This is a genomic window from Actinokineospora sp. PR83 (assembly GCF_021056305.1).
In the GTDB taxonomy this organism is placed as follows: Bacteria; Actinomycetota; Actinomycetes; order Mycobacteriales; family Pseudonocardiaceae; genus Actinokineospora; species Actinokineospora spheciospongiae.
The window spans coordinates 1-56,555 of record NZ_JAJCXD010000014.1; the positions used below are offsets into that span (position 1 = coordinate 1).

The following is a 56,555-nucleotide window of genomic DNA, read 5'->3' on the forward strand; positions in this document are numbered from 1 at the left end:
CGCGACCACCGGGCGCGGCGGCCGGGGCGGCGTCGGCGCGGGCCGGGGCACCGGTCGCGGCGGCGGCCTGTTCGACGACGACGAGGAGACCCGCCGCAAGAACCGCGCGGGCCTGCGCGGCGGCACCCTGCTGCCCGACGAGGAGGAGCGCCGCCGCACCGGCCGGGTCGGTGCCCGCGGCGGGTCGCTGCTCCCCGAGGACGAGGAGAACCGCCGCGGCGGCCGCGGCGGTGCCCGCGGCGCCACCGTGCTCCCCGACGACGAGGCGCACCGCAACGGCAAGCCCGGCCGCTTCGGGCGGGCCACCGGGTTCGCCGAGGAGCACGGCCGCGCCGGGTCCGGCTACGGCACCGGCGCGGGCGGGTCCGCCCGCGACCGCGAGGAGGACGGGGAGCACCGCAGGCGCGTCCCGATCGAGGCAGACCCGTTCACCACGTCCGACATGAAGTCCGCGCCGCCGGTCATCGGCCTGTAGGGAAAGGGAGGGTCCCCCGTGTACGTCGACGACCCCGACGCCGTCACCGGAGCCGACGGGTGGCAGGTGGAACCCGCGCAGATCCGCGAGTTCGCCGCCGCCGTGGAGGAGGTGCGCGCCGACCTCGACGCCATCTTCGCCGACGTGGCCGAACTGGCCACCCCCGCGTACCTGCCGATGCTGGGCACCAGCCCGGTCGGGCAGGAGCTGGCGGAGAAGTTCACCGAACGCCTCGGTGGCGAGACCGGCCTGCGCGGGCAGCTGGAGGGCGCCCTCAAGCGGATGGAGGAGTTCGTGGCCAGCGCGGAGAAGTCGGCCGCCGACTACGCCCAGAGCGACGACAGCTCCGCCACCCGCTTCCGCAACGAGTCCTGACCACGCCGATGGAGCTGCGCACGCGGGCGGGCGTCGCCCTGCACCCGGTCGAGGTCGACCTGCTGTGCACCTTCGCCGAGGTGGCCGCGCCGTTCCCGCTGGACCTGCCCAGCGCCGCCGCCTCGCGCGAGGAGCGCGACGTGCTGTTCCACGGCGCCGCGGTCACCCTGATCGAACGGGACCTCGCCGACGAGCGGGGCCCGCTCGGCGTGGCCGAGGAGTTCGTCTACCTGCTGCGCGCCTGCACCGGGGTCCTGGACCTGGTGGTCGACCGGGAGGACCTGGGCAGGCTCGGGGTGGCCGTGCTCGTCGCCAAGGACGAGGCGCTGCTGGTCACCCAGGACGAGGCCGAACCGTTCGGCGTGGTGCGGATGCACGCCGCCTCCGTCGACGAGGCGGTCAGCCGGTTGGCGCACCTGGTGCCGCGCGCGGAAGCCCCCCGCACGGCGCCGTTCACCCTGCCCAAGCGCGCCCTGCGGTCGGCGTTCGAGGTGATGCTCACCCGCCTGCCCGACGACCCGGACGACCCGGACGCCGATGTCGAACCCCGCCCGATGACCCAGGACGAACTCGACACCCTCCTGCGCGAGCACGGCATCGACGAGACCGTCGCCCGCCGCATGGTCGCCTCCCTGCAACCCGTCGTCGGCAGCGGCCAGGCCGGTCTCGCCCACCGCGACGAGACCGAGGACCAGTGGCACCGCACCGGCGAGGAGCTGCGCTGGGTCGACACCCCGCGCGGCCGCTACCGCCTGGCCACCGAGGACCCCGACTGGATGAGCGTCAACCCGCTCGGCGTCGACGAGCTGCGCGCCGAGCTGCGCTCCCTCGCCGCCCGCGCCCGCTGACGCGCGCCTACCGCGGCGGCAGCACGAGCGACACGCGGTCCGACACCGCCGCGGTGAGCGCGTCCGGCCACCCGGGTGCCGCGGTGAGGAACTCCACCCGCTCCAGCAGCCGCACCGACGCGCTGTCCACGTCACCGGGCCGGACGTCGCGCAGGTCGACGTGCAGCAGGTACTCCGGCGGGTCCGGCCGGTCCAGCCAGGTGAACCGGAACACCAGCACGGTCCCGGCCGCCGAGATCCCCCGGAACCGCAACAGCCGCGACCCGGTGCCCGCGGTGGGCCGGTCCGACCCCAGGGGCCAGTACGCCTGCCACCCGTCCGGCCCGGCGGTGTCCGCGGGCCGATCAGCCGCGATGTCCTGAATGGACACAGCGGCCCCGGCCCAGCGCTCCTGCTCCAGCCGGGCCACGCGCTCCACGTCGACGGCGTCCACCGGCGGACTCAGCCGCCGACGGGGCTCTCCGAGATCAGCACGGTCACCACCGTGATCCACGTGATGATCACCGCGAGGAGCCAGAACTTCGCACTGCTCAGGTACCGGGTCATGGGGGGCAACCTCCCATCGAGGGGTGAACGGGGTCCGGGTGCGCGGGGAAGACCCCGCTAGAGCCATCGGTTCTTGCGGAAGATGCGGTACAGCACCAGGCAGCCCAGGAAGATGATCCCCATGATCAGCGGGTAGCCGAAGCGCCAGTGCAGTTCCGGCATGTAGTCGAAGTTCATGCCGTAGACCCCGACCCCCATCGTCGGGATGGCGATGATCGCCGCCCACGACGTGATCTTGCGCATGTCGCCGTTCTGCTGCAACGAGATCTTCGCCAGCGTCGCGTCCACCAGGGTCGTCAGCAGCTCGTCGAAGCTGGTCACGCGCTCCGACACCGTCGTCAGGTGGTCGTCCACGTCGCGGAAGTAGGACCGCACCTGCTCCGGGACCAGCGGCGAACACCCCTCCGCCAGGCGCCGCAACGGGTTCGCCAACGGCATCACCGCCCGGCGCAGCTCCAGGATCTCCCGCTTCATCAGGTACATCTGCTCGGCGCTGACCGGGCTGCGCGGCGCGAACACCGCCTTCTCGATCTCATCGATGTCGTTCTCGAACGCCTCGGTCACCGCCAGGTAGGTGTCCACCACGTGGTCGGCGATGCCGTGCAGCACCGCGGCAGGCCCACCGCGCATCCGCTCCGCCGAGGCCTCCAGCTCCTCGCGCAGCGTGTGCAGCGCCGAGTGCTTCCCGTGCCGCACCGTCACGATGTAGTCGGCCCCGAGGAAGACCATGATCTCGCCGGTCTCCACGATCTCGTTCGCCGACGTCGGCGACTCGTGCTCCACGTACCGCACCGTCTTGAGCACCATGAACAGGTTGTCGTCGTAGCGCTCCAGCTTCGGCCGCTGGTGCGCGTGCACCGCGTCCTCCACCGCCAGCTCGTGCAACCCGAACGTCTCCGCCACGCCCTGGATCTGCCGCTCGTCCGGCTCGTGCAACCCGATCCAGACGAACCCCTCGCCCCGCCTGCGCACCTCGGCCACCGCCGCCACGTGCGTCCACCGCCCGGGCAGCCGCGCACCGTCGACGTACACCGCGCAGTCGACCACGTACGCCGACAGCGGCACCGCGACCGGCGCGGCCGGGCGGGCGGGCGACTTCGAACCACGGCCCCGCAGGCCGCTGAACGAGGGAATGGAAGGCATCGACGGGACCTCCAGCCAACACCACCCGGTCAACAGCGGGGTGGTGTCCGACGCTACGGAAACCGAGGAGCCCGGACAGGCGCCCCGGAGCGGAGCGTCCCTGCCGAAACGGCGGTGGAGTCCTTAGCGGAGCACACCTTCGGAGGGGACGCGGGTACTACTGCAACCGGTCGCGTTGTCATGACCATGCGGGTCGCTCATGCGTCCTCACCTCCCCTGGCCGAGGCAGCCGCCACCGCATGTGGGGCCCACCGGGGTGCCAGAGTACTCCACGGCGGGCCGGAACCGAGGTCGGGCCGGGAAAACGGTGCGCGGGCGGCGCCGAATGCGCTCCCTCACACACCGGTTGCGCACCGGGCGAGGTGCGGTCACAGTGCGGTTACCCGCCGGTCACTTGTGGTCCGGCCACCCACGTTGGAGGAACAGTGCAGTTCGGGCGGTACTACGAGGAGTTCGAGGTCGGCGCGGTCTACAAGCACTGGCCGGGCAAGACGGTCACCGAGTACGACGACCACCTGTTCTGCCTGATCACCATGAACCACCACCCGCTGCACATGGACGTCAACTACGCGGAGAACACCACCGACTTCGGCAAGAACGTCGTCGTGGGCAACTACATCTACTCGCTGCTGCTGGGCATGTCCGTGCCCGACGTCTCCGGCAAGGCCATCGCCAACCTGGAGATCGAGTCCCTCCGGCACGTGAAGCCCACCTTCCACGGCGACACCATCTACGGTGAGACCGAGGTCCTCGACAAGACCCCGTCCAAGTCCAAGGACGACCGCGGCGTGGTCTACGTCGAAACCCGCGGGTACAAGCAGGACGGCACGGTAGTTTGCATCTTCCGCCGCAAGGTGATGGTGCCCAAGCAGTCCTACGGCGAGGCCCGCGGCGGCGAACAGCCGGGCCGCCCCGAACCGAAGGCGTAGCAGACGGAGGAAGCGCCGTGACCGATCCCCTGGACGACATCAGGACCCGGTTGCGGCGCTTCGCCCGGCACGAGGCCGCGGGGGAATCCCCGCTCTACGAGCACCTCGCCACCCGGGCCGCCGACGACCCCGACGTCGCCGCCCTGCTCACCGCCGCCACCGGCCCCCACCCGCACCCCACGCTGCTGCTGGCCGCCGTGCACCGCGCCCTGCAGGCCGAGCCCTTCCACGAACTGGTGAACTACTACCCCTCCCTGGGTGGCAGCTACGGCCTCGACGCGGGCACCTGGCCGCTGTGGCGCTCGTTCGTGCTCGACCGCGCCGACAAGATCCGCGCCCTCGTCGCCGCGCACACCACCCAGACCAACGAGGTCCGCCGCGCCGCCCTGCTCTACCCGGCCGTCGCCCTCGCCGCCAAGCGGGCCAAGGCCCCGCTCGGGCTGCTGGAGGTCGGGTGCAGCGGCGGCCTGCTGCTCAACCTCGACCGGTACGCCTACCGCTACCAGACCGCCACCGCGGGCCAGATCGCCGCCGGACCGCCCAAGGCCGCCCTCGGCCTGCACTGCGCCCTCGAACTCGCCCCCGGCGCCACCATGCCGGTCATCCCCAAGAAGCTCGCCGTCGCCGCCAGGATCGGCCTCGACCGGGCCCCGGTCGACCTCGCCGACGAGGACGCCGCCGCCTGGCTCGAAGCCTGCATCTGGGCCGACCAGCCCGAGCGCAGGCGGCTGTTCAGCACCGCCGCCGCCGTGCAGCGCAAGAACCCCCCGGAGTTCGTCACCGGCGACGCCGTCGCCGACCTCGCCACCGCCGCCGCCCGCATCCCCGAGAACACCCCGCTGGTCGTCATCACCAGCCACGTACTCACCTACCTGGCCGCCGCCGACCGCACCGCGTTCGTCGACGCCCTGGCCCGGCTGGCCGCCACCCGCCCGCTGTGGTGGATCAGCCAGGAGGCCTACGCGGCAGGCCTCGCCGAGGTCCTGCCGGACCGCGACGACCTCGTGCCCGCCCCCGACACCCCGGCGTTCGGCGTCCTCGGCCTCACCACGTGGGAGGCCGGTCGCCCGAATGCCGTCGCCCTCGCCCGGACCGCCATGCACGGCGAACGGATGACCTGGCTCGCCTGACCGGCGGCTTCCGATCAACGCGGCAGCACGTTCCAGCCACGCAGCGTGTCCGCCAACTGCTCCACAAGCAGGTCGTCCCGTTCCAATGTGGTGAAGATCGCAAGGTCCACCCACTGGACGTCGTCGGCGTCATCACCGGCCCGAAGATCACCGCCAGTCACCACGCAGGCATAGTCGTGGATGTGGAAGACGCCGTTCGGGGCGTCTCGCAGCACCGACCCCACGAGCCGCCCCGGCACCACCTCGAGCCCCGTCTCCTCCCGGGTCTCGCGGACCACCGCCTCGGCGTCCGATTCCCCCGGCTCCACCTTCCCACCTGGTACCGACCACAGGCCGCGCCCGGGCTCGCGCCCCCGGCGCACCAGCAGTAGCCTTCCCCGATCATCTCCGATCAGTGCACCCACACACCTGATCCGTCGAACGTGAAATGCCGTCACCACCACGGAGCGTAGCTGTACCGCGGGTGTGACGCTGCGCGTTGCCCCAAGCGCCTGACTAGGCTCCCGATCCGCCGCCGTATGCGGTACAACGGTTTTCAACAGGGGCGCCATCCGGCGTGCGTACACGGAACGGGGTAGATCGCAGTGGACGTCAAGAAGGTTCTGATCTTGACTGGGGCAGCGTTGCTCATCTTCTTCCTCGTCACGCAGCCGGTCCAGTCGGCGGGGATCGTCAACTCCATCATCCAGACACTGCGCGAGGGTGCCGAAGCAGTGATCACCTTCGTCCGCACCGTTTTCCAGGGCTAGAGCGGTAAAGTCGACGTATGTTCGCACCCAGGGACCCAGACGAGTACCTGCTCGACTCCGAACGCCGGGTCATCCGGGTGCGCAGGCACTGGGCCAGCCTGGCGTGGGAGGTGTTCGAGGCCGTCGCGCTGCTCGCGGTGTGCGTGATGATCTCCTACATCCTGCCCCCGTCCATGTGGCTGGTGCAGAACATCCTCTGGTACGTCGCACTGGCGGTGCTGCTGCGCTTCACCTACCAGGTCATCTCCTGGTGGGTGGAGCGCATCGTGGTGACGGACAAGCGCTTCATGATGACCACGGGCGTGTTCACCACCCGGGTGCTGATGATGCCCATCGGCAAGGTCACCGACCTCACCTTCAAGCGCACCGTCCCCGGCCGCGTGCTCGGCTACGGGACGATCGTGGTCGAGTCCGCCGGTCAGATCCAGGCGCTCAACCAGATCGACTACCTCCCCCGCCCGGAACAGGTCAACGACGCCATCTCCGAGCTGGTGTTCGGCGACAAGAAGGCCCAGGCCGAGCGCTTCTCCATGATCAAGGCCCAGCGCCTGGCCCGGGTCGGCCGCAAGAAGAACCCGGTCGCCTGACCCCGCTGCCCCGAGGCCCTCGGGCCACCGGGCACGCGGGGTGTGCCCGCACGTGCTCGGACGTGGGTGGTGTCCTCGGAGCCGGGATCTTCCGTGGCCCGCCTGCGGTAGGGGGGTGGCAGGCGGGCTTCGAGGACAGGCCCTGGGCGGTGGCTGCCGGTGTGGCTTCGCGGGCGCGCTGCCTGCCTGCTGACCTCCCGACGCGTGGCTTCGCGGGCGTGCTGCCGCGCCCGGACTGCCCTCGGCGGTGGTCGTCGGCAGCGGTCCGCGGCGCGTGTCCGACCGCTGCCGCGCCGTCGCCGCCGTGAGCGCGAACACGGCTCCCGGCGCATGTGCTCGGTCACCGGTTTCTCCACGGGACCACCCATCGGCGAGACTGGCCCAGTGCGGATCGACCTCCACTGCCACTCCACCGCGTCCGACGGCACGGACAGCCCCGCCGAACTCGTCGCCGCCGCCGCGCGGGCGGGCTTGGACGCGGTCGCCATCACCGACCACGACACCACCGCGGGTTGGGCCGACGCCGAAGCCGCCCTCCCGCCCGGCCTCACCCTCGTCCGCGGCGCCGAACTGACCTGCGTCTCCCCGGACGGCCGCGGCGGCCGCTGCACGGTGCACCTGCTCGCCTACCTGTTCGACCCCGAGGCCGAGGCCGTGGTCGCCGAGTACGCCCGCACCAGGGCCGAACGCCGCTCCCGCCTGCACACCATCGCCGACCGCATGGCCGCCGACGGCTACCCGGTCGACGGCGACACCCTCCTCGCCGACCTCCCCGACGACGTCCCGGCGGGCCGCCCGCACCTGGCCCAGGCCCTCGTCCGCGCGGGCGTCGTCTCCTCGGTCACCGAGGCCTTCGCGTCCCTGCTGCACGGCCGCAACGGCTACCACGTGCCCAGCCGCAGGACCCCGGTGCTCGAAGCCATCGAGATGATCAAATCGGCGGGCGGCGTCACCGTCCTGGCCCACGGCTTCGCCCACCGCCGCGGCCCCACCGTCAACGGCACGGTCATCGCCGAACTGGCCGAAGCGGGCATGGACGGCCTCGAGGTCGACCACCCCGACCACGACGGGAGAGCCCGCGCCGCCCTCCGCGCCCTCGCCACCCGCCACAACCTCCTCACCACCGGCTCCAGCGACTACCACGGCACCAACAAGACCACCCCCATCGGCGCCGAGACCACCGCCCCGGAGATGCTCACCGAGATCGTCGCCCGAGCCACCGGCGCCACCCTGGTCCAAGGCCGCTGATGCCCACCGCACTCCCCGCCGCCACCCCCGCGCACCACCGGCACCACCCCGGGCCAGAATCCTCGGTGCCTGCGGTGCCTGCGGTGCCTGCGGTGCCTGCGGTGCCTGCGGTGCCTGCGGTGCCTGCGGTGCCTGCGGTGCCTGCGGTGCCTGCGGTGCCTGCGGTGCCTGCGGTGCCTGCGGTGCCTGCGGTGCCTGCGGTGCCTGCGGTGCCTGCGGTGCCTGCGGTGCCTGCGGTGCGTCGGTTCGCGGGCGCCGGCGTTCGCTGCGCGACCGTCAGCCCGGCCCCGGTGCACCCCTCGACGACTCCGCCCCCGGGGTCGTCGATGCCCGCCGTGCTCCGCGTCAGCGGCGGCCCGATTCCGGCGCTGTCCGGCTCCCCGCTGCCGTTCGCCTCGCTCCCACGGACGTGATCGGCGCCCACCCCATCAGCGTGAACACCCCCCGCCCCGCGCTGCCCGCGCGGCCACCGCCAGCCACACTGCCCTCGCCCACTCCGCCGACCTGATCCCCACGACCCCCGCCACGCGGCCCCGCGCACCCCCGCCGCACGTGGCGGCGACCGCCCGCCACCCCGCGGTCACCACCCACCCGAGGAGGTCCGACATGTCCTTGCCCGCCCTCTTCGCCGAGGCGACGATCACCCTGGTGGTGATCATGGATCCACCCGGCACCGTGCCGGTCTTCCTCAGCCTCACCGGCCGCAAGTCCAAGCAGGCCCGCGCCCGGGCCGCCCGCCAGGCCGTGCTGGTCTCGCTGGGGGTGATCAGCCTCTTCGCCATCGGCGGCGAGGCCATCCTGTCCTACCTGGGCATCGGCATCCCCGCCCTGCAGGGCGCGGGCGGCCTCCTGCTCCTCCTCATCGCCCTGGACCTCCTCACCGGCCGCGGCGCGACGGAGCCCGAGGCCGTCGAGGACGTCAACGTCGCACTGGTGCCGCTGGGCACGCCGCTGCTGGCGGGCCCCGGAGCCATCGCCGCCACCATCGTCTTCGTCCGCCAGGCCGACGGGCACCTGGGCTCCTACCTGGCGCTGGCCGCCGCGATCCTGACCGTCCACCTGATCCTGTGGCTGTGCCTGCGCTACTCCGGCCTGGTCATCCGCGTGGTGAAGGACAGCGGCATCCTGCTCCTGGCCAAGATCGCCGGCCTGCTGCTCGCCGCCATCGCCGTCCAGCTCATCGCGGACTCCGTCCGCGGCTTCATCTCCGGCTCGTCCTGACGCGCTCGACCCCGGCAGCCCGCCCCGGCTGCCCACCGCGACCCTGACCGCCCACCTCCGAGCCGAACCGGCGGGCGTCCAAGTCGCACCGCCCACTTCCGAGCCGAACCGGTGGGTACCCGAATCGCACCGCCCGGCGGGTACCTGAGTCGAACCGCCCGGCGGGTACCCGAGTCGAACCGCGGATTCCAGGCCGCCAGCGCGGTAGCCGGGCTGCGCAGCCCACCGCAGCCCACCGCGGCCGGGAGCCGCTGGGTGGTCCCGCCCCTGCGACGCCAGGCATGTCCGCAGCGGCGGCATGTCCGTAGCGGCCGGGCACGTCTGCGACGACCCGGTATGTCAACGACGACCCGGCATGTCAACGACGACCGGGCACGTCTGCGGCGGCCGGCTGTGGCTGAGCGAGACCTACGTCAAGTCGAGCGCGGCCCGTGCGCGTGGCCGACCTGCCAGACCGCCCACTGCCTCGCGCGCCGTTCCGAATCAAGGCTACCCGCGAGCACCGACATTTCCGGGTTTCCGGTCGGTGCTTGTGGACAACTCACGCCCACCAGAAGAACCACACCGCGATCCCGGTGACGACGCCGATCAGCAGGATCATCAGGCCCGCCTGCGGTCCACGCCTGCGGTCGGCCTGGCGTTGCAGGGCGAGGGCGCAGGCGGCGCACAGGAAGTGGGCGATGACCACGAGGACGCCGGGGCCGGGCATGCCCTGGGCCTGGTCGACGACCTGGATGGCCAGGACGACGACGGCGAGGACGAGCAGGCCCGCGGCGAGGGCGCCGGAGAGTTCGCGCCAGAAGCCGGAGCGCCGGGTGGGGGTCTCCTCGGCCGGTTCGGGGGTGGGGTCGTCGGGGACGCGCGGGATCTCCACCGTGGTCACGTCCTCGCGGGGCAGGCGATCAGTCGGGCCGGTCACGGGGCAAGCATCGCCCATGGGTCCAGCGCCGGTCCAGCCGCTTGGCCGTCGGGGCAGCTACGGCGGAAGTCGCACCAGCCGCACTGGCGGCCGGGGGTGGTGGGGAACAGGGCGTCGGGGTCGCCGCCCGCCTTGTGGGTGTCGATGGCGAGCTGGAACTCGTCGGCGCTCTCCTCGGCCCGGGCGAGGTGGCGGCCCAGGGACGCGTCCGTGTGCTCCCAGGCGGCGACCGTGCCCGTGGGCAGGTGGTGCAGCTCGACCTTGGTGCACGGCCTGCGCAGGGTGCGGCGGGCGGCCAGGACGTAGAGCGCGAGGGCCTGCGAGCCCCGGGCGTCGTCGGTCGTCAGGGCGTGGCGGCCGGTCTTGTAGTCGACGATCACGACCTCGTCGCCGCGCTGGTCGATGCGGTCGACCCGGCCCTCGGCGACGATGGTGCCCACCGGGGCCGACACCCACCGCTCCAGCCCGACCGGGTCGGCGGTGACGTCGCTGTCGGCGACGTAGTCGCGCACCCAGCCCGCCGCCCGCTCGCGGAACACCCCCGACTGGGCCTGGTCGGCGAACCCGTCGTCCTTCCAGTGCGTGCCCACCAGCGCCGCCGCCGCGTCCGGCGTGCGGCGCTCCACCGGCAGGTCGAACAGCGCCTTGAGGGCGTTGTGCACCACCGCGCCCATCGTGCTGTGCGCCCACGGCCCGCCCCGCGGCGGCGTCGGCCGGTCGACGTAGGTCATCCGGAACCGGCGCCTGCAGTCCTGCCAGGTGCCCAACCGCGACGGGGTCACCTTGATCAGTTTGCGTGGCAGCGGCATGTCGAACCCGAGCTGATCTTGCACGGTGACCACGGTACGCAGTGGCACCGACACTTTTCCCGCCGGGCACAATCGGGTTGTGGAAATCTGGCACAACCCGAGCTGCTCGAAGTCCCGCGCGGCCAGGTCGGCGCTCGCCGACAACCGCCCCGAGCACACCGAGCGCCGCTACCTCGACGACCCGCCGACGGTCGCCGAACTCGACGACGTGCTCGGCAAGCTGGGCCGGGAACCGTGGGACATCACCCGGATGAAGGAAGCCAGGGCCAAGGAGCTCGGCCTCGCCACCGAGCCGCGCGACCGCGCGACCTGGCTGCGCATCCTCGCCGACAACCCGATCCTGATCGAACGCCCGATCGTCATCACCGACGACGGCCGCGCCTTCGTCGCCCGCACCCCCGAGGCCGTGGACGAAGCCCTGTCGTGAAACGTGGCGGGGCGGGACCTCCCGCCCCACCACGCCAGGTCAGCTCGCCAAACCGGGGAATTCGTCCAACCGGTCCTTGGTGGCCTGCGGCAGGACAGCGCTGACGGCGCTGCGGTAGATGTTCATCATCCCGGCCGCCGCGGGCTTGCCGTTGAAGAGTTCCCAGAGAGTCGGGATGGGCAGCGGCAGCGGCGGGCCGTAGGGGATCAACGGGGGCTGCGGGAAGACGGTGTTCGCGCTGCCGTTGTGCGTGACGGGGCGGAAGTCGTAGGCGCTGTGGGCACCGCTGAAGTAGCCCTGGATGCCGTTCGCGAAGCCCAGCAGGTTGGTGAGGAGGTTCTCGGAGTGGCAGATGCCGTCGTTCTGGTTGCACAGGCTGACGACGGGGATGTCGCCGAAGGTGCGCGGGCCGCCCATGGTGATGCCGGGGAGGAAGGTGGGGAGGTTGGTCATGATCCCGCCGGGGCCGCCGTTCACCCCCACCCGCCGCGCGTCGGAGTACAGGACGCCGTTGATGAGGCCGTGCGGGATCCGGTCGTCCTTCGACAGGTTGCCGAGGGTGTCGCCCGCGACGAGGGCGCCCTGGGAGAAGCCGGTGATCGTGATGCGCGAACCGGGGCAGGAGGCGTGGAACTCGCGCACCAGCCGGTCCATGGTGGCGCGGCCCTCGGCGTTGGAGTCGTCGAGGGTCTTCGGCGCGAGGGGGAAGATCTCGGCCGGGTAGACGACCTTGGTCGCCTCGACGCCGGGGGGCAACTCGGCGTTGCCCGCGTCGAAGACGTTGCCCTGCGGGTCGCCCATGCCGCCGACCTCGAAGAGCATCTGGGTCGGGCAGGCGTCGGCCGCGGCCGACGACGCGGGCAGGACGACGCCGAGGGCGATGGCGCAGGTGGCCACACCGGCCGCGATGAGCTTCACGGGTCACTTCCCCCTTCACTGTGTGGTGCTCCACGCCCTGGTCCGGTCGTGGTTCCCGTCGACCATAGCCTTTGCGAACATGTATGTACACAAAACGCGGTTAGGCTTCCCGGGTGAGCCCGCGCGAGTACCCGGCCCTCCCCAGAGGCCGCCACCGGCTGAGCCGCGACGACGTCCGCACCGCCCAGCGCGACAAGCTGATCGCGGGCATGGCCGACGTCGTCGCCGAGAAGGGCTACAACAAGGCCACCATCGCCGACGTCCTCCGCCGCGTCCACGTCTCCCGCGAAACCTTCTACCAGCAATTCAGCGACAAGGAGGACTGCTTCCTCGCCACCCTCGACCGGTGCGCGGACGTCGTCCTGGCGATGATCGCCGCGGCGGTCCCCTCCGCCGAGGACGCCCCGCCGGTCGAGCGGTTCGCCCGCGGGCTCTCGGCCTACCTCGCCGCACTGGCCGAGCAGTGGCCGGTGACGCGCACGTTCTTCCTGGAGGCCTTCGCGGCCGGGTCCGCGGCCCAACAGCGCCGGTTCGCCGCCCAGGAGCGCTTCGCGGTGGTGGTCGACGCGGGCTTCGCCGCCGACCCGGCCTGGCGGGCCCTCCCCGACCCGGCGTTCGCGGCCCGCTTCCTCGCGGGCGGCCTCAGCGCGCTGGTGACCGCCGCGGTCGCCGCGGACGCCCCGGGCAGGCTCGCCGACCTGCACGAACCGGTCGTCGCCCTGGTCCGTCACCTGCTCGACTGACGGGCGCCCGCCGCCGGTCGGCTCGCCACCCGCCACCCGGCCTGCCTGGTACCCACCGCCACCCGGCCGGACGGCCTGGCACCCGCCGCCATTCGCGCGGTCGGCGCCCGCCGCTGTCCGCGCAGCCGGTTCGTCCAGCACCCACCCGCCGCTGTCCGCGCGGTGAGCAGGCACGTGCCATGTCGAGGAGTGGTCGGCCCCTGGCCTACGTGCCCCGGTGCTGCCTGGCGGAGTCGTGCTGTCGCGCCTCGCCGGGCTGATCCGGGGTCGGGCCCACGTGGTCGATCCGGGTGGGCCGGGGCGAGATCAACTGGTCCACGCCTGCCACGTCGGGATCAGGGTGGCCAACAGGGTCTCGGGGTTCTCGATCGCGGGCGAGTGCGCGGCATCCGGCACCACGCTGAAGTCGGCCTCCAACCGGTCGGCCATGTCCCGCTGCGCGGACGCGGGCCACGCGTCGTCGTTCTCGCCGCAGATCACCAGCACGGGCGTGTTCGAGGCGCGCAACTCCCGGGCCAACTCGGCGACGAGGTCCGGCTCGGTGCGCAGACCCGACCCCATGCCCAGCAGCGCCTCGGCCCTGTTCCGCAGGAACCGGGCGCCGAGGAACTCGCGCTGCGCGGGGGACATCCGCTGCCACCGCGGGCTCTGCCCGTTGAGCACCTCCAGGATCTTGTGCACCGCGGGCACCCCGTTGTCCCGCAACACCGGCTCCCCGATGTCCAGCATGTGCCTGCGCGGCCCGACGGGAAGGTCGGCGGGGCCGCTGTCCATCAGCGTCAGCCCGGCCACCGGCGCCCCCGCGAGCACCGCGCGGCGGCACACCAGACCGCCGTAGGAGTGCCCGGTCAGCAGCACCGACCGCTCGGCGGCGAACTTCTCGACCAACTCGGCCAGGAACACCCCCAGCGGCTCGGGCAGGTAGCCCGACTCCGACTCCGGTCCGGCGGAATCCATCTGCCCGGGCAGGTCGATCGCCACCACCTCGAACCCCGCCTCGGCGATCGGGTCCAGCAGCGGGGCGAAGTCCTCCTTGGAACCGGTGTACCCGGGCACGAGCAGGACGAGCGGCCCCGCACCCGCCCGCCGCAGGGCCCCGACCGGGCCGAAGCGGCCTTCGAGCGTCACTGCCTCGGCGCTGTGGGGGGTGACCTGTGAGTGCATGGGTTCGAGTGTGCCGCAGGGGGCAAGGGAGGGACGGCCAGTGCGAGGAGGGTCGCAGCGGGTGCGGGCGGGCAGGCGGGTGGCGCGGTGGCACCGGGCGGCACCGGTGGCAAGTGCTCCGCCCCAGCCGACCGGATCGGCTGTTCCAGGCTGGTGGGCGGCTCACCGCCCGCTGCCCATCCCGCTGCCTGCCGCGCTCGCCGCCCGGTGCGCTGCGCACCCCATTGCATGTCCCGGTGCCTGCCGCGCTCGCCACTCGGTGCTGACTGCGTTCCACTCGGTCTGCGTTCAGGGCTGGCGGGCTGGACCGGGAGGTGCGGAGTGGGACCGACACCTGCCACAAAGCCCACTGCCTCGCGCGCCGTTCCGAATCAAGGCTAACGCTGGGGTCTGACGGTTTCGGGGGTCTGGGAGAGGTGTGGACAACTTTCCCTCTTCCGGGTGAACCCGTCTGCTTACCTCAGGGCGACCAGGGTCGGGCCTCGTTGTTCGAGGACGACCGGGCCGGTGCTGGTGATGGTCACCGGTCCTTTGTACCCGGATCTGTCCACGGGGATCGTGTTCAGGCGTTCGCCTGTGGACTGGTCGATCACCGCCAGGCCGTCGGGGACCGGGACCAGGGCGTGGCCCGCGAAGGTGGCCGCGGGGCCGAGGGTGTCCTGGGTGGTCCACAGTGGATGCAGGTCTGCTGTGGACAGTGCGACGGTGCTCGTTCCGGTGAACCAGTGGAAGGCGCCGATCGCGGTTGTGGTCAGGGGGGTGGGGGGTTGTGGGGTCGAGCCCAGGGGCATCGGGTAGGAGCGGTCTTCGATGCCTTGTTCGTCGTAGACCGCGATGCGGTCGGGGTCTGGCAGGGCGACCGCGGTGGCGTGGTCGGTCATGGCGACCAGGGTGGCCCGGTCGGTGGGGAGGAGGCGGCTGGTGATGACCTCCGGCTCGTCCGCGTCCTCGGGGACCGCCTTGAGGACCGTGAGCCGGTCGGCGGGTTCTTGGGCGCAGCGTTCGATCACGGCGACGGAGTTCGCGGAGGTCAGGGTGGAGCGGTGGGTGCAGCCGGGGCGTGGTTGGCGGTCCGGGTTCACCGGGGTGGGGACCAGGCCGTACTCCAGGGCCTTCACCAGGTTCGAGTGCCACGTCGTGAGCAGGTGGGTTCCGGTGCTGGTGAGGTGCGTGCCGCCTGCGAGGAGGTGGGTGTCGGGTTCGGCGTCGGAGTTGCGGGTGGCGTCGAGGGTTCCGGTGGCGCCGTCGAGGCTGGAGACCTCGCTGCAGCCGCCCCGGTGGCGGGGGTCGCTCTCCGGGAGGGCGCCGCCTTCGGTGCGGTACACGGCCACCGCCTTGGTCCACGCCGTGCCGACGGTGCAGAGGGGGAGGTCCCGGTGGTAGGTCCAGCGGATCGCGCCGGTGAGGGGGTCGCGGCCGTGGACGTCGCCCGCCTGGCCGGTGATGACCGAGGGGCCCGCCGTGGTGGGGGTCCGAGTGGCGGGGCTGTCGGCACGCCAGACCTCGGTGAGGGTCGCGGGGACCGACCGCGGGGCCGGCGGCGTGGTGGCCGGGGTGTCTGCGGTGGTCGAGGTCGTGGCGCGGAAGTCGCTGTCGCGCCAGAGCAGGGTTGCCGCGGTCAGCAGGGCCACGGTCAGCAGGGAGCCCGCGACCAGGTCTCGGCGGCGGGTGAAGCGGGTGCGGGCGGGCACGGCCGGGATGGGGGGTACGTCGCCGTCGAGGACGTCCTCGACGGCGACGTCGCGGGTCTGCCGGGTCACAGCCCTAGGCCGTGTTTCGAAAGTCCGTGTTCGCGATAGCCGCGCCGAGGCGGCCCCTGGCGGCACGGGCCGAGGACACCGATACAACCCCGGTATCGGCGCCCTCGTCCCGCACCACCAGGAACCACCCCGATCACGACTCTCATCGAACGAGACTTCCGAAACACGACCTAGTCCGCTGCCCCCGTGCTGTCGCCCGCGGTCGACTCGGCGGCGGCCTGGTCGCCGCCACCGGTGCGGCGGCGACGGCGGCGCGAGCGGGCGGGCTTGTCCGCGCCCGCCTCGCCGGGCGCCTCCGGGGCGTCCGCCCGCGGGCCCTCCGGTGCCTGGTCGGTCTGGTTCTGCTGCTCGGGCGCGTCGCCCGCGGAGTCGACGCCGCCGCGGCGGCGGCGCCTGCGGCGCGGCCTGCTGTCGCCCTCACCGCTGCCGTCCTCCGCCGGTGGCCGCACGGACTCGCCCGCCTCGCGGCGGGCCGCGCCGGTGGAGCGGGTGCGGCGGGTGCGCTCCTGGGTGCCGCCGCGCTTCTTGCGACCGCCGAAGTCTTCCTCCGGCTCCGCGTCGAGGCCCGCGCGGGTGCGCTGCGCCATCGGCAGCCTGCCCGTCGACCCCGCCGGGATGTGCAGGTCGGCGAAGAGGTGCTCGGAGGTGGAGTAGGTCTCCACCGGGGCGGGCTTGTCCAGGCCCAGCGCGTCGCTGATGGACTTCCAGCGCGGCTCCTCGTCCCAGTCGACCAGGGTGACCGCCACGCCGGTCTTGCCCGCGCGGCCGGTGCGGCCGATGCGGTGGACGTAGGTCTTCTCGTCCTCCGGGCACTGGTAGTTGATGACGTGGGTGACATCGGTCACGTCGATACCGCGGGCGGCGACGTCGGTGCAGACCAGCACGTCGACCTTGCCGGAGCGGAACGCCCGCAGCGCCTGCTCGCGCGCGCCCTGCCCCAGGTCGCCGTGCACGGCACCGGCGGCGAAGCCGCGCTCGGTCAGCTCGTCGGCGACCTTCTGCGCGGTCCGCTTGGTCCGGGTGAAGATCATCGTCAGGCCGCGGCCCTCGGCCTGCAGCGACCGGGCCACGACCTCGATCTTGTCCAGCGAGTGCGCCCGGTAGACGAACTGCTCGGTGCGCTCGTGCACCGCGCTCGCGTCGTTCTCCTCGGCCCGGATGTGCGTGGGCCGGGTGAGGAACGTGCGGGCCAGGGTGATGATCGGGCCCGGCATGGTCGCCGAGAACAGCATCGTCTGCCGCTCGTCGGGGACCATCCGCAGGATGCGCTCGATGTCGGGCAGGAAGCCCAGGTCGAGCATCTCGTCGGCCTCGTCGAGCACCAGCGCGCGGACCTTGCCCAGCACCAGGTGCTTCTGCTCGGCCAGGTCGAGCAGGCGGCCGGGGGTGCCGATGACCACGTCGACGCCCTTGGTCAGCGCGGCGACCTGCGGCTCGTACGGGCGGCCGCCGTAGATGGACAGCACCCGGATGCCCAGGTGCTTGCCCGCGTCCCGGATGTCGGCGGTGACCTGCAGGCACAGCTCGCGGGTCGGCACCACGACCAGGGCCTGCGGGGTGCCGTCGCCGGGGGTGGTGACCCGCTGCAGCAGCGGCACGCCGAAGCCCAGCGTCTTGCCCATGCCGGTGCGCGCCTGGCCGATCAGGTCGTCGCCCGCCAGCGCCAGCGGCAGCGTCAGCTCCTGGATGGCGAAGGTGCGCTCGATGCCCGCCTCGGACAGCGCGCGCACGATCTCGGGCTTGACGCCCAGCTCGGCGAAGGTCGGCGCCAGCTCGCTGACCGGGGCCCCCGCGGTCAGCGGGTGCGATGTGTCGGTCTCCGGAACGCCCGCCTCGCTGTGCTCCAGCGCGACCGGGTCGTTCTCGGTGGTGGTGGTGGTGTCCTGCGTCAGGATGATCAACCTCTCTCATACCAGCGCGCACTGCCCTGGTCGGGCCGCTCGACCGCGCCGCCGGTACGGGGCGCGGGAGGGCCTGCGAGGTATGCGCGCACCCTCTTCGGCTCGGTCCGCGGCGCAGTTCGCCGCGAGTTTCCCGAGGTCTCTCGCGAGTCCGAGCCCATCGCCGAATCCCTCGGCGCGGCCGGACGTCCTCGTGAGTCTACCCGTGACCACCGCCGGATACGCTGCCAACCATGGAGAGCGCTGAGGCCGGGGTGTCCGAGGGCACGTTGTCGGACGGGGTCGTCGACCTGCTGGGGGTGCTGGCCTACGGCGAGCTGTCCGCTTTCGACCGCCTGTCGGAGGACGCGCGGTCGGCCCCGACGGTGTCCGGGCGGGCCGCGCTGTCGGAGATGGCGGCCGCCGAGATGGGGCACTACGCCAAGATCCAGCAGTACCTGGCCGCGCACGGGGTGGACATCGAGGACGCCATCCGCCCGTTCATCGGCCACATCGACACCTGGCACGCCTCCACCGCCCCCCGCTCGTGGCTGGAATCCCTGGTCAAGGCATACGTGGGCGACGGCCTGGCGGCCGACTTCTACCGCGAGATCGGGTCCTGGCTCGACGACCCGACCAAGGCCCTGGTGCTCGACGTGCTGGCCGACACCGGGCACTCGGCGTTCGCCGAGCGGGAGGTCCTCGCCGCCATCGACCGCGACCGCGCGGTCCGCGACCGCCTCGCGCTGTGGGGCCGCAGGCTGCTGGGGGAGGCGCTCACCCAGGCCCAGTACGTCGTCGCCGAGCGCGACGGCCTGGCCGAGCTGATCGTCGCCGGGACGGGTGACCTGGCGGGCATCGCGGCGCTGTTCCGGCGGTTGCAGCAGCAGCACGGGAAGCGGATGACGACGCTGGGGCTCGGCTGAGCGGCGGGCACCACCACCGGGTCCGCCGGTTTCGCGCGTGGTGAAACCGGGCGCCCCTTCGCGCGGAGGGGCGGTCGGGCGTACTAGCCTTCGCGGGGAAGCTGTTCGATTCTGATTCCCGGAGGTCTGCGTGGAGGTCAAGATCGGTGTCTCGGACACCGTGCGGGAGCTCGTGCTCAACAGCACCCAGACCCCTGACCAGGTCGAGGCCCTGGTCGCCGACGCCTTCAAGAACCCGTCGGGCACCCTCGCCCTGACCGACGACAAGGGTCGTCGCTACGTCGTGGCCGCCGCCAAGGTCGCCTACGTCGAGATCGGTGGTGCCGACGCCCGCAAGGTCGGCTTCGCCCCCTGATCGCTCACCGGAAGCCGAAGGCCACCACCCCGACCGGGGCGGTGGCCTTCGCTGTGCCGGGGCCGGATCAGGTCTCGGCTCGGTCCAGGGTCGTCTGGACCACGAAGGGCGGGGTGCTGGTCCCCATGACCCGGTAGCGGTCCCACGGGTCGGGGTCGGACAGCTCGCAGGGGGATTCGCCGCCCGGGGTGCGCAGGGTGGCCCCGGTCTTGCGGCCCCCGAGCAGCTCCGACAGGGCCGGGTCGGCGGCGATGCGGCCGTACCAGCGGTAGTAGCCGTCGATGGGCTGGAAGTGGCCGCGCAGCTCGACCCTGACCTGGAGTTCCCGGTCGGCGACCAGGAGGGTGGCGGGGCCGGAGTAGCCGTCGTCCTCGGGTTGGGGGGTGCTCATGCCTCACGCTCCTGCAGGGCCGCGCCGTCGCCGACGGGGGTGGTGCCGTTGCCGAGTTCGATGACCTTGTTGATGTCCAGCGGCTTGTTGGGGTCGAGCACGTGGCCGTTCGCCCGCAGGGTGCCGTCGATGGCCGCCCAGATGGTCTGGGTCAGGTACTCGACCACCGCGTCGCGGCTCATGGTCCGGCGCTCCAGCCACCACTCGCCGACGTTCTGGACCATGCCGACGATGCCGTGGCCCCACACCTCGGCGCCGCCGGAGTCCATCTGGAAGGCGCGCAGGTAGTCGCCGAGGAGGGTGGACAGCGCGTTGGCGATGACCCGCTTGTCCTCGGCGACGATGTCGGCGTCCATCCTGCGGTCGGCGAAGGTGCTGCGGACCAGCAGGCGGTAGAGGCTCGGGTACTCCTCGATGATCGAGAAGAAGGCGTCCAGGCACTTGCGGATGCGGGGGAGGGGGGCCTCTTCGCGGTTCATGGCGGGGATGAGGCGCTCGAAGAGGATCTCGGTGCCGCGGTGGCCGAGGGCCAGGAACAGGTCGGCCTTGTCGGTGAAGTGGCGGTAGAGGACCGGCTTGGTGACGCCCGCTTCCGCGGCGACGTGCTCCATGCCCAGGTCGGGGCCGTGTTCGTTGAGGGCGCGCAGGGCCGCCTCGACGAACTCCTCGCGCCGGGCCGCCCGGTGCGACTTCCACCGGTCCCGGCGGGCGTCCCCGGATTCGCGTGGATCCGCATGCCTGTGGCGCTTGACACGATCGGTCATGCGATTCATGCTACCAGAAGTAACTGTTACCGGAAGTAACGCATGTTGGATCAAGCCTGAAGATGGGGTGACTCGCCGATGAGCCGCGCAACGCAGGTGGCCAAGGTAGCCGATCGGGAGAAGACCGCGGGGAGGCTGCTCAAGTCCTCCGCGGACAAGTTCTACGACCCGCTGATCGACATCGACTGGGACGCCCCGACGACCGACGGGCTGCACTACCACCCCGAGCACCGGATCTCCCTCTACGGCACCGAGCTGTGGGACCGGATGACCCCGGAGCAGCGCATCGAGCTGGGCAAGCACGAGATCGCCAGCATCGCCAGCACCGGCATCTTCTTCGAGGTCCTGCTCATGCAGATGCTGCTCAAGCAGGTCTACCGGCACGACCCGACCACCGACCACGTGCACTACATGCTCGCCGAGATCGCCGACGAGTGCAGGCACTCCACCATGTTCGGCAAGGCGTGCAAGCGCTTCGGCGCCCCCGCCTACGGTCCGCGCCCGTGGGTGAAGCAGTTGGCGAAGGTGCTGCCCGCGCTCAGTCGCGGCCCGTCGGCCTACGCCGCGATCCTCGTCGCCGAGGAGGTGCTCGACCGGATGCAGCGCGAGCACATGGCCGACGAGACGCTCCAGCCGCTGATCCGGATGGTCAACCGGATCCACGTGCTGGAGGAGGCCAGGCACGTCACCTTCGCCAGGCAGGAGGTCGTGCAGGCCATGTCCCAGGCGGGGTTCCTGGCCAAGCACTACCACCGCGCGCTGACCGCGATCGTGTCCTACTTCGTGATGCTGAGCCTGGTGAACCCCAGGGTCTACGCCGCGGTCGGGCTCGACCCGAGGAAGGCGCGGAAGGTGGCGCGCAACAACCCGCACTTCCGGGCGACCCTGCACTACTGGGGTGAGCGGATCATGAAGTTCCTGGGCGAGGCGGACCTCGTCGGCGGTCCCACGATGCCGCTGTGGCGGATCGCGGGGCTGGTCAAGTGAACGAGCTGGTGACCAGTGACGGCGTGCGGCTCAACGTCGTCGTCGAGGGCCCCGCGCACGCGCCGGTGACCCTGGTCCTGCTGCACGGCTGGACGCTGGACCACACGTCGTGGAACGACGTGGTGGCGCGGCTGTCCGGGCACCGCATCGTCCGGTTCGACCTGCGCGGGCACGGCGACTCCGCGTCGGCGCCGCACGGGTCGGCCTCCATCGACCGGCTCGCCGACGACCTGGCCGAGGTGGTCGCCGCCGTGGCGCCGACCGGCCCGCTGGTGCTCGGCGGGCACTCCATGGGCGGGATGACGCTGATGGCGCTGGCCGAGCGGCACCCCCGGCTGGTCGCCGAGCGGGTGGCCGGGGTGGCGTTCGTGGCCACCACCTCCGGGGGGCTGTCGCGGCTGACGCTGGGGCTGCCGCGCTGGGTGGCGGCGCCGGTGCTGTTCGGGGAGAAGCTCGTCAACCTGGGGCTGGCCAGGGCACGCAGGCCCAGCCTGCTCAGCCGCCGCCTGGCCGGGTTCGCCCGGCCGGGGGTGCGCTGGCTGCTGTTCGGGCGCAAGCCGCGCCCTGAGCACATCGCGGCCACCGCCGCCCAGGTCGGCCGGTGCAACCCGGCGAACATGGTCGGCTTCCGCAGCTCGCTCAACGAGCACGAGCGGCTGCCCGCGCTGGCGGTCTACCGCGGCGTGCGGGCGGTCGTCATGTCCGGCGGCCGCGACCGCCTCTGCTCGGTGGCCGACGGTCGCACCATCGCCGACGCGCTGCCCGACGCGGAGCTGGCGGTCTACCCGGAGGCGGGCCACATGCTCAACTACGAGCGGGTGGACGAGGTGGCCTCCCGGCTGGCCCGGCTGCTCGACGTGGCCGAGGTGCCGCGGCGGGTCACCGCGTGAGCCGCCCCGGTCCGCCTCCTCGGGGGCGGGGCGGACCGGGGTTCTTACTCGCCAGTAGGTTTGCCGGCCACTCCGTAGTAACCTCCCGTGCCGTGGCTGACATCTTCCGCACCTCGGACGGCGTGGCGCTGCACGTGCTCGACACCGGCCCCGCCGCCGCGCCCGTCACCGTGGTGCTCGCGCACGGGTGGACCAGCGACCTGCGGGTGTGGGACGTGGTCGAGCCCCTCCTGGCCCCGCACGTCCGCGTCCTGCGCTACGACCAGCGCGGCCACGGCCGCTCCGCCGCGGGCCCGCGCGACGGGTCGACCCTGCCGCGGCTCGCCTCGGACCTCGCGGAGCTGATCGCCGACCGCGCGCCCTCGGGGCAGGTCGTCGTGGTGGGCCACTCCATGGGCGGGATGACGCTGATGGCGCTCGCCGAGGCGCACCCGGAGGTGGCCGCGTCGCTGGCCGGGGCGATGTTCGTGTCGACCTCGGCGGCGGAGATGGCGCAGCTCACCTTCGGCCTGCCCCGGCCGCTGGTGCGGGCCGTGCTGAACCGGCGCTCGCGCGGCCGGTCCGCGACGGCGGGCCCGCGGGCGGTGCCGGGGGGCACGGGCACCGCCGGACCGGTTGCCGCCGGGTCGACTCCCGTCGAGCCGCTCGCCGTCACCGAACTCGCCGACCGGGTGGCCCCGCGGGTGTCGCGGGCGCAGGAGCTCGGTGGGCTGGCCTTCCTGCGGTGGCTGGTGTTCGGGTCGACCTTCCGGCTGGTGGACGTCCGGGCGGTGGCCGAGCAGCTCGGGCGGGCGCACAAGGGCACGATGGGCGCGTTGCAGCGCGACATCCTGCGCAACCACTCGCGCGTGCCCGCGCTGTCGGTGTACCGGTCGGTGCGGACGCAGGTGCTGGTGGGCGAGGCGGACCGGGTCACGCCGCTGGAGCACGCGCACGTGATCGCGCGGGCGCTGCCGGACACGGAGTTCGTGCGGTACCCGAAGGCGGGGCACATGCTGCCCTACGAGCGGGCCCCCGAACTGGCGGCGCGCATCCTGCGGCTGGCCGGGGTCTCCGCGCAGGCGGCGCTCACCCGCTGAGACGCCACCCGGCCCGGTCCGCGCCGCGGGCCGGGCCGGGGGACGGCTGGTCTCAGTCGTTCGGGGGCAGCAGGGGGAAACCGCCGCCGATGCCCCGCCAGGCCAGGTTGCTGATCAGGGCGATGGCGTCGTCCTTGGGGAGGCTGCGGTTGTCCGACAGCCACGCCATCGCCGCGACCTGGCTGATGCCGACCAGGCCGACCGCCAGCAGCCGGGCGCGCGCCTCGTCCAGGCCCGCGTCCGCGGTGATGGTCGCGGTGATGGCGTCCACGCTGGAGGTGGTGGCGCGGTCGACGGCGTCCTGGACGAGCGGCTCGCCGCGCAGGTCGCTCTCGAAGACCAGGCGGAAGGCCTGGCTCTCGTTGTCGACGAAGTCGAAGTAGGCGCCGACCGCGTTGCGCACCCGGACCTTGTTGTCCGTGGTGGACTCCATGGCCTCGGTGACCCGGCGGATCAGCTCGTCGACGTGCTTGTCCAGCAGCGCCATGTACAGCTCGAGCTTGCCGGGGAAGTGCTGGTAGAGGACCGGCTTGCTGACGCCCGCGCGCTCGGCGATCTCGTCCATCCCCGCGGCGTGGTACCCGTTCGCCGCGAAGACGTCCTGAGCCGCGGCGAGCAGCTGGGCCCGCCGCGCGGTGCGGGGGAGCCTGGCCCCTCGGCCGACCCCGTTCTGCTGAACCGTCTCAGACATGCGCCTCCACCCTCGCTCACGTGCAACCATCGGGCGGGATCGCCAACCCGAACGGGTGGTTCGAGCTTACTCGCCAGTAACCCGAATCGGGCCACGGACCCGGGGGAATCTCCCCCGGAGGAGTATCCCGGGTGAGCCGGATCTCAGTGCGGCGAGGTCGCGCAATGCCGGGCAGACTGGGGAAATGAACGTCTCCACCACCGAGCGGGCCCACCTGACCCGGGTCCCGCTGTCCGCCGCCGCGCTGCCCCCGGTGGACCGGGCGCACCCCGCCTGGCCGGGGGAGGAGATCACCTCCGCCGGGATCACCCTGCACGTCCGGCGTACCCCGGGAGAGGGTCCGGTGACCGCCGTGTACGTGCACGGGCTCGGCGGCGCGGCCACCAACTGGACCGACCTGGCCGGTCAGCTCGCCGGGTACGCCCCGGGCATCGCCGTCGACCTGCCGGGCTTCGGGCGCTCGGCGCCCCCCGCGGGCTACCCGTTCACCATCCAGGCGCACGCGGACGCGCTGGCGGCCTGGCTGCGCGGGCTGGACCTGGGGCCGGTGCACCTGCTGGCCAACTCCATGGGCGGCACCATCTGCATCTACCTCGCCGCGCGCCACCCCGACCTGGTGCGGACGCTGACGCTGGTGTCCCCGGCGGTGCCCGACCTGCGGCCCGACCCGCGGCGGATGTCGGACCCGAGGATGGCGCTGGCCATGCTGCCGCTCGTCGGCAACATCGCGCGCAGGCGGCTGGCCCGCACCACCCCGCGGCAGCGGGCGACGCAGATGCTGAACCTGTGCTTCGCCGACCCGTCGCAGGTGTCGCAGGAGCGGCTGGAGGAGACCGCGGACGAGTACGCCGAGCGGGCCGAGCTGGCCTGGGCGAACCCGGCGCTGGCGCAGAGCACCGTGGGGCTGATCCGGTCGTGGCTGGCCCCTGGCACCCGGTCGGTGTGGCGGATGCTGCCGAAGATCACCGCGCCGACGCTGGTCGTCTGGGGCACCGAGGACAAGCTGGTGACCGTCCGCAAGGCGCCGCGCACGGCCCGGCTGGTGCCCGGGGCCAGGCTGCTGGTGCTGCCCAGGACGGGGCACGTCGCGCAGATGGAGCGGCCCGCCACCGTGGCGCGCGCGGTGCTCGGGCTGTGGGAGGCCGCCGCCGACGGGACCTGGTAGTGGGCGCCGGTGGCGGGGAAAACGCCTGATCGGGTGGTGCCGCTGCGGATTCCGGGTGATGTGGCACCCTGGGTCCGGTGAGCCGAACGACGCCGAGCGGGTCCGAGCCCGTGGACACGCCGTCCCGCTTCACGCCGGACGACGACCGCCTCCGCGGTGGTGCCCGCCGCGTGCCGGGTGAGCCGTTGGCCGCCTCGTGGCACCCGGACCCGCCGCGGCCGAGGAGTGCGCCCCGCGGGGTGCGCGGGGTGCTCGCCGCCTACGGCTGGCGGGTCTACGCGCTGCCCATCCTGCTCGCGGTGACGGCGCTGGTCGCCGTGCAGACCGCGGGGGACAAGGGCGACGCGCTGGCGGCGACCCCCGGCGGTGAACCGCTGGCGGCCGACGGGGCGCCCGCGGTGAGCGGGCCGCCGGAGGTCACCGAGAAGGCGGGCACCCCGGTGGACGTGTCCGTGCCCACCGCGGAGCTGCCCAACGGCGGCCAGTACAGCCAGTCCGGCGCGGGCACCTGGCACGGGGTGCCCGGGCACGGCGAGCGGGTCGGCACCGGCCCGAAGCTCTACACCTACACCGTCGAGGTCGAGGACGGCATCGACCCGACGGCGTTCAGCGGTGACGCGGCGTTCGCCCAACTCGTCGACCAGACACTGGCCGACCCCCGCGGCTGGACCAGCGTGGGGGAGATCTCCGTGCAGCGGGTCGAGCCGGACTTCCCCGACCCCAGCTTCCGGGTGAGCCTGACCAGCCCGGACACCGCGCACCGGCCCGACATGTGCGGGTACTCGATCAAGTACGAGTCCTCCTGCTACCGCGGCACCGAGAAGCGCGTGATGATCAACCTGGCCCGCTGGGTGCGCGGCGCGGTGGTCTTCGGCGGCGACATGCTGACCTACCGGCAGTACGCGATCAACCACGAGATCGGCCACGCGTTCCGCAAGACCCACGTCGGCTGCGTGCAGAACGGGGAGCTCGCGCCGGTGATGATGCAGCAGAGCTTCGGCGTGGCGAACAACTACGTGGCCCAGCTCAACCGGGCGGTCGGGCTGACCGACGCGGTGAAGACCGACGGGCTGGTGTGCAAGCCCAACGCCTGGCCCAACCCGCAGGCGCAGCCCGCGGGCTGACGCACAGCGTGATTCCCCTCCCGGATGCTGGGAGGAGTGGAATCCCCCGTGGGATTCTGGTGTTCAGTTCCGATGTCGGCACCCCGGTGCCGGCGGGACCACACCCGTGTTCGAGGAGGAGCCGATGCCAGGCAGTTTGCCGCCGCTCGTGGAGCCGGCGCAGGAGCTGACCAAGGAGGAGGTGGCCCGCTACAGCCGCCACCTCATCATCCCCGACGTCGGCGTGGACGGGCAGAAGCGGCTCAAGAACGCCAAGGTCCTGGTGGTCGGCGCGGGCGGCCTGGGCAGCCCGGCGCTGCTCTACCTGGCCGCCGCGGGCGTGGGCACGCTCGGCGTGGTCGACTTCGACGTCGTCGACGAGTCCAACCTGCAGCGCCAGGTCATCCACGGCCAGTCCGACGTGGGCAAGCCGAAGGCGGAGTCCGCGCGCGAGTCGATCGCCGAGATCAACCCGCTGGTCACGGTGAACCTGCACCAGGAGCACCTGAACTCGTCGAACGCGCTGGACATCTTCCGCGACTACGACCTGATCCTCGACGGCACCGACAACTTCGCCACCCGCTACCTGGTGAACGACGCCGCCGTGCTGCTGGGCAAGCCGTACGTGTGGGGCTCGATCTTCCGGTTCGAGGGCCAGGTCAGCGTGTTCTGGGACGACGCCCCCAACGGGCAGGGCCTCAACTACCGCGACCTCTACCCCGAGCCCCCGCCGCCCGGCATGGTCCCCTCGTGCGCCGAGGGCGGCGTGCTGGGCGTGCTGTGCGCGTCCATCGGGTCGATCATGGTGACCGAGGCGATCAAGCTGCTGACCGGCATCGGCGAGACGCTGCTGGGCCGCCTGATGGTCTACGACGCGCTGGAGATGTCCTACCGGACCATCAAGATCCGCAAGGACCCGGAGACCAAGCCGATCGAGGGCCTGATCGACTACGACGCGTTCTGCGGCGTGGTGTCCGACGACGCCCAGCAGGCGGCGGCGGGCAGCACCATCACCCCGCGTGAGCTGAAGGAGAAGTTCGACCGGGGCGACGACTTCGCGCTGATCGACGTCCGCGAGCCGGGCGAGTACGAGATCGTCCGGATCGAGGGCTCCACGCTGATCCCCAAGGACCGCATCCTCTCCGGGGAGGCGTTCTCCGAGCTGCCGCAGGACAAGCAGATCGTGCTGCACTGCAAGTCGGGCGCGCGCTCGGCGGAGGCGCTCGCAGCGCTGCACAAGGCCGGTTTCAAGGACGCGGTGCACGTCGGCGGCGGTGTCCTGGGCTGGGCCCACGACGTCGACCCGAGCCTGCCGACCTACTAGCCGAGGGGGCCCGGACGACCCGCGCGGGTCGTCCGGGCCGCCCCCACCTGCGAAGATCAATACATCGGGACCCGTGTCGCCCACGTCTCGGCGGGGCCGGGACGGGTAGCGTCCCGACCCGTGAGCACTCCGCCGCCCCCACACGTGCGCGCCGCTTTCGGTGCCCGCGACGCCGAACCGGTGCTGGTCGACCACGGACCGGTGTGGCGCTGCGACGACGTGGCCATGCGGCAGGCGGACAGCCCCGCCGAGGCCAGCTGGGTGGCGCAGACCCTCAACGACCTCACCGTCCCCGACCTGCGCCTCGCCCGCCCGCTGCGCTCCAGCGACGGGCGGTTCGTCGTCGGCGGGTGGATGGCGTTCCGGTTCATCCCCGGCCGCGCCGAACCCCGCTACGACGAGGTCGTGTCGGCCTCACTGCGGCTGCACAAGGCCACCTCGCACCTGCCCCGGCCCCGGTTCCTCGGGGCCCGCGCGGACGTGTTCGCCCTCGCCGACCGCGCCGCCTGGGGCGAGGAGGCCCCACCCCGGCTGACCCCGGAGCTGGGCGGGCGGCTGTTCGACCTGTTCGCCGAGTCCCGGCGGGACATCTCGCTGACCCCGCAGGTGGTGCACGGCGACCTGTTCGGCAACGTCCTGTTCGACGACGAGGCCCCGCCCGGGCTGATCGACTTCACCGCCTTCTACCGCCCGCCGGAGTGGGCCGCCGCGGTCGTGGTGGTCGACGCCATGGCCTGGGGCGGTGCCGACGACGCGCTGGCCAAGCGGTGGTCGCACCTGGAGGAGTGGCCGCAGGCGCTGCTGCGCGCCCTGCTGTTCCGCCTCGCCGTGCACGCGCTGCACCCGAAGTCGACGTCGCGGTCCATGCGCGGCCTGGAGCGCGCGGCGCACCGGATCGGCCAACTCGTCTGAGCGGTCGGTCGTGACCCGCGGTGGGAGTGCCCTCCGCCCCCGGTGACAACCCGTCGCCCGCCACCCGGCACCGGTGACGAGAACGGGCCGAACCGCCGACCTCACTGGCCTCCACCCGGTGGAGTGCGCAAGAAGTGCCACCGGCGTCATCCTGGGCCACGCGTGGGAAATCCCGGCTCTCTAGGGTTCCCCCACGGTCAGCAGAGGAGGACGTTTCCATGAGTCTCACCGTCGATTCGCCGCCCCAGGCGGATGCCCCCACCCGGCGGCCGGGTCGGTGGATCGACCACTGGGAGCCGGAGAACGCCGAGTTCTGGGAGAAGACCGGGAAGAAGATCGCCCGGCGGAACCTGGCCTTCTCCATCTTCGCCGAGCACCTCGGGTTCTCCATCTGGGTGCTGTGGTCGGTGGTCGTGCTGAACCTGTCCAACGCCGGGTTCGGCGGCGGCACCGCGTTCACCGCCAGCGAGCTGTTCTGGCTCACCGCCCTGCCCAACCTCGTCGGGTCCGCGCTGCGCATCCCCTACACCTTCGCCGTGCCGCGCTTCGGCGGCAGGCTGTGGACGGCGATCAGCGCCGCCCTGCTGTTCATCCCGACCGGTGCGCTGGCCGCGATGGTGCACTTCGACTACGTGCGCGAGCAGTCGCACGGGACGCAGTTCGCCATCATGCTGGTGCTCTCGGCGCTGGCCGGGTTCGGCGGCGGCAACTTCTCCTCGTCGATGGCCAACATCTCCTTCTTCTACCCCGAGAAGAAGAAGGGCCTCGCGCTCGGCCTCAACGCCGCGGGCGGCAACCTCGGCGTGGCGGTCGTGCAGTTGGTGACGCCGCTCGTGGTCATCATCGGGGTGCCCTACGCCATCGCCAAGAACCCGGTCCACCCGGTGCACCTGGCCTACGCGGGCATCATGTGGATGCCGTTCATCGTCGCCGCGGTGATCGGCGCGTGGTTCAAGATGGACAGCCTCACCATGGCCAAGGCCGACACCAAGTCGTACCTGAGCTGCCTGCGGGAGAGCCACACCTGGATCATGTCGGTGCTCTACATCGGCACCTTCGGCTCGTTCATCGGCTTCTCCTTCGCGCTGCCGCTGGTCATCAAGCTGACCTTCCCGGAATTCCTGGCGCAGAACCCGTTCATCGGCACCTACCTGGCCGGCCTCGGGTTCGTCGGCGCGCTGATCGGCTCGGTCACCCGCCCGTTCGGCGGCTGGCTGGCCGACCGGCTCGGCGGTGCCAGGGTCACCCTGTTCGTGTTCGTCGCCATGGCCGCGTTCACCGCGCTGGCCATGGTCGGGGTGAACGAGCGCAGCTTCGGGCTGTTCTTCGCCTCGTACATGGTGATCTTCGCCCTCTCCGGGGCGGGCAACGGGTCCACCTACCGGATGATCCCGGTCATCTTCGGCGAACTGGGCAGGCGGCGGGTCGACGCCGCCGGGCTCGACGCGACCGCCACGGCCCTGGCCTACAAGCGGATGTCGGCCGCGGTCATCGGCATCGCCGGGGCCATCGGCGCCTTCGGCGGGTTCCTGATCCAGCAGATCTTCCGGCTCGCCAGCGTCCCGGTCAGCGGCGCGGTGGCGGCGGCGAAGACGCCGGAGGCCAAGGTCGCCGCGGCGGACGCCCACGCCACCTGGTCGACCTCGGCGCTGTACGTGTTCATCGCAGCCTACGTGGTGTTCGCGGTCATGACGTGGGTCTTCTACCTGCGCAAGTCCGGTGAGAAGAGCCTCGCGCACGCGGGTGTCTAGAGCCGCACGGCCCCGCCCGGGTGACCCAGAGCACTCGGGCGGGGCCGCGCACGGCGTTCTGACCTGCGAAGAGAGGGTCATGTAACAGCGGCGACACCATTCGGTCCCCGCCGCGACACGACCCGCCCACACCCTTGGTAAAGCAGTTCCCCACCCCCACAGGCCAGGAGGCACCCGGCATGGCGCGCACACTCGTGGTCGTCGGCAACGGGATGGTCGGACACCGGTTGGTGCAGGCCGTCCGCGACCGCGACACCGACGGCGGCTGGCAGGTGGTCGTCTTCGCCGAAGAGTCCCGCCCCGCCTACGACCGGGTCGCCCTCACGTCCTACGTGGACGGTTGGGACCCGCTGGGCCTGCAGCTCGACGGCGCGGAGTTCACCGACGACCCCAGCGTGGAACTGGTCCTCGGCGACGCGGTCGCCTCGATCGACCGCGCCGCGCGCACGGTCACCACCGCCGCGGGCCGCACCCAGTCCTACGACGCGCTCGCGCTGGCCACCGGCTCGGCGCCGTTCGTGCCGCCGGTCCCCGGCCGCGACCTGCCCGGCTGCCACGTCTACCGCACCATCGACGACCTCGACGCCATCCGCGCCTCCGCCGAGCGGGCCCGCGCGGGCTCCGGCCGCGGCGCCGCGCTGGTCATCGGCGGCGGCCTGCTCGGCCTGGAGGCGGCGAAGGCGCTGCGCGACATGGGGTTGTCCCCGCACGTGGTGGAACTGGCGCCGCGGCTGATGCCGCTGCAGGTCGACGAGGGCGGCGGCGCGCTGCTCAAGCGGCTCATCGAGGACCTCGACGTCACCGTGCACCCGGGCACCTCCACCGGCGCCATCGAATCCGACCGCGGTCGGCTGCTGGCCACCCTGGGCAACGGCACCGAGCTGGACGTGGACCTGGTGGTGTTCTCCGCGGGCATCCGGCCGCGCGACCAGCTCGCCCGCGACGCCGGGCTGCCGGTCGGCGAGCGCGGCGGCATCCTGGTCGACGAGGCGTGCCGCACCGCCGACCCGCACGTCTACGCCATCGGCGAGTGCGCCAACCTCGACGGCCGCGTCTACGGCCTGGTCGCCCCCGGCTACTCCATGGCCGAGGTCGTCGCCGACCGGCTGCTCGGCGGCACCGCCACCTTCCCCGGTGCCGACATGTCGACCAAGCTCAAGCTGATGGGCGTCGACGTCGCCAGCTTCGGCGACGCGCACGCCGCCACCGAGGGCGCCCTGGAAGTCGTGGTCAACGACGCGGTCAAGGGCACCTACAAGAAGCTGGTGGTCTCCGACGATGCGAAGACGCTGCTCGGCGGCGTGCTCGTCGGCGACGCCGCGGACTACGCGCTGCTGCGCCCGCTGGTCGGCCGCCCGCTGCCCGGCGACCCCGGCGCGCTGCTGGCCCCCGCGGGCGGCGGCGGTGGCGGGGTCGGGGTGGACGCGCTGCCCGACGAGGCGCAGGTCTGCTCCTGCAACGCCGTCACCAAGGGCGCCCTCCGCACCGCCGTGCACGAGCAGGGCTGCGACGACGTGCCCAAGCTCAAGTCCTGCACCAGGGCGGGTGCCTCCTGCGGGTCCTGCGTGCCGATGCTCAAGCAGTTGCTGTCGTCCTTCGGCGTGGAGCAGTCCAAGGCGGTCTGCGAGCACTTCACCCAGTCCCGCGCCGAGCTGTACGAGATCGTCCGGGTCACCGGCATCACCACCTTCAGCGACCTCATCGAGCGGCACGGCACCGGCGGTCGCGGCTGCGACGTCTGCAAGCCCGTCGCCGCCTCCATCCTGGCCTCGCTGGGCAACGGGCACATCCTCGCAGGCGGGCAGGCAGGCCTTCAGGACACCAACGACCGGTTCCTCGCCAACATCCAGCGCAACGGCACGTACTCGGTGGTGCCGCGCATCCCCGGCGGCGAGATCACCCCGGAGAAGCTGCTGGTCCTGGCGCAGGTGGCGCTGGACTTCGGGCTCTACACCAAGATCACCGGTGGGCAGCGCATCGACCTGTTCGGCGCCACCGTCGACCAGCTCCCGCTGATCTGGAAGCGCCTGGTGGACGCCGGGTTCGAGTCCGGGCACGCCTACGGCAAGTCGCTGCGCACGGTGAAGTCCTGCGTCGGCGAGACCTGGTGCCGCTACGGGGTGCAGGACTCGGTGGGCCTGGCCGTGGAGCTGGAGCTGCGCTACCGCGGCCTGCGCTCCCCGCACAAGCTCAAGTCCGGTGTGTCCGGTTGCGCCCGCGAGTGCGCCGAGGCGCGCGGCAAGGACTTCGGCGTCATCGCCACCGACAACGGCTGGAACCTCTACGTCGGCGGCAACGGCGGCACCATGCCCCGGCACGCGGACCTGCTCGTATCCGAAGTGGACAAGGAAACGCTGCTGCGGATCATCGACCGGTTCCTGATGTTCTACATCCGCACCGCCGACCGGTTGCAGCGCACCTCGGCCTGGCTCGACGCCATGGAGGGCGGCCTCGACCACCTGCGCGACGTCGTCGTGCACGACAGCCTCGGCATCGCCGCCGAGCTGGAGGCGCAGATGGCCGAGCACGTCAGCGGCTACGCCGACGAGTGGGCGGGCGTGCTCGCCGACCCGGAGAAGCTCGCCCGCTTCACCAGCTTCGTCAACGCCCCCGGCGCGCCGGACCCCACCATCGCCTTCCGCGAGGAGCGCGGCCAGCGGGTCCCGGTGCTGCTGGGCACCCCGGAGGTGATCAGCCGATGACCGCAGTCGACAGCACGGTGTGGTTCGAGGTGTGCGCGCTCGACGCGCTCGGCCGGGAGGAGGGCGTGGCCGCGCTGCTGCCCGACGGCACCCAGGTCGCGGTGTTCCGCACCCACGACGACCAGGTGTTCGCCCTGGCCAACCTGGACCCGTTCAGCGGCGCCGCGGTGCTCGCCCGCGGCATCGTCGGCGACCTCGGCGGCACCCCCGTGGTGGCCTCGCCGATGCACAAGCAGCACTTCGACCTGCGCACCGGAGCGTGTGTCGAGGACGGGACGGTGGCCGTCCCCACCTACCCGGTCCGGGTCTCGGATGGGACCATCTCCCTGGGGCGAACGTGACCGCGCTCCTGGAGGTTCCCGACGTGACCGACCCACAGATCGCCCCCCTCGCGGGATACACCGTAGGGGTCACCGCCGCTCGCCGCGCCGACGAGCTGGGCGCGCTCATGGAGCGCAAGGGCGCCACTGTGCTGCACGGACCCGCCATCCGGATCATCCCGCTCGCCGACGACAGCGAGCTGCTGGCGGCCACCACCAGCCTGGTGGAGGACGAGCGGCCGGTGGACGTGGCCGTGGCCACCACCGGCATCGGCTTCCGCGGCTGGATCGAGGCCGCCGACGGCTGGGGCCTGGGGGAGCGGCTGATCGACCGGCTGCGCCAGGCCAAGGTGCTCGCCCGCGGCCCCAAGGCCAAGGGCGCGGTGCGCGCCGCCGGGCTCGTCGAGGCCTGGTCGCCGGAGTCCGAGGCCAGCGCCGAACTGCTCGACCACCTGCTCGCCGAGGGCGTCGAGGGCAAGCGCATCGCGGTGCAGGTCCACGGCGAGCCGCTGCGCGAGTTCATCGACGCGCTGCGCCGGGCGGGCGCCGAGGTCATCGAGATGCCCGTCTACCGCTGGACCGGCCCGGCCGACCCCGGCCCGCTGGAGCGGCTGATCGAGGCCGTCCTGGTCGGCCAGGTCGACGCGCTGACCTTCACCAGCGCCCCGGCCGCGGCCAGCGTGCTGGAGACCGCCGACCGGATGGGCAAGCTCGACGCCCTGGTCGAGCAGCTCTCCGACCGGGTGCTGGTGGTCGGGGTCGGCGGCATCACCGCCGGGCCGCTGGTCCGCCAGGGCATCCCGGTGCTGTGCCCGGAGCGGGCCCGCATCGGCGCCTTGGTGCGCGAGCTGGCGGTGGCGCTGCCCGCGCGGGCCACCCGCTTCACCGTCTGCTCCAGCGAGGTCGAGCTGCGCGGGCAGGCCGCCGTGGTCGACGGCGGGCTGCGGCCCATCCCGCCCGCGCCGATGGCGCTGCTGCGCGCGCTGGCCGCCGAACCGGGCCGGGTGCTGTCGCGGCCCGCGCTGGTCGGCGTGCTGCGCAGGCACTCCGGCCGCGAGTTCGGCGTCGACGAGCACGCGGTGGAGACCGCGGTGGGCAGGCTGCGCGCCGCCCTCGGCTCGCCGTCGCTGGTGCAGACCGTGGTCAAGCGCGGCTACCGGCTGGCGGTGCCGGTCGGGTGACGCTGGTCCTCGTCGCCCACGGCACCCGGGCCCCCGGCGGTGCCGAGGTCGTGCAGTGCGTCGCCGACCAGGTGCGCGACCTGCTGCCGGAGGTCCCGGTCAAGGTCGCCTTCGCCGACGTGCGCGCCCCCGACGTGACCACGGTGCTGCGCTCGGTGCGCGGCCCGGCCGTGGTCGTGCCCGCCTTCCTCGCCTCCGGCTACCACGTGCGGGTCGACGTGCCCGAGCAGGTCGCCCGCTCCGGGCGGGACGCGGTGATCGCGCCCGCCCTGGGCCCCGCGCCGTCGCTGGTGCTCGCCGTGCACGAGCGGCTGGTGGAGGCCGGGTGGCGGGTCGGCGACAGCATCGTCCTCGCCGCCGCCGGGTCGTCGGACCCGAGGGCGCTGGCCGACGTGCGCCGGGCGGCGGTCCTGCTCGGCGCCCGCACCGGGTCGGTCGTGCGGATCGGCTACGCGGCCACGGCCGAACCCGCGGTGGCCTCGGTCGTCGAGTCGCTGCCCGGCCGGGTGGCGGTCGCGTCCTGGCTGCTGGCGCCGGGGCTGTTCCACCGGGCCGTCGCGGCGTGCGGGGCGGACGTGGTGGCCGCGCCGCTTGGCGACCACCCCCGGGTCGCGGACCTGGTCGTGCGCCGCTACACCGAGGCCCTCGTCTACCGCTCCCTCGGCGTGGCCTCCTGAGCCCGCCGGGCCGACCGGAATAATTGAACACGCAACCAAGTTGTCGGGGCTGAGGGTCGCCACCCGGGCGGCCACCAGTCACCAGGAGGCAGCGATGCCTGCCATCACCGCCGACACGCTGACCCTGCCCCGCCTGCCCGACCTGCCCGAGTCGGCCACGACCTGGCGCGGGGTGCGCCGGGTCGTACGGGCCCGGGAGTCCGTGGAGGGCGAGGGCTTCAAGGTCCGGCGCCCGTTCCCCGGCGTCGACCTCGCCCAGTCCGACCCGTTCCTGCTCCTGGACCACCTGGGCGCGGTCGAGTACGGGCCGGGCGAGGCCAAGGGGGCGCCCTGGCACCCGCACCGCGGCTTCGAGACGGTCACCTACATGATCGACGGCGCCATGCAGCACACCGACTCCATCGGCGGCGGTGGCCTCATCACCGACGGCTCCACCCAGTGGATGACCGCCGGGAGCGGCATCCTGCACAACGAGGTCCCGCCGCAGGAACTGGTGACCAGGGGCGGCCTCTTCCACGGCGTGCAGCTCTGGGTGAACCTGCCCCGGGCGCTCAAGATGACCCCACCGCGCTACCAGGACATCGAAGCCCGCGACGCCGCACTCCTCGCCAGTGACGACGGCGGGGCGCTGGTCCGGATCATCGCGGGCGACCTCGACGGCCACCGCGGCCCGGGGGCGACCCACACGCCGATCACGTACCTGCACGCCACCGTCACCGCCGGGGCCCGCCTGGCCCTGCCGTGGCCGGAGGACTTCACCGCGATGGTCTACGTGCTCTCGGGCCGGGGCACCGTCGGCGTGGAGCGCAGGCCGCTGGAGGAAGGCCACCTCGCCGTCTTCTCCGCGGGCGAGGCACTGACGATGCGGGCGGCCGACACCCAGCCCGCCGACTCGCCCACCGGCTGGGAGGTCCTGGTCCTGGGCGGCAAACCGATCAACGAACCGGTCGCCCGCTACGGCCCGTTCGTGATGAACACCCGCCAGGAGATCATCGAGGCGTTCGAGGACTACCAGGCGGGCCGCCTGGGTCAGATCCCGGCCGCCCACCGCTCCGCGGCCGACGAGCGGATCTGAAAGACCCGACCGGGCCCACCGGTCGACGAACCGAAGGAGGCGCACCATGACCGACACCCGAACCCTGCTCGACCGCGCCCGCGTCCACCGCGACAGCGGCGACCAGATCACCGCCGCCCGCCTGTTCGCCGAAGCCGCCGAGCAGGAGCCGGACGCCACCTCGATCCTGACCGACCTGGCCCTGGCCCAGTTCCACTCCGCGGCGCTGCCCGCCGCCGAGACCACCGCCCGCAGGCTCGTCGACCTGGCCCCCGCCGACGCCTACGCGCACGTGCTCCTCGGCCGCACCCTGGCCCGCCAGGGCAGGCACCGCGAGGCCGTCCCGCACCTGCGCCTGGCCACCACGATGACCGGCGAGTGGGCCGACCTGCTCCACGAGAGCGAAGCCAGGGCAGCCGCCACGGCCTGACCCGGCGGCAGAGGGGGTGACGTCCGGTTCCAGCCGGACCCGGACGTCACCTCGCCCCCGCCGCCCCATCGGCCGGCCACCCGAAACCCCGCCGGGCGCAGCGAAAACCAGCCACCCCCGCAACCGCCTGCCCGGCTACGAAAATGCCTGGGTGGGTGGATGTGCTTGGGTGGGGGTGGCGATCATGTGCAAGCCTGCTTGGGCTGTGGGGCATCCCTTCAGCCCCACTCGGTCGCATTGGGCGCATGATCGCTGTAGGGGCCCCGCCCAAGCGGATCCACCCACCCGGGTACCACCAACAAACGACCGGGCTTTCAAAGTATCGCCAGCACAAGCGGTCGCCCACTTCGAGCATCCACACAGGACAAGAGTTCGCAGAAACCAGACGTCACCCCGGGAACACCACCTTCGCCGGAGCCAGCAACTCCAACGACAACTCCCACAACCGCCCCGCGAGCGAAGCATCCCGCGCAGTCGCACTCGGCACCTCGGGCACGGCAGGCCCGAACGTCACCCGGTGCGGCCCGTACAGCGCCCCTTGGAACGCGTCCGGGTCGGTTGCCGCCCGCAACGTCGGCACCGCCCCCATCGCGGCGGGCTGTGCGATCACCGTGTCGACGAGACCGCTCAGCCGGGCGAACAGCCGCCCGTCCTTGCCCAGCCCGGTCGCGGCGTAGCCGGGGTGCGCGGCGGTGGAGAGGGTGTCGTGGCCTGCCGCGGTGAGCCTGCGGCCCAGCTCGGCGGTGAACAGGATGTTCGCCAGCTTCGACTGGAAGTACGCGCGCCAGCGGCCGTAGCGGCCCCGCTCGAAGTTGGGGTCGTCCAGCCGGATCCTCCCCGGCCGGTGCCCCATGCTGGTCAGGGTGACCACCCGTGCCCCCGCGGTGGCGTTGAGCAATGGCAGCAACTTGAGGGTGAGGGCCATGTGGCCCAGGTGGTTCACCCCGAACTGCGTCTCGAACCCGTCGGCGGTCGTGGACTTGGCGACCGCCATCAACCCGGCGTTGTTGATCAGCAGGTCGAGCCGGTCGTGCCCGAGGGAGTCGGCGAACCGCTCGACGGACCCCTGGTCGGAGAGGTCCAGCGAGGCCGTCTCCAACCGCTGCCCCGGCACCCCCGCCGCGATCAGCGCGGCCCGCCCCGCGGCGGCTTTGCCCTGGTCGCGGCAGGCCATGACCACGGTCGCCCCGCGCTGCGCGAGCACCCGGGTCGTCTCCAGCCCCAGGCCGGTGTTCGCGCCGGTCACCACCGCCACCGCGCCGGGGACCTCGGGGACGTCCTGCTCGTGCCACGGGGTCATGTCATCTCCTTCGCCGGGGTACTGAGACCATGGTGCGGTACCGACCGTCGGTCCCCGGTGAGACGCGCACTCAGTAATCGCCTGACAGCCGAGCGTGACTTAGCTTCGCCGTAACAGAAAGCAACCATTCGGGCCCTTGTGGCCGCGAAACTCGGCTGAAAGAGTGAATGCACTCCGGTCGGCACGCCGAGGGGATCCCTGTGAGCGAAAACGGCGCTCGTCCCCCTGCCCGGCTGCCGCATATTCGCAGAAGGTGAACCACCGATGACGCTCGCCCACGAGGCCCCTGTCACTGGCCGCATCGCCGCCGCCAAGGAGATCGAGTCCCAGCACAACGCCGAGCAGTGCGGCCGAGCCGCCCGCACGGTCGCCGACCACGCCGCGGACGCCGAGGACTGCCTGTTCCTCCTCGAGATGCTCGGCCTGGACGCCGCCGCGGGCAAGCGCGACTGACGCGCACCCGACCCCCGAGGTGGGCCCGGTCTCGGGCCCACCTCGTCACCGCCGCCTCGCTGTCCCACAGCCTGTGATCGCCCTCCGCTCGGGTGGTGGTAGGTGTCACGTCCCTGTCATCAGGAGTCTTTTGTCGTACATTGTCGACGAACGAGGCCCTGAGATGGCAGTCGATGTGCGAGTGGGGAGCGGCGGTGCTGATCCGGTTCGAGGTGTCGAACTTCCGCTCGATCCTCGACCCCGTCGAACTGAGCCTCGTCGCCGTCGACACCGACCGGATCGAAGCCCGAGGAGCCCCCAACCTCGGTGAGAGCCTGCTGCCGGTGGCGGCCGTGTACGGCCCGAACGCCTCGGGCAAGTCCAACGTCCTGATCGCGCTCAACTGGCTGCTCCGGGCTGTTCGACTCTCGCTGCGCTTCTGGGACGACGGCATCCCGACCCTGCCGTTCGCGTTCGTGGACGGCCCCGACCGCCGCACCGACTTCACCATCGAGTTCCTGGTCGCAGGCGTCAGGTTCGAGTACCAGGTCGAGCTGGACCGGTCGGCAGTCCACTACGAGGGTCTCTTCCACTACCCCGAACGCAGGCGGAAGAAGGTCTTCGAACGGGACGGCGACAAGCTCACGCTGCAGCGGGGTCTCGGCAACCTGTCGGGCACCCGCGAACTGCTGACCCCGCGCTCCCTGGCGTTGTCGATCGCCCGCCGCTTCGACGAGCCCCTGGTCTCCGACTTCGCCGACACCCTGCTGGCCTCCCGGTTCCTCGGCCCCCGGCCATTCGGCCGGGACACGGCCACGCACACGACCCGCTTGTTCGACGAGTTCCCCGACGGCGAGCAGTTGATGCTCGCGGGGTTCGACGACCTCGGCGAGTCCCAAGCGCGCCGCGAGGAAGCGCTCACTCTGCTCAGGATGGCGGACCTGGGCATCGAGGACGTCGTGGTCGACCGCCCCCGGGCAGCGACCGACGACGCCGGGGGCAGGCGGCGTGTCCGACTGGTCCACCGGGCGGGAGACAACCGCGTGCCCCTCGACTTCGCCGACGAGTCCGAGGGGACGAAGACCTGGTTCGCCCTCGTCGGCCCCGTCCTCGAAGCGCTCAGGACAGGGTCGCTGCTGGTGTTCGACGAGCTCGACGCCAGCCTGCACCCCACCTTGTCCGCGCAGTTGGTGCGGCTCTTCCACGATCCCGCCACCAACCCCGCGGGTGCCCAGCTCGTCTTCACCTCGCACGACACGAGCCTGCTCAACCACCTCAACCGCGACGAGGTGTGGTTGACGGAGAAGACCCCGCAGGGCTCGACCAGGCTCGGAGCACTCGCGGACTTCGCCGGGGAGCGGGTGCGGCGCTCACAAAACCTGGAGCGGGCGTACCTGCACGGCAGGTTCGGCGCCCTCCCCGATGTCGACCGGACCGAGGTGCTGCGCGTCCTCGGGTTGATCGGATAGCCGATGCCGTCCAGGAGAAGGGGAGGTCGCGACCTCCGGCGTTCACGGGCCACCAAGCCCGAGCTGAAGACAGTGGTGGTCTTCTGCGAGGGCGAGGCGTCCGAACCGGACTACATCAAAGCGCTCAAGCGACTCCCCGAGATCCGGGGCAACACATCCATCAGCATCGAGATCGATCCGGGCGCGGATCAACCGATGAGGTTGGTCGAGCGGGCTGTGGAGCGCGCCGCGGAGGACGAGGTCGACGAGTGTTGGTGCGTGTTCGACGTCGAGTGGCCCCAACACCACCCGAGGCTCGACGAGGCGCTGAGACTCGCGGAAGCACACGGCATCAGGTTGGCCATCTCGAACCCGTGCTTCGAGTTGTGGTTGATCCTGCACCACCGCGACCAGACCGCCTTCCTGACGACCGACGCCGCTGTCAAGGCCAGTTGCCTGCTCGACGGGCGCAGCGGGAAGCGGATCGATGCAGACCGCTACATGCCGGACCGCGCGGTGGCGAGCGAGCGCGCATCCCGGCTCGCCCGACGCCACGGCCGGGATGGGACCACCTTCCCGGACGACAACCCGTCTTCGACGATGGGCGACTTCCTTGCCGCCATCGAGCCGTGATCAGTCCCGCCAGCGGTACTCGCGCAGGTCGACCCGGTCACCCTCGGCGAGGACGCCCTCCGCCCGCAACAGCTCCAACTGCCTGCGGGCGATGTGCTCGGCGGGTCGGCCGGTGGACCGCAGCACCCGGTGCCACGGCAGGTCGTGCCCGTCCTCGGACAGCACCTTCCCCACGATCCGCGGGCTCGACGCCCCCGCCCGGACGGCGATGTCGCCATAGGTCGACACCCGGCCCCGCGGCACCGCGCGGACCACCTCCCGGATGCGCTCGTGCAGTTCCTCGTCCATCAGCCCGCGAACCCCTTCGCCGCCAGGAAGCCCCGCAGCAGCGCCCCCAGCTCCGCGGGCGCGTCGAGGTGCAGCATGTGGCCCGCGTCGAGCCGGGTGTGCTCGAAGGAGTCCAGCACCGAGCAGGCCCGGGGGAACTGGGCGCCGACGAAGTCCTCCCGCGCGGCCTCCACCAGCAGGGTCGGGGTGCCCGGCGGGGGCAGCGGGACCGGGCGGCACATCTCGCTCCACGCCGTGGCCACCGCGGCCGGGCTGTAGCGGGGCCGCCACCGGCCGTCCGCGCCCTGCACCCAGTTCTGCTCCACCTCGCGCTCGATCGCCGCGTCCGACGCCCGAGGCCAGTCGTGGCGCTGGGTGCCGACCGCCGACGCCCGGTCCTCGCGCACCACCGCCGACGCCTCCGCCCAGGTCAGCGCCTGCTCCGGGTCGACACCGGTGGCCGGGTCCAGCAGCACCAGCCCGCTCACCCGGTCCGGGGCGAGCGCCGCCAGGTGCAGGGCGACCAGCGCCCCGTAGGAGTGGGCGACGACCGGGGCCGCGTGCAGCCCGACCGAGTCGAGGACGGCGAGCAGGTCGTCCGCGAGCTGCTCCAGGGTCCACGGGGGCAGCTGCGGGCCGTCGCCGTGGCCGCGCAGGTCCGGGGCGATCACGCGGAAACCGGGCAGCTCGGCGGCGGCGAACTCCTCGAACCGCCTGCCGTGACCGCTGACACCGTGCACGAGCAGCACCGGGGGCGCGGCGGGGGCGCCGAAGACGTACACCGACATGGGCGGATCATCGCACCCCGGCCCGCGACCGCGTGCCGCGTCCCGGCCGTCCCGGGCGGCGTGGTCCAATCGGCGGATGCCCGCCGGTAAGTCCCCGCTCGCGCCGCGCCTGGTCCGCAGGCCCGCGGCGCCCCGGCCCGCCTCGCGGTGGGACGACGACGCGCGGCGGGTGCTGGCCGGGGCCGACGGCTTCGTCCGGGTGCTCGGCGGGCCGGGCAGCGGCAAGACGACCCTGCTCGCGGAGGTGGCCGCGCACCGCATCCTGCGCGGCGGCGTCGACCCGCAGCAGCTGATGGTGCTCACCTCGGGCCGCCGCGCCGCGCTCGACCTGCGGACCCGCATCACCGACCTGCTGACCCTGCACGACCCGGACACCGACCTGCGCACGGTCCGCGAACCGCTCGTGCGCACCGTGCACTCCTACGCCTTCGCCGTGCTGCGCGCCCAGGCCGCCCTGCGCGACGAACCCGGCCCGCGGCTGCTGTCGGGCCCCGAGCAGGACCAGGTGTTCCGCGAACTCCTCGACGGCGACCTGGAGTCCGGTGCCCGGCGCTGGCCGGAGCGGCTGCGCCCGGCGCTGTCGGTGCCCGGCTTCGCCGAGGAGCTGCGCGACCTGATCGCCCGCGCCGCCGAACGCGGCCTCGGCCCCGAGGACCTCGTCGAGCTGGGCACTCGGTACGAGCGCGACGAGTGGGTGGCCGCCGGGTGGTTCGCCCGCCAGTACGAGCAGGTCATGCTCCTGCAGGGCCGCGCGGACAGCGCCGCCGCGCTCGCCGCCTCGCCCGCCCTGGACGCCGCAGAGCTGATCGACAGCGCCGTGCTGGCCTTCGAGACCGACGCGGAGCTGCTCGCCGCCGAGCGCTCCCGCGTGCGCTACCTGCTCGTCGACGACGCCCAGCACCTCGACCCGCTGCAGTACGCGCTGCTGTCGGTCCTGGGCCGCTCGGCCAAGGAGTTCGTCGTCGCCGGTGACCCGGACCAGGCCGTCTTCTCCTTCCGCGGCGCCGACCCCCGGCTGCTGCGCGACGCCGAGCCCGGCGGCGGCACCGTGCTGCTGCGCCGCGGCCACCGGATGGCCCCCGCGGTCCGCAAGGCCGTGTCGCACCTGGCCGCCCGGCTGCCCGGTGCGGGCCCGCGCCGGGTCGACCGGGGCGAGGACCGCGGTGGCGCGGTCACCGTGCGGCTGCACCCCTCGGTCGCCGCCGAAGCCGCCTGGATCGCCGACCAACTGCGCCGCGCGCACCTGCTGGAGGACGTCCCCTGGGCCGACATGGCCGTCCTGGTCCGCTCCGCCACCCGGTCGGTGCCGGTGCTGCACCGCGCCCTCGCCGCCGCCGGGGTGCCGGTCGCCGCCCCCGGCGAGGAGCTGCCGCTGGCCCAGCAGCCCGCGGTGCGCCCGTTCCTGGGGCTGCTGCGCTGCGCCGCCGAACCGCGGCTGCTGGACCCGCCGATGGCCGAGTTCCTGCTCGCCTCCCCGCTCGGCGGCGCCGACCCGCTGGCCCTGCGCAGGCTCCGCCGCGGCCTGCGCCGCCTGGAGCTGGCCGCGGGCGGCGACAAGTCCAGCGACGAGCTGCTGGTGGAGGTGCTGCGCGACGCCGACCGGCTCGCCGCCCTCGGCGACGCGGAAGCCGGGCCGGTCCGCCGGGTGTGGGGGCTGCTGGCGACCGCGCGCAAGGGCGTGCGGGAGGGGGCCACCACCGAGCAGGTCCTGTGGGACGTCTGGCAGGGCTGCGGCCTGGAGGGGCGCTGGGTCGCCCAGACCGCGCGCGGTGGGCCCGTCGGCGCGCAGGCCGACCGCGACCTCGACGCGGTGGTGCGCCTGTTCCACGCCGCCGAGCGGCACACCGAGCGGTCGCCGGGGGCGAGCGTCGCCGCCTTCGCCGACCACCTGATCGGCCAGCGCATCGCCGGGGACTCCCTGGCCCCCGCGGCACCGCGCGGCGACGCCGTGGCGGTGCTCACCGCGCACGCCGCCGCCGGTCGCGAGTGGACGGTCGTGGCGGTGCCCGGGGTGCAGGAGGGCGCCTGGCCGGACCTGCGGCCGCGCGGTTCGCTGCTGGGCGTGGAGCGGCTGGTGGACCAACTGTCCGGTGTGGACACCTCGGAGCGGGTGTCGGCGACCGCGCCGCTGCTGGCCGAGGAACGGCGGCTGCTGCTGGTGGCCGCCTCGCGCGCGCGGTCGAAGCTGCTGGTGAGCGCGGTTCGCGGCGACGACGAGCAGCCGTCGCGGTTCCTGGCGGAACTGGCAGGCGCCGAAGCCGACGACAACCCCGACGTCGACACCGCGGTGCCCATGGCCGAACCGGAGCGCGCACTGGTGCTGGCGGACCTCGTCGGCGAACTGCGCCAGGTGGTCTGCGACGGCGCGGCGGACGAGGAGCGGCGGGCGCGGGCGGCCCGGCAACTGGCCCGGCTCGCCGCGGCCGGGGTGCCCGGCGCGAACCCGGACGGGTGGTACGGGCTGGCCGATCTGTCCACAGTGGAACCACTGCGCGGACCGGGCGAACCGGTGCGGGTGTCCCCGTCGAACGTGGAGGTCCTGGCCAAGTGCCCGCTGCGGTGGGTCGTCGAGCGGCACGGCGGGCAGGACCCGGCGGAGCTGTCCGCCGTCACCGGGACCCTGGTGCACGCGCTGGCGCAGGCCGCGGCCACCGGGCTCTCCCGCGAGGAGCTGATGTCCGAACTGGACCGGGCGTGGGCGCGCGTCGACGCGGGGGCGCCGTGGTTCTCCCGCCGGGAGAAGAACCGCGTGCGCGGCATGGTCGACACGTTCCTCACCTGGCTGCACGCCACCCGCGCCGACCTGACCCAGGTGGGCGCGGAGCAGGAGATCACCGTGGAACTGCCCGACGGCGTCACCGTCCGCGGCCGGGTGGACCGGGTGGAGGTCGACGCCGAGGGGCGCCCGGTGATCATCGACATCAAGACCGGCAAGTCACCGGTGAGCGCGGCCGAGGCCGCCGAACACCCGCAGCTGGCCGTCTACCAGCTCGCCGTGGCCTACGGGGCGTTCGAGCAGTACGGGCGCGAACCCGGCGGCGCGCGGCTGCTGTACGTGGCCAAGGCCAACAACAAGACCGGCGCCACCGAACGGAACCAGGAACCGGTGTCCGGCGAACTCCGCGAGCAGTGGCTCGGCGTCGTCCGCGACGCCGCCGCCGCGACCGTCGGCCCGGAGTACGCCGCGTTCGAGAACCCCGACTGCCCGCGCTGCCCGGTCCGCACCGCCTGCCCGCTGCACCCCAGCGGCAGGCAGGTCACCGAGTGACCACTCGAACAGGTGAGCGAGAACGGCGAGCCCCGGGATCGTCGGTGCCCGAGGGTAAATTGGCCGCCATGAGTCCGGTCCCCCCCGACCCCCGCCGCTGATGGGCCCGCCCCCACCGGGGCTCGCGCTGGTCAGCCCCCGGGAACTCGCCCACGAGTTGGGGCTGCCCGCGCCCACCGACGAGCAGGCACGGGTCATCAGCGCGCCCGCCGAACCCGCGCTGGTCGTCGCGGGCGCGGGCGCGGGCAAGACCGAGACCATGGCCGGGCGCGTGGTGTGGCTGGTGGCCAACGGCCTGGTCACCCCGGAACGGGTGCTGGGCCTCACCTTCACCCGCAAGGCCGCCCGCCAGCTCGCCGAACGGGTGCGCGCCCGGCTGCGCAGGCTCGCCGGTTCCCGGCTGCTCGACCGGCTCGACCCGACGGGGGAGCGCCGCGCCGCCGTCTACGCGGGCGAACCCACCGTGCTCACCTACCACGCCTACGCCGGGCGGCTGGTCGGCGAGCACGGGCTGCGGCTGCCGGTCGAACCCGGGGCCCGGCTGCTCACCGAGACCGCCTCCTGGCAGGTCGCCCACCGGGTGGTGTCGGCCTGGGCGACCGACCTGGAGACCGACTACGTGCCCGCCACGGTCACCGGGCACCTGCTGTCGCTGGCCGGGGAACTCGCCGAGCACCTGGTGGAACCGGACGCCCTGCGCGCCTACGCCGACGTGCTCTGCGACGCCATCGAGACCGCCCCGCGGGCCAAGGGGCAGCGCGCCGAGATCTCCCAGGACCTGCGCAAGGTCGTTGTCGCGCAACGGTTCCGGGTGGCGCTGCTGCCCTTGGTCGAGGAGTACTCGGCGCGCAAGCGGCGGGAGGGCGCGGTCGACTTCGGCGACCAGATGTCGCTGGCCGCGCGGCTGGCCGCCGGGCACGACGAGGTGGTCGCCGGGGAGCGGGAGCGCTACGGCGCCGTGCTGCTCGACGAGTACCAGGACACCGGCCACTCGCAACGGGTCCTGCTGCGCTCGCTGTTCGGGTCCTCCCAGGAGCACCCGGACGCCGAACCGATGCCGGTCACCGCCGTCGGCGACCCGGCCCAGGCCATCTACGGCTGGCGCGGCGCCAGCGCGGCCAACCTGCCCCGGTTCACCACCGACTTCCCCCGGGTGGCCGCCGGGCGCAAGCGGCCCGCCTCCCGGTACGGCCTGCTCACCAGCTTCCGCAACCCCGAGGAGGTCCTCGACCTCGCCAACGCCGTCTCCGCCCCGCTGCGCGCCGCGGGCCTGGAGGTCGACGAACTGCGCGCCCGCGACGGCGCCCCGCCCGGCGACATCCGGTTCGCCCTGCTGTCCGATGTGGACGCCGAGGTGGCCTGGGTGGCCGACCGCGTCGCCGACCGCTGGGAGTCCGTCGGCGCGGAGCGGGGCACCCCACCCACCGCCGCCGTCCTGGTGCGCCGCCGCTCCGACATGGCCGCCCTCGCCGCCGCCCTGCGCGCCAGGGGCCTGCCGGTGGAGGTCGTCGGCCTCGGCGGCCTGCTCGACGAACCCGAGGTCCGCGACCTGGTCAGCGCCCTGCGCGTGCTCATCGACCCGCTCGCGGGCACCGCCGCCGCCCGGCTGCTCACCGGCTCCCGCTGGCGGGTGGGCGCCGCCGACCTGGCCGCCCTGTGGCGTCGCGCGGGCTCGCTCGCGGGCGCCTACGCGGTCACCCCCGACGGCGAGGCCGCGGCCGACGCGGTCCCCGGCGAGGGCGCCGAACAGGCGGGCCTGGTCGACGCCATCGACGACCCCGGCCCCCCCGACGCGTACTCGCGGCAGGGCCACGCCCGCATCCGCGCCCTCGGCCACGAACTCACCGCCCTGCGCCGCCGCCTCGACCAGCCGCTGCCCGAACTGGTCGCCGACGTCGAGCGCACCATGCTCCTCGACATCGAGGCCACCGCCCGCCACGGCGGCGCGGGCCGCGCCCACCTCGACGCCTTCGCCGACGTGGTCGCCGACTACGCCCGCGCCAGCCCCACCGCGGGCCTGCCCGCGCTGCTGGACTACCTCGCCACCGCCGAGGACGCCGAGGACGGCCTCGAACCCGGCGAGGTCGAGGTGGCCCCCGACCGCGTCCAGATCCTCACCGTGCACTCCGCCAAGGGCCTGGAGTGGGAGGTCGTCGCCATCCCGCACCTGGTCCGCGACGTGTTCCCCAGCGCCAAGCGCGGTGGGAGCTGGCTCACCGACGTCACCGAGCTGCCCGCCCACCTGCGCGGCGACGCCCAGGACCTCCCGAGGCTGGACCTGGCGGGCGCGGCCAACCGCAAGGAGGTCACCCAACTCCTCGACGCGCACCGGGAGGAGTTCGCCGAACGCGGCCTCGTCGAGGAACGCCGCCTGTTCTACGTGGCTCTCACCCGCTCCGAACGCACCCTCTTCGCCTCCGGCCACTGGTGGGCCCGCACCGGCTCCACCCCCCGGGGCCCGTCGGACTTCCTCACCGACCTGCACGCCTACGTCGAGGAACGCCGCTGGTCCTCCGGTGTCGTCGACACCTGGGAACCCGAACCGGAGGAGGGCGCGGAGAACCCCCTGGCCACCGCCACCAAGACCACCGCGTGGCCGATCGACCCCCTGGGCCCCCGCCGCGCCGACGTCGCCACCGGCGCCGCCCTGGTCCGCGCCGAGCTGGCCGCCCTCCGCGCGGGCGAGGAACCACCCCCGGAACCCACCGACCCCGAAGGCTGGGTCCGCGACACCGACGTCCTGCTGGCCGAACGCGCCGCCGCCTCCTCCCGCCGCATCGAGGTCGCCCTCCCCGCCCACCTCACCGTGAGCCAACTGGTCGAACTGGCCGCCGACCCCGAGGCCCTGGCCCGCCGCCTCCGCCGCCCCCTGCCCTTCCCCCCCAACCCCACCGCCCGCCGGGGCACCGACTTCCACGCCTGGCTGGAACGCCGCTTCGGCTCCACCGCCCTCCTCGACCTCGACGAACTCCCCGGCGCCTCCGACGACACCGCCCTCCCCGACTCCGACCTGGAAGCCCTCCAGGAGGCCTTCCTGAACAGCCCCTGGGCCCACCGCACCCCCCACCAGGTCGAAGTCCCCTTCGCCACCGAGATAGACGGCCTCAACATCCGAGGCCGCATCGACGCCGTCTTCCACGACCCGGACGGAGGCTGGACCGTCGTGGACTGGAAGACCGGCCAGATCCCGCCGGAGGACCGCCTCCCCGCCCTCACGGTCCAACTGGCCGCCTACCGCCTGGCCTGGGCCGCCCTCGTCGACACCGATCCCACCCGGGTCCGAGCCGCCTTCCACTACGTCCGCCACGACCACACCCTCAGCCCCGCCGACCTCCTCGACGCCCAGGGCCTGCGCGCCCTCCTCAGATCAGTCCCCCCACCCGACCCCACCCCGAACAAGCCCGCCGCGAACAAGCCGCCCCCACCCAAACCCTGACCACCCACCCCCGCGAGCCCACCGGCCGCCCACGCTGCGCCCAGCCCAGCCCAAGCCAATACCCGCCGCGAGCCACTGCCCCAGCGCAACCAACCGCGCAGGCACAGACCAACGGCGCTTCTCACCGGCGCCCCCCGAACCCACCGGCGCATCCGCAAACCCATTGGTGCACCGCGAACCATTGCCGCCACTCCGAACCAGCACCACACCCACCCCAAGCGTCCAGCAGCTCACCACCCGAAATGCCCAGGCCCCGAGGCGCCCCACCCGTCTCTACCGCCCACCCCGCCGAGCCCGCCCGCTCCGCTGCCACAGCTCCACCATCCCCGCCCCGGCGATCCCCGCGAAGATCATCAGCACCACCCCCACCGGCCGCGCGTCGAACGTCGTCCCCGTGTTCGCCGACACCAGGTGCACCACCTCCCCGTCCCCCACGGAGATGTCCACCACCTCCCCCTCCGCGTGCCCGCACGCGTCCAGCAGCGCCTCCCGGGGACCTCCGCCCTGGGTGAACCGGACCCGTTCCGGCCCGGCCGAGGAGCACGACGCACCCGCCACCACCGTCGCCGAGGCGCTGCTCAACCCGGATGCCGCCGAGGACCACTGGCCCAGGCCGCCCGCCAGGGCGAAGGCCAGGGCCAGCACGATGCTGACCGTCGCCGCCACCGCCGATTTCACAACCGGCTCCGGCAGGTTCAGCGGGAAGCGCACCCTACGGATCGTCGCAGACGGGGCAAGGGGCCTTCCGCGGCCTAGTCGTCGGCCGGGGTGACCTTGCGGATGTAGAGGAGGCGGTCGCCCGCTTCGATGGCGTCCGCCTCGGCGGAGTCGACCCGGTACAGGGTGCCCGCGCGGACCAGGCCCAGGACGATGTCGGTCAGGTGGCGGGGGGAACCGCCGACCTCGCTGTCCTCGACCTCGCGCTCGGAGATGGCCAGGCCCTCGTCCGGGGTGATCAGGTCCTCGACCATGCCGACCACGCTGGGGGTGTGGGTGGCCATGCCCAGGAGCCTGCCCGCCGTCTCGCTGGACACCACGACCTGGTTGGCGCCGGACTGGCGCAGCAGGTGCACGTTCTCGGTCTCCCGGACGGCGGCGACGATCTGGGCGTCGGGGGCGAGTTCGCGGGCGGTCAGCGTGATCAGCACCGCCGAGTCGTCCCGGCTGGAGGCCACCACCACCGACTTGGCCCGGGGCACGCCCGCGACCCGGAGCACGTCCGAGCGGGTGCCCGACCCGTGCACGGTCACCAGCCCCAGCATCGACGCCGCGTCGAGCATCGCCTGGTCGGTGTCGACCACGACGATCCGGCTGGGCTCGACCCCGTCGGAGAGCACCGCGCTGACCGCGGAGCGGCCCTTGGTGCCGTACCCGACGACGACCACGTGGTCCCGCACCTTCGACCTCCACCGTTGGATCTTGAAAGCCTGCCGTGAGCGCTCGGTCAACACCGCCAGGGTGGTGCCGACCAGGATGATGAGGAAGAGGATGCGCAGCGGGGTGATCACCAGGATGTTGATCAGCCGCGCCGAGTCGCTGGCCGGGGTGATGTCGCCGTAGCCGGTGGTCGACAGCGACACCGTGGCGTAGTAGATCGCGTCGAGGAACGAGATCCCGTCCTCGTTGACGTCGCGGTACCCGTCCCGGTCCAGGTAGACGATCATCACCGCGACGAACAGGGCCAGCAGCGCCCACAGCACCCGCCGCAGGATCGAGGCGACCGGGCTGACGCTGCTCTCCGGCATCCGGATGACCCCGACGAGGTCGTGCTCGGCGCGGTCGTTGAGGCTGTCGAACACCCTTTTGGGCTTGATCACCGGTGCCTCCCCCGTGACGTGCGACTCACGGCGGAAGGTTAACCGCCACGCACCCCGACCGTGTGGTGAGGCTCATCGCCCGCCCGACCCCCGTCGTGGCAGGGTGGGCCCGTGGCCACCACCGACTCCCGCCGGGCGATCGCGCTCGCGCTGCTCCTGGGCACCGCGGGCACGCTGCACTTCGTCGTCCCGAAGCAGTTCGACTCGCTCGTCCCGAAGGAACTCCCCGGTGGCAGGCGCCTGTGGACGTACCTGTCGGGTGTCGCGGAGGCGACCGTCGCCCTCGCGGTGGCCCTCCCCAGGACCCGCCGCCTGGGTGGTTTGCTGGCCGCTCTGCTCTTCGTCGCCGTCTTCCCCGGCAACGTCAAGATGGTCGTCGACTACGAGCGCAAGGGGAAGCCGCTCCCCGCCCGCGCGATCGCCTGGGGTCGACTCCCGCTCCAGTGGCCGCTGGTCACCTGGGCGCTCAACGTCCGGGATTCAGCGCCTCGCTGATGGTGTGCCGGGCGTTCGCCGCCAGGGCGGGGTTGGACGTCCGGTAGTACGGGAGCTGGATGAGGGCGATCGACAGCGCCCAGCCGCGCCCCCGCTCCCAGGTCGCGTCGTCCACCTCCAGTTCCGCCCGGAACACCTCCCGCCCCGCCGGGGACAGCAGGTTCCACGCCACGACGAGGTCGACCGTCGGGTCCCCGACGCCGACCCCGCCGAAGTCGATCACCGCCCGCAACCGCCCGTCGCGGACCAGCACGTTCCCCGGCGACAGGTCCCCGTGGCACCACGCGGGAGCCGCGTCCCCCGGCCCCACCGCCAGGCAGTCGACCCACACCCGCGCCGCCCGGGCCACGTCGACCTCACCACCCAGCCGCGCCAGCGCCGCCCGGGTGGGCTCGTCCCGGGTCACCAGCGCCTGCCCGCGCCCCGACTCCGGTCCGCCCGCCGGGTCCACCGCCCGCAGCGCCGCGACGAACCCGGCCAACCCGCGCGCCAACTCCTCATCCACACCTGTGGACAACCGCCCTCGCGCGACCCCGGACTGTCGGTGCCCGCCGGTAGAATGGAAATCGGGGGGATCCCCGAGAGGTTCGGCTCGGGATTCGGCGTGGGATCCGACAGCGGGTTTCGTGCCGGGTTCGGTGCGGGGGCCGCTGTCGTGGGGTGGGTTTCCCCTGTGGGGTAGCGGGTTTTTGCTGCTGGGGAACAGGTTTTCCGGGTCGGGGAGTGGTTTTCCTGGGCCCAGGAGCGGGTTTTCGGGTTCGGGGGGTGGACCTGCGGGGCGGGTGAGTGGACTTCCGGGAGGTGTGGCGGTCGGGGGGCTGGGGTTCTCGCCGTCGAGCCAGCGCAGGACGGACCAGGGGAACGGGTAGCCGTGGGCCGGTTCACCGTGGGCCACCGGGACCGGGACGGCGACCGGCAGGTGCGGCGCCAGGTGGGGGAGCCAGCGCTGTTCCCTGGCCACGTTGTCCACCGCGGCCGGGATCCGGGGCAGGCGGGCCACCAGGGACGGTCCCAGGCGGAACATCGCGTTGTCCGTGCCCGACGAGGTCACCGGCGACACCGGCAACCCGGCCCACCGGGGGAACTGGGTGGCGACGAGGGCCCGGACCAGGTGGACGTCGGTCGGGACCTCGTCGGGGTGCATCAGCTGACGTCCGCGGACGCCGCGGCCCAGGTGTTGCACGGACCGGTGCGGTTGTTGGTGAAGCCGTGTTCCTGCCAGGCGCCGTAGTGCTGCGGGGAGCCGTGGTCGCGGGGGACGCCCTGCTGCCAGTCGCCGCGGTTGTAGCCGTCGGCGAGCATCTCGCGGATGACCTTGTCGGTGAAGGAGCCGCCGCCGTTCTGGCCCGCGGCGAACCACATGCCGCCGAAGCACTGGGCCTGCAACTCCGAGCGGCGGGACAGCTCCAGGCCCTTCTCGGTCTGGTCGCCCGCCTCGTAGCGGGTGTCCCAGTAGGCGTCGAGGACACCGGACAGGGCCTGGATGTGGTGGCCGAACTCGTGCGAGAACACGGCCAGGTACACGCCGGAGTTGGTGCCGTTCTGCTTGGTCTGCAAGCCCTCGAACGGCATGTAGATGGTGTTGTTCGTCGGGCAGTAGAACGCCGCCCAGGTGCCCTGGCTCGCCGAGCCGCACGGGCTCTCCCAGGTGCTGCCCGAGGGGAATTGCAGGCCCGGGGTGAAGTAGGGCAGCCCGGCCCGCTGCATCGCCGGGGCCCACGCCTGCTCCAGGCACGGCAGGGCGGCGGTGAAGAACTGCTGCGCGCTCTGCGGGTCGGTCCGCCACGCGGGCAGGTTGCAGGTGACGTTGCTGGCGCCGTTGGACGCGGAGAACAGCGGGTTGTCGGCCAGCGCGTGCACCGGCTTCGGCCCCGCGGGTGTGGTCGACGTCTGCGTGGTGGTGGTGCGCGTCGTGGTCCGGGTGGTCGGGTCCGCGGACCGGGTGCCGGTCGTCGTGGTCGTCGAGTCACCCGCCGTCGTGCTCGACGAGCCGCGCGTGGTCGTCGTGGACCCGGGGGAGGAGTACGTGGAGTAGGTGGAGGACGTGGTGGTCGGGTAGCTGTAGCCGATGTCGCTGGGGGACTTCCGCTTGCGCGCCACGTTGGCGATGCCGACGACGGCCACCCCCGCGATGAGCAGCACCACCAGACCGATCGCCAGGATCGGGCCGGTGTTGGACTTGCGCGGCGGGTACGGCGGGCGCCACACCGGCGGTGGCCCGTACCCCGGCGGTGCCCCGTACCCGGGCGGCGGGGCGTAGCCGGGCGGTGGGACGTACGCAGGCGGCCCGTACCCGGGCGCCTGCCCGTACGGTGCGCCGTACGAACCCGTGGGCTGCGGCCCGGTGGTGTGCCGTCCCGCTGGCTGCTGTCCCAAGGGCTGCGGTCCCGTGGGGTGTGGGCCCGTGGGGTGTGGGCCGCCGGGCCGGGGTCCGTCGTACCGCGGGCCGCCCTGGTGCGGGCCGGTGGGGAAACCGCCGGACGGCGGTCCCGCCGGGTACGCGCGCGTCCCCTGTGGACCCCGCGGGTACCCCGGTGCCGGTGGCATCGGCCGGGCCACCGGCGGCGGCGCGACGGGCATCGGTGGCGGCACCGGTCCGTGGGGCCCCTGCGGGCGCCACGGACCGATCGGCGGCTGGCTCATCAACTTCCCCCGTGTCCGACGAACTGCCCCGCACCTTTTCCGCGGAACGCCGGTGAGCATATGGGCGCTGGGCTATCGTTCGCTGCCGTGTTGACGAAATGGGCCGCAGCGATCGCCGTCACTTCCTGCGGCGTGGTGCTGGGGGCGGCGCAGCCGTCCTTCCCCACCCCGCCGACGGACGCGCCGACGATCGACTTCCCGGTCCCCTCGGCGGGTCCGAACCCCGGTGGCGGCTCCGCGCCGTCGATCGCCCCGGTGCCGCCGACCGGCTCCAACGGCAAGCCGGTGCGCCCCCCGGGCGTCGGCGCGCCGCCGTTGCCGCGCAGCGTCAACGTGCAGCTCAAGGTCGAGCGCGACGGCAGCCTCACGGTCCGCGAGCAGGTGATCGTGCAGGCCCGCCAGACCATGACCCGCACCGCCCCGTTGCGCATCGGCGACCGGGTGTTCACCGTGCGCGACCCGGAGGTCGACGGCAACGGCACCGCCGCGGTCGAGGGCGACGACCTCGTGCTCCGGCTCGGCGAGGGTGCCTCCACGGTCCGGTACACCGTGGACGGTGCGGTGGAGGACCTCGGCGACCACCAGCGGTTCCGCTGGCAGGTCGCCAGTGGTTGGGACTCGAAGCTGGTGCTGGTGCGCGGCTCGCTGCTCACCCCGCGGCGCGGCTCGAACTTCACCTGCCTGGCCGGTGCGGCCAACACCGAGGACCGGTGCGAGTCCGCGCTGACCGACGGCGGCTCCGTGCTGCGCGTGGTGCAGTCGAACCTGGACGCGGGTGCCCGCGTCGACCTCGCCGCAGACCTGCCCGCGGGCACCGTCCCGGCGAACGCCCGGTTCGAGGCCGCGGGCACGGCCGCGGCGGCGTTCGCGCTCACCCCGCTCAGCGGCACCGGGCTCGGGGTGGCGCTGCTCCTGCTGCTGGCCGGGTTCGCCGTGCTGTGGCGCGCCCGGTCCCGCGACGCCGCGGCGCAGGCCGCCGACGTCGAGCCGGTGGGACTGCTCGACACCGCGGCCGGGCGGGCCGTGTTCGCCTCGCCGGACGGCGTGCTGCCCGGGCAGGTGGGCACGGTCGTCGACGAGCGGGTGGACGCGCGCGACCTCAGCGCCACCGTGGTCGACCTGGCGGTGCGCAACTACCTGTGGATCACCGAGGTGGACGGCGACTGGCAGCTGGTGCGCCGCAACCCGGCCGACGACGCGCTGGTCGACTACGAGCGGACCGTCTACACCGCCCTGCTGCCCGAGGGCACCGAGTCCGTGCGGCTGTCCGCCCTGCGCGCCGCCCCGCCGGACGTCACCGCGGTGCGCGCCGCGGTCCACGGCGACGCGGTGGCCCACGGGTGGTTCGGCCGCAAGCCGACCGGGTTGGGCCCGCTGGTCATCGCGGGCATCGTCGTGTTCGCCCTGGGCACGGCGTTGACGGTGCTGCTGGGGGTCGTCGGCGGCCCCGCGCTGCTCGGTGTCGCCCTGGCGGTGGTCGGGGTCGGGTTGGTGCTCGGCGGGCGGCTCATGCCGGTGCGCACCGAGCGGGGCAGTGTGCTGCTGCAACAGATTCGAGGAGTCCACACCTATCTGAACACCGCCGACCCGGAGTCGGTTGCGGCTGCCGACCGGGAAATGGTGTTCTCGCGTGGACTGCCCTACGCGGTGGCGCTGGACGACGCCGAGCAGTGGCTGACCCGGTTCGGCGCGCTGGACTCCGCCGCGGACGGTGCGCCCGGCCTGTACTGGTACGCGACGCAGGACCCGGCCGCGGCCACCGACCAGCAGCGGTTCACCGAGCAGTTCCGCGCCTTCCTGACCGGGCTCGACGAGGTGTTCGCCAAGGCGTGAGCCGCTCCCCGGCCGGGTGACGCCCCACGGGGCACGGGTGAGTTATCCACAGGCGAACACCGTCCGCTGCCCGCTCGGGCACCGCTCCCGTAGGCTCGCCGTGTGACCGTTTCCGAGCTGCACCGCTACACCCTGGCCAACGGGCTGCGCGTGGTCCTCGCCCCGGACACGACCTCGCCGGTCGTGGGCGTGAGCGTGCACTACGACGTCGGCTTCCGCTCCGAGCCCGAGGGGCGGACCGGTTTCGCGCACCTGTTCGAACACCTCATGTTCCAGGGCAGCGAGAGCCTGGAGAAGCTCGCCCACTTCCGGCACGTGCAGTCCTCCGGCGGGACCTTCAACGGGTCGACGCACCCGGACTACACCGACTACTTCGAGGTGCTGCCGTCGGCGGCGCTGGAACGGGCGCTGTTCCTCGAGGCCGACCGGATGCGCGCCCCGAAGATCACCGCGGAGAACCTCAAGAACCAGATCGACGTGGTGAAGGAGGAGATCCGCCTCAACGTGCTCAACCGGCCCTACGGCGGCTTCCCCTGGATCACGCTGCCGCCGGTGCTGTACAAGACGTTCCCCAACGCGCACAACGGCTACGGCGGGTTCGAGGACCTGGAGCAGGCGACGGTCGCCGACTGCGCCGCGTTCTTCGACACCTACTACGCCCCGGCCAACGCGGTGCTGACGGTGGCCGGTGACTTCACCGTGGAGACCGCGCGCGAACTGGTCGAGAAGCACTTCGGCGACGTGCCCGCGCGGCCGCGGCCGGAGCGGCCGTCGTTCGCCGAGCCCGCCCCCGACGGCGAGGTGCGCGCCGACATCACCGACCGGCTGGCCCCGGTGCCCGCGGTCGCGGTCGGCTACCGCATCCCGGACCCGGTCGCCGACCTCGACGGCTACCTCACCTTCCTGGTCCTCGCCGGTGTGCTCGCCGACGGCGACGGGTCGCGCCTGCAGCAGCGCCTGGTCTACGGCGACCAACTGGTCACCGACGTCAGCGCGGGCTGCGGCATGTTCGGCCCGTTCGAGGCCCGCGACCCGGACACGTTCATCGTGACCGCCATGTACTCCCCGGACGTCTCGGTCGACACCGTGCTGGGCGCGCTGGACGAGGAGCTGGCGAAGCTCGCCGCCACCCCGCCGACCGAGGAGGAGCTGGCCAAGGTCGTCGCCCGCTGGGCCGCGACCCTGCACAAGGAGCACGACCGGCTGGTCAGCCGCACCCTGGCGCTGGGCTCGTTCGAGCTGCTCTTCGGCGACCCGGCCCTGGTCCACGCCCTGCCGGGGAAGATCTCCGCGGTCACCCCGGCCGCCGTGTCCGCCGCCGCCGCGACGCTGCGCCCGGATTCCCGCGCGGTGCTGACGATCTCCCCCGCGGGGAGCGCCGAGTGAGCACCACCCGCACCAGCCCCACCGTTGCCTTCCGAGGAGGAAACCCGTGAGCCGCACCGCCGAGGAGATCGGGCGCACCGAGCTGGGACCGCGTCCGCTCCCGCCGCTCGGCGAGTACCGCGCGGCCACCGACCTGTCCTACGTGGACACCGTGCTGGACAACGGCCTGCGGGTCGTGGCGGTGCGCCAGTCCACGGTGCCGATGGTGGAGGTGCGGCTGCGCGTCCCGTTCGCGG

The 56,555-nt window shown here is 73.0% G+C and carries 54 protein-coding genes and 1 pseudogene (1 of these 55 running past the window's edge); 36 read left to right on the top strand and 19 right to left on the bottom strand.

The annotated features are described in order from the left end of the window. The 3 genes and pseudogenes from L6E12_RS04375 to L6E12_RS04385 all read left to right on the top strand — a co-directional run. A pseudogene (locus L6E12_RS04375) lies at window positions 1-475 on the top strand (hypothetical protein); the annotation flags it as partial. An 18-nt stretch (window positions 476-493) separates the two neighbouring features. Next, on the top strand, window positions 494-850 hold the full coding sequence (locus L6E12_RS04380) for a hypothetical protein (protein ID WP_236226575.1): 357 nt from the start codon (window positions 494-496) through the stop codon (window positions 848-850). 8 nt (window positions 851-858) lie between these two features. Continuing rightward, window positions 859-1,698, top strand: a complete 840-nt coding sequence (locus tag L6E12_RS04385; protein WP_236226576.1) for an ESX secretion-associated protein EspG — start codon at window positions 859-861, stop codon at window positions 1,696-1,698. A gap of 7 nt (window positions 1,699-1,705) precedes the next feature. On the opposite strand, the gene L6E12_RS04390 is transcribed toward L6E12_RS04385, so the two are convergent. After that, complete coding sequence (locus tag L6E12_RS04390) at window positions 1,706-2,131, bottom strand: hypothetical protein (protein ID WP_236226577.1); 426 nt, start codon at window positions 2,129-2,131, stop codon at window positions 1,706-1,708. Between the two features lie 170 nt (window positions 2,132-2,301). Next, entirely contained in the window at window positions 2,302-3,387 is a 1,086-nt protein-coding gene (locus tag L6E12_RS04395) for a magnesium and cobalt transport protein CorA (RefSeq protein ID WP_236226578.1), read from the bottom strand. A 425-nt stretch (window positions 3,388-3,812) separates the two neighbouring features. Between L6E12_RS04395 and L6E12_RS04400 the strand changes: the two genes are divergently transcribed. Both L6E12_RS04400 and L6E12_RS04405 read left to right on the top strand, forming a co-directional pair. Then, window positions 3,813-4,316, top strand: a complete 504-nt coding sequence (locus L6E12_RS04400) for a MaoC family dehydratase (RefSeq protein ID WP_035283613.1) — start codon at window positions 3,813-3,815, stop codon at window positions 4,314-4,316. Window positions 4,317-4,333: 17 nt separating this feature from the next. Next, window positions 4,334-5,446, top strand: coding sequence for a DUF2332 domain-containing protein (locus tag L6E12_RS04405; RefSeq protein ID WP_236226579.1), 1,113 nt, complete (start codon window positions 4,334-4,336; stop codon window positions 5,444-5,446). Between the two features lie 14 nt (window positions 5,447-5,460). Here the strand turns inward: L6E12_RS04405 and L6E12_RS04410 are convergent, their stop codons facing one another. Then, entirely contained in the window at window positions 5,461-5,883 is a 423-nt protein-coding gene (locus L6E12_RS04410) for an NUDIX hydrolase (RefSeq protein WP_236226629.1), read from the bottom strand. Between the two features lie 147 nt (window positions 5,884-6,030). Here L6E12_RS04410 and L6E12_RS04415 point away from each other — a divergent pair, with 147 nt between their 5' ends. The 4 genes from L6E12_RS04415 to L6E12_RS04430 all read left to right on the top strand — a co-directional run bounded on the left by L6E12_RS04415 (window position 6,031) and on the right by L6E12_RS04430 (window position 9,251). Further along, on the top strand, window positions 6,031-6,195 hold the full coding sequence (locus tag L6E12_RS04415; protein WP_236226580.1) for a hypothetical protein: 165 nt from the start codon (window positions 6,031-6,033) through the stop codon (window positions 6,193-6,195). A 17-nt stretch (window positions 6,196-6,212) separates the two neighbouring features. Continuing rightward, window positions 6,213-6,782, top strand: a complete 570-nt coding sequence (locus L6E12_RS04420; RefSeq protein ID WP_035283610.1) for a PH domain-containing protein — start codon at window positions 6,213-6,215, stop codon at window positions 6,780-6,782. Between the two features lie 384 nt (window positions 6,783-7,166). Continuing rightward, window positions 7,167-8,030, top strand: a complete 864-nt coding sequence (locus L6E12_RS04425) for a PHP domain-containing protein (protein ID WP_236226581.1) — start codon at window positions 7,167-7,169, stop codon at window positions 8,028-8,030. 606 nt (window positions 8,031-8,636) lie between these two features. Beyond that, a complete protein-coding gene (locus tag L6E12_RS04430) occupies window positions 8,637-9,251 on the top strand; it encodes a MarC family protein (RefSeq protein WP_236226582.1) in 615 nt (204 codons plus the stop codon). Window positions 9,252-9,792: 541 nt separating this feature from the next. Here L6E12_RS04430 and L6E12_RS04435 read toward each other — a convergent pair. After that, entirely contained in the window at window positions 9,793-10,170 is a 378-nt protein-coding gene (locus L6E12_RS04435; RefSeq protein ID WP_236226583.1) for a hypothetical protein, read from the bottom strand. Then, window positions 10,167-10,979 (bottom strand): PD-(D/E)XK nuclease family protein, encoded by an 813-nt coding sequence (locus L6E12_RS04440; protein ID WP_236226630.1) that lies wholly within the window; start codon window positions 10,977-10,979, stop codon window positions 10,167-10,169. The genes L6E12_RS04435 and L6E12_RS04440 overlap by 4 nt, the downstream gene beginning before the upstream one ends. 79 nt (window positions 10,980-11,058) lie before the next feature. Between L6E12_RS04440 and L6E12_RS04445 the strand changes: the two genes are divergently transcribed. After that, on the top strand, window positions 11,059-11,406 hold the full coding sequence (locus L6E12_RS04445; protein ID WP_236226584.1) for an ArsC/Spx/MgsR family protein: 348 nt from the start codon (window positions 11,059-11,061) through the stop codon (window positions 11,404-11,406). A 39-nt stretch (window positions 11,407-11,445) separates the two neighbouring features. Here the strand turns inward: L6E12_RS04445 and L6E12_RS04450 are convergent, their stop codons facing one another. Further along, entirely contained in the window at window positions 11,446-12,324 is an 879-nt protein-coding gene (locus L6E12_RS04450) for a cutinase family protein (protein ID WP_236226585.1), read from the bottom strand. A 113-nt stretch (window positions 12,325-12,437) separates the two neighbouring features. On the opposite strand from L6E12_RS04450, the gene L6E12_RS04455 reads away from it, so the two are divergent. Beyond that, a complete protein-coding gene (locus tag L6E12_RS04455) occupies window positions 12,438-13,067 on the top strand; it encodes a TetR/AcrR family transcriptional regulator (protein WP_035279296.1) in 630 nt (209 codons plus the stop codon). A gap of 306 nt (window positions 13,068-13,373) precedes the next feature. Here L6E12_RS04455 and L6E12_RS04460 read toward each other — a convergent pair whose 3' ends face one another. The 3 genes from L6E12_RS04460 to L6E12_RS04470 form a co-directional block, all read right to left on the bottom strand. Continuing rightward, a complete protein-coding gene (locus tag L6E12_RS04460) occupies window positions 13,374-14,231 on the bottom strand; it encodes an alpha/beta fold hydrolase (protein ID WP_236226586.1) in 858 nt (285 codons plus the stop codon). 455 nt (window positions 14,232-14,686) lie between these two features. Then, window positions 14,687-15,991, bottom strand: a complete 1,305-nt coding sequence (locus L6E12_RS04465) for a hypothetical protein (RefSeq protein WP_236226587.1) — start codon at window positions 15,989-15,991, stop codon at window positions 14,687-14,689. Window positions 15,992-16,161: 170 nt separating this feature from the next. Next, window positions 16,162-17,892, bottom strand: a complete 1,731-nt coding sequence (locus tag L6E12_RS04470) for a DEAD/DEAH box helicase (protein WP_236226588.1) — start codon at window positions 17,890-17,892, stop codon at window positions 16,162-16,164. A 233-nt stretch (window positions 17,893-18,125) separates the two neighbouring features. Here L6E12_RS04470 and L6E12_RS04475 point away from each other — a divergent pair, with 233 nt between their 5' ends. Together L6E12_RS04475 and L6E12_RS04480 are read left to right on the top strand one after the other, a co-directional pair. Further along, window positions 18,126-18,797 carry a ferritin-like fold-containing protein gene (locus L6E12_RS04475; RefSeq protein WP_236226589.1) on the top strand — a complete coding sequence of 224 codons (672 nt, stop codon included), beginning with the start codon at window positions 18,126-18,128 and terminating at the stop codon, window positions 18,795-18,797. Between the two features lie 130 nt (window positions 18,798-18,927). Then, the gene (locus tag L6E12_RS04480) at window positions 18,928-19,152 is read left to right on the top strand and encodes a DUF3107 domain-containing protein (RefSeq protein WP_035279292.1); all 225 of its coding nucleotides are present in this window, start codon (window positions 18,928-18,930) and stop codon (window positions 19,150-19,152) included. Between the two features lie 67 nt (window positions 19,153-19,219). On the opposite strand, the gene L6E12_RS04485 is transcribed toward L6E12_RS04480, so the two are convergent. Then, window positions 19,220-19,543, bottom strand: a complete 324-nt coding sequence (locus tag L6E12_RS04485; protein ID WP_236226590.1) for a DUF4873 domain-containing protein — start codon at window positions 19,541-19,543, stop codon at window positions 19,220-19,222. After that, the gene (locus L6E12_RS04490) at window positions 19,540-20,316 is read right to left on the bottom strand and encodes a TetR/AcrR family transcriptional regulator (RefSeq protein WP_236226591.1); all 777 of its coding nucleotides are present in this window, start codon (window positions 20,314-20,316) and stop codon (window positions 19,540-19,542) included. Before L6E12_RS04490 ends, L6E12_RS04485 begins: the two co-directional genes overlap by 4 nt. A gap of 69 nt (window positions 20,317-20,385) precedes the next feature. Here L6E12_RS04490 and L6E12_RS04495 point away from each other — a divergent pair, with 69 nt between their 5' ends. From L6E12_RS04495 to L6E12_RS04505, 3 genes are all read left to right on the top strand, one after another. Further along, window positions 20,386-21,294 carry a diiron oxygenase gene (locus L6E12_RS04495; RefSeq protein ID WP_236226592.1) on the top strand — a complete coding sequence of 303 codons (909 nt, stop codon included), beginning with the start codon at window positions 20,386-20,388 and terminating at the stop codon, window positions 21,292-21,294. Beyond that, window positions 21,291-22,184: an alpha/beta fold hydrolase gene (locus L6E12_RS04500; protein ID WP_236226593.1), complete on the top strand. Its 894-nt coding sequence runs from the start codon at window positions 21,291-21,293 to the stop codon at window positions 22,182-22,184. The genes L6E12_RS04495 and L6E12_RS04500 overlap by 4 nt, the downstream gene beginning before the upstream one ends. A gap of 92 nt (window positions 22,185-22,276) precedes the next feature. Continuing rightward, window positions 22,277-23,263 carry an alpha/beta fold hydrolase gene (locus tag L6E12_RS04505; RefSeq protein ID WP_236226594.1) on the top strand — a complete coding sequence of 329 codons (987 nt, stop codon included), beginning with the start codon at window positions 22,277-22,279 and terminating at the stop codon, window positions 23,261-23,263. Window positions 23,264-23,315: 52 nt separating this feature from the next. On the opposite strand, the gene L6E12_RS04510 is transcribed toward L6E12_RS04505, so the two are convergent. Further along, window positions 23,316-23,954 (bottom strand): TetR/AcrR family transcriptional regulator, encoded by a 639-nt coding sequence (locus L6E12_RS04510; protein ID WP_236226595.1) that lies wholly within the window; start codon window positions 23,952-23,954, stop codon window positions 23,316-23,318. Window positions 23,955-24,138: 184 nt separating this feature from the next. On the opposite strand from L6E12_RS04510, the gene L6E12_RS04515 reads away from it, so the two are divergent. The 11 genes from L6E12_RS04515 to L6E12_RS04565 all read left to right on the top strand — a co-directional run bounded on the left by L6E12_RS04515 (window position 24,139) and on the right by L6E12_RS04565 (window position 36,573). Continuing rightward, window positions 24,139-25,119: an alpha/beta fold hydrolase gene (locus L6E12_RS04515; protein ID WP_236226596.1), complete on the top strand. Its 981-nt coding sequence runs from the start codon at window positions 24,139-24,141 to the stop codon at window positions 25,117-25,119. A gap of 77 nt (window positions 25,120-25,196) precedes the next feature. Continuing rightward, entirely contained in the window at window positions 25,197-26,243 is a 1,047-nt protein-coding gene (locus L6E12_RS04520; protein ID WP_236226597.1) for a DUF3152 domain-containing protein, read from the top strand. Window positions 26,244-26,367: 124 nt separating this feature from the next. Next, window positions 26,368-27,546: an adenylyltransferase/sulfurtransferase MoeZ gene (gene moeZ / locus L6E12_RS04525; protein WP_236226598.1), complete on the top strand. Its 1,179-nt coding sequence runs from the start codon at window positions 26,368-26,370 to the stop codon at window positions 27,544-27,546. 120 nt (window positions 27,547-27,666) lie between these two features. Continuing rightward, window positions 27,667-28,458 (top strand): TIGR02569 family protein, encoded by a 792-nt coding sequence (locus tag L6E12_RS04530; RefSeq protein ID WP_236226599.1) that lies wholly within the window; start codon window positions 27,667-27,669, stop codon window positions 28,456-28,458. Between the two features lie 218 nt (window positions 28,459-28,676). Then, window positions 28,677-30,209 (top strand): MFS transporter, encoded by a 1,533-nt coding sequence (locus tag L6E12_RS04535; RefSeq protein ID WP_236226600.1) that lies wholly within the window; start codon window positions 28,677-28,679, stop codon window positions 30,207-30,209. A 179-nt stretch (window positions 30,210-30,388) separates the two neighbouring features. Continuing rightward, window positions 30,389-32,911, top strand: coding sequence for a nitrite reductase large subunit NirB (nirB, locus tag L6E12_RS04540; protein WP_236226601.1), 2,523 nt, complete (start codon window positions 30,389-30,391; stop codon window positions 32,909-32,911). After that, on the top strand, window positions 32,908-33,252 hold the full coding sequence (gene nirD, locus L6E12_RS04545) for a nitrite reductase small subunit NirD (protein ID WP_236226602.1): 345 nt from the start codon (window positions 32,908-32,910) through the stop codon (window positions 33,250-33,252). Before nirB ends, nirD begins: the two co-directional genes overlap by 4 nt. Before the next feature lie 23 nt (window positions 33,253-33,275). Next, complete coding sequence (locus L6E12_RS04550; protein ID WP_236226603.1) at window positions 33,276-34,412, top strand: uroporphyrinogen-III synthase; 1,137 nt, start codon at window positions 33,276-33,278, stop codon at window positions 34,410-34,412. Beyond that, entirely contained in the window at window positions 34,409-35,089 is a 681-nt protein-coding gene (locus L6E12_RS04555; RefSeq protein WP_236226604.1) for a sirohydrochlorin chelatase, read from the top strand. The genes L6E12_RS04550 and L6E12_RS04555 overlap by 4 nt, the downstream gene beginning before the upstream one ends. 94 nt (window positions 35,090-35,183) lie before the next feature. Continuing rightward, on the top strand, window positions 35,184-36,164 hold the full coding sequence (locus L6E12_RS04560) for a pirin family protein (protein ID WP_236226605.1): 981 nt from the start codon (window positions 35,184-35,186) through the stop codon (window positions 36,162-36,164). A 46-nt stretch (window positions 36,165-36,210) separates the two neighbouring features. Beyond that, the gene (locus L6E12_RS04565) at window positions 36,211-36,573 is read left to right on the top strand and encodes a tetratricopeptide repeat protein (protein ID WP_236226606.1); all 363 of its coding nucleotides are present in this window, start codon (window positions 36,211-36,213) and stop codon (window positions 36,571-36,573) included. 388 nt (window positions 36,574-36,961) lie between these two features. On the opposite strand, the gene L6E12_RS04570 is transcribed toward L6E12_RS04565, so the two are convergent. Then, on the bottom strand, window positions 36,962-37,873 hold the full coding sequence (locus L6E12_RS04570) for an oxidoreductase (RefSeq protein WP_236226607.1): 912 nt from the start codon (window positions 37,871-37,873) through the stop codon (window positions 36,962-36,964). A gap of 264 nt (window positions 37,874-38,137) precedes the next feature. Here L6E12_RS04570 and L6E12_RS04575 point away from each other — a divergent pair, with 264 nt between their 5' ends. From L6E12_RS04575 to L6E12_RS04585, 3 genes are all read left to right on the top strand, one after another. Then, window positions 38,138-38,326, top strand: coding sequence for a hypothetical protein (locus tag L6E12_RS04575; protein ID WP_035279262.1), 189 nt, complete (start codon window positions 38,138-38,140; stop codon window positions 38,324-38,326). A 194-nt stretch (window positions 38,327-38,520) separates the two neighbouring features. Further along, window positions 38,521-39,774, top strand: a complete 1,254-nt coding sequence (locus tag L6E12_RS04580; protein ID WP_236226608.1) for an AAA family ATPase — start codon at window positions 38,521-38,523, stop codon at window positions 39,772-39,774. A gap of 3 nt (window positions 39,775-39,777) precedes the next feature. Beyond that, a complete protein-coding gene (locus L6E12_RS04585; RefSeq protein ID WP_236226609.1) occupies window positions 39,778-40,386 on the top strand; it encodes an RloB family protein in 609 nt (202 codons plus the stop codon). Here L6E12_RS04585 and L6E12_RS04590 read toward each other — a convergent pair whose 3' ends face one another. Continuing rightward, entirely contained in the window at window positions 40,387-40,674 is a 288-nt protein-coding gene (locus tag L6E12_RS04590) for an MGMT family protein (protein ID WP_236226610.1), read from the bottom strand. Beyond that, window positions 40,674-41,441, bottom strand: a complete 768-nt coding sequence (locus tag L6E12_RS04595; RefSeq protein WP_236226611.1) for an alpha/beta fold hydrolase — start codon at window positions 41,439-41,441, stop codon at window positions 40,674-40,676. The genes L6E12_RS04590 and L6E12_RS04595 overlap by 1 nt, the downstream gene beginning before the upstream one ends. 76 nt (window positions 41,442-41,517) lie before the next feature. Here L6E12_RS04595 and L6E12_RS04600 point away from each other — a divergent pair, with 76 nt between their 5' ends. Together L6E12_RS04600 and L6E12_RS04605 are read left to right on the top strand one after the other, a co-directional pair. After that, a complete protein-coding gene (locus L6E12_RS04600; protein WP_236226612.1) occupies window positions 41,518-44,709 on the top strand; it encodes an ATP-dependent DNA helicase in 3,192 nt (1,063 codons plus the stop codon). Window positions 44,710-44,809: 100 nt separating this feature from the next. Then, window positions 44,810-48,145 carry an ATP-dependent helicase gene (locus L6E12_RS04605; RefSeq protein WP_236226613.1) on the top strand — a complete coding sequence of 1,112 codons (3,336 nt, stop codon included), beginning with the start codon at window positions 44,810-44,812 and terminating at the stop codon, window positions 48,143-48,145. A 273-nt stretch (window positions 48,146-48,418) separates the two neighbouring features. Here L6E12_RS04605 and L6E12_RS04610 read toward each other — a convergent pair whose 3' ends face one another. Next, a complete protein-coding gene (locus tag L6E12_RS04610; RefSeq protein ID WP_236226614.1) occupies window positions 48,419-48,856 on the bottom strand; it encodes a hypothetical protein in 438 nt (145 codons plus the stop codon). Window positions 48,857-48,897: 41 nt separating this feature from the next. Continuing rightward, window positions 48,898-49,962 (bottom strand): TrkA family potassium uptake protein, encoded by a 1,065-nt coding sequence (locus L6E12_RS04615; RefSeq protein ID WP_236226615.1) that lies wholly within the window; start codon window positions 49,960-49,962, stop codon window positions 48,898-48,900. A 111-nt stretch (window positions 49,963-50,073) separates the two neighbouring features. Here L6E12_RS04615 and L6E12_RS04620 point away from each other — a divergent pair, with 111 nt between their 5' ends. Next, a complete protein-coding gene (locus tag L6E12_RS04620) occupies window positions 50,074-50,457 on the top strand; it encodes a hypothetical protein (protein WP_236226616.1) in 384 nt (127 codons plus the stop codon). On the opposite strand, the gene L6E12_RS34260 is transcribed toward L6E12_RS04620, so the two are convergent. Together L6E12_RS34260 and L6E12_RS04635 are read right to left on the bottom strand one after the other, a co-directional pair. Continuing rightward, window positions 50,429-51,601: an aminoglycoside phosphotransferase family protein gene (locus tag L6E12_RS34260; RefSeq protein ID WP_255683057.1), complete on the bottom strand. Its 1,173-nt coding sequence runs from the start codon at window positions 51,599-51,601 to the stop codon at window positions 50,429-50,431. The two genes, L6E12_RS04620 and L6E12_RS34260, sit on opposite strands and share 29 nt — an antisense overlap. Further along, the gene (locus tag L6E12_RS04635) at window positions 51,601-52,833 is read right to left on the bottom strand and encodes a neutral zinc metallopeptidase (RefSeq protein WP_236226617.1); all 1,233 of its coding nucleotides are present in this window, start codon (window positions 52,831-52,833) and stop codon (window positions 51,601-51,603) included. The genes L6E12_RS34260 and L6E12_RS04635 overlap by 1 nt, the downstream gene beginning before the upstream one ends. Window positions 52,834-53,187: 354 nt before the next feature. Here L6E12_RS04635 and L6E12_RS04640 point away from each other — a divergent pair, with 354 nt between their 5' ends. From L6E12_RS04640 to L6E12_RS04650, 3 genes are all read left to right on the top strand, one after another. Continuing rightward, window positions 53,188-54,933: a DUF2207 domain-containing protein gene (locus L6E12_RS04640; protein ID WP_236226618.1), complete on the top strand. Its 1,746-nt coding sequence runs from the start codon at window positions 53,188-53,190 to the stop codon at window positions 54,931-54,933. Between the two features lie 102 nt (window positions 54,934-55,035). Continuing rightward, on the top strand, window positions 55,036-56,319 hold the full coding sequence (locus L6E12_RS04645) for a pitrilysin family protein (RefSeq protein ID WP_236226619.1): 1,284 nt from the start codon (window positions 55,036-55,038) through the stop codon (window positions 56,317-56,319). Window positions 56,320-56,365: 46 nt separating this feature from the next. After that, window positions 56,366-56,555 carry the 5' portion of a pitrilysin family protein gene (locus tag L6E12_RS04650; protein ID WP_236226620.1) on the top strand. The gene runs 1,166 nt beyond the window's last position, so only the first 190 of its 1,356 coding nucleotides appear in the window; its start codon is at window positions 56,366-56,368; its stop codon lies beyond the right edge, outside the window.

Bases quoted from the DNA above. Each gene is read 5' to 3' on its own strand.
- L6E12_RS04385 (WP_236226576.1), top strand. From the start codon at position 859: ATGGAGCTGCGCACGCGGGCGGGCGTCGCCCTGCACCCGGTCGAGGTC.
- L6E12_RS04395 (WP_236226578.1), bottom strand. From the start codon at position 3,387: ATGCCTTCCATTCCCTCGTTCAGCGGCCTGCGGGGCCGTGGTTCGAAG.
- L6E12_RS04420 (WP_035283610.1), top strand. From the start codon at position 6,213: ATGTTCGCACCCAGGGACCCAGACGAGTACCTGCTCGACTCCGAACGC.
- L6E12_RS04430 (WP_236226582.1), top strand. From the start codon at position 8,637: ATGTCCTTGCCCGCCCTCTTCGCCGAGGCGACGATCACCCTGGTGGTG.
- L6E12_RS04440 (WP_236226630.1), bottom strand. From the start codon at position 10,979: ATGCCGCTGCCACGCAAACTGATCAAGGTGACCCCGTCGCGGTTGGGC.
- L6E12_RS04460 (WP_236226586.1), bottom strand. From the start codon at position 14,231: ATGCACTCACAGGTCACCCCCCACAGCGCCGAGGCAGTGACGCTCGAA.
- L6E12_RS04475 (WP_236226589.1), top strand. From the start codon at position 18,126: ATGGAGAGCGCTGAGGCCGGGGTGTCCGAGGGCACGTTGTCGGACGGG.
- L6E12_RS04485 (WP_236226590.1), bottom strand. From the start codon at position 19,543: ATGAGCACCCCCCAACCCGAGGACGACGGCTACTCCGGCCCCGCCACC.
- L6E12_RS04490 (WP_236226591.1), bottom strand. From the start codon at position 20,316: ATGAATCGCATGACCGATCGTGTCAAGCGCCACAGGCATGCGGATCCA.
- L6E12_RS04495 (WP_236226592.1), top strand. From the start codon at position 20,386: ATGAGCCGCGCAACGCAGGTGGCCAAGGTAGCCGATCGGGAGAAGACC.
- L6E12_RS04510 (WP_236226595.1), bottom strand. From the start codon at position 23,954: ATGTCTGAGACGGTTCAGCAGAACGGGGTCGGCCGAGGGGCCAGGCTC.
- L6E12_RS04515 (WP_236226596.1), top strand. From the start codon at position 24,139: ATGAACGTCTCCACCACCGAGCGGGCCCACCTGACCCGGGTCCCGCTG.
- moeZ (WP_236226598.1), top strand. From the start codon at position 26,368: ATGCCAGGCAGTTTGCCGCCGCTCGTGGAGCCGGCGCAGGAGCTGACC.
- L6E12_RS04535 (WP_236226600.1), top strand. From the start codon at position 28,677: ATGAGTCTCACCGTCGATTCGCCGCCCCAGGCGGATGCCCCCACCCGG.
- nirB (WP_236226601.1), top strand. From the start codon at position 30,389: ATGGCGCGCACACTCGTGGTCGTCGGCAACGGGATGGTCGGACACCGG.
- nirD (WP_236226602.1), top strand. From the start codon at position 32,908: ATGACCGCAGTCGACAGCACGGTGTGGTTCGAGGTGTGCGCGCTCGAC.
- L6E12_RS04560 (WP_236226605.1), top strand. From the start codon at position 35,184: ATGCCTGCCATCACCGCCGACACGCTGACCCTGCCCCGCCTGCCCGAC.
- L6E12_RS04565 (WP_236226606.1), top strand. From the start codon at position 36,211: ATGACCGACACCCGAACCCTGCTCGACCGCGCCCGCGTCCACCGCGAC.
- L6E12_RS04570 (WP_236226607.1), bottom strand. From the start codon at position 37,873: ATGACCCCGTGGCACGAGCAGGACGTCCCCGAGGTCCCCGGCGCGGTG.
- L6E12_RS04575 (WP_035279262.1), top strand. From the start codon at position 38,138: ATGACGCTCGCCCACGAGGCCCCTGTCACTGGCCGCATCGCCGCCGCC.
- L6E12_RS04585 (WP_236226609.1), top strand. From the start codon at position 39,778: ATGCCGTCCAGGAGAAGGGGAGGTCGCGACCTCCGGCGTTCACGGGCC.
- L6E12_RS04590 (WP_236226610.1), bottom strand. From the start codon at position 40,674: ATGGACGAGGAACTGCACGAGCGCATCCGGGAGGTGGTCCGCGCGGTG.
- L6E12_RS04595 (WP_236226611.1), bottom strand. From the start codon at position 41,441: ATGTCGGTGTACGTCTTCGGCGCCCCCGCCGCGCCCCCGGTGCTGCTC.
- L6E12_RS04600 (WP_236226612.1), top strand. From the start codon at position 41,518: ATGCCCGCCGGTAAGTCCCCGCTCGCGCCGCGCCTGGTCCGCAGGCCC.
- L6E12_RS04605 (WP_236226613.1), top strand. From the start codon at position 44,810: ATGGGCCCGCCCCCACCGGGGCTCGCGCTGGTCAGCCCCCGGGAACTC.
- L6E12_RS34260 (WP_255683057.1), bottom strand. From the start codon at position 51,601: ATGCACCCCGACGAGGTCCCGACCGACGTCCACCTGGTCCGGGCCCTC.